General features: G+C 56.8%; 53 protein-coding genes and 3 tRNA genes (2 of these 56 cut by a window edge). 30 read left to right on the forward strand and 26 right to left on the reverse strand.

The features are described 5' to 3' along the window. The 4 genes from P3B99_002105 to P3B99_002120 form a co-directional block, all read right to left on the reverse strand. A protein-coding gene (locus tag P3B99_002105) for a TRAP transporter large permease subunit (GenBank protein ID WYJ07921.1) crosses the window boundary here: on the reverse strand, positions 1–262 show its start. Its footprint begins 1070 nt before the window's first position; only the first 262 of its 1332 coding nucleotides appear in the window; the start codon lies at positions 260–262; its stop codon lies off the left edge, out of view. Position 263: 1 nt separating this feature from the next. After that, positions 264–860, reverse strand: a complete 597-nt coding sequence (locus P3B99_002110) for a TRAP transporter small permease subunit (protein ID WYJ07922.1) — start codon at positions 858–860, stop codon at positions 264–266. Between the two features lie 88 nt (positions 861–948). Next, a complete protein-coding gene (locus P3B99_002115; GenBank protein WYJ08436.1) occupies positions 949–1986 on the reverse strand; it encodes a TRAP transporter substrate-binding protein in 1038 nt (345 codons plus the stop codon). Between the two features lie 74 nt (positions 1987–2060). Continuing rightward, positions 2061–2771, reverse strand: coding sequence for a hypothetical protein (locus P3B99_002120; protein ID WYJ07923.1), 711 nt, complete (start codon positions 2769–2771; stop codon positions 2061–2063). Between P3B99_002120 and P3B99_002125 the strand changes: the two genes are divergently transcribed. After that, positions 2770–3291, forward strand: coding sequence for a hypothetical protein (locus P3B99_002125; GenBank protein WYJ07924.1), 522 nt, complete (start codon positions 2770–2772; stop codon positions 3289–3291). The genes P3B99_002120 and P3B99_002125 overlap by 2 nt on opposite strands. Here P3B99_002125 and P3B99_002130 read toward each other — a convergent pair. Then, complete coding sequence (locus P3B99_002130; protein WYJ07925.1) at positions 3236–4975, reverse strand: ABC transporter ATP-binding protein; 1740 nt, start codon at positions 4973–4975, stop codon at positions 3236–3238. The genes P3B99_002125 and P3B99_002130 overlap by 56 nt on opposite strands. A gap of 208 nt (positions 4976–5183) precedes the next feature. On the opposite strand from P3B99_002130, the gene P3B99_002135 reads away from it, so the two are divergent. The 4 genes from P3B99_002135 (at position 5184) to P3B99_002150 (ending at position 12256) form a co-directional block, all read left to right on the forward strand. Beyond that, positions 5184–7385: a methyl-accepting chemotaxis protein gene (locus tag P3B99_002135; GenBank protein WYJ07926.1), complete on the forward strand. Its 2202-nt coding sequence runs from the start codon at positions 5184–5186 to the stop codon at positions 7383–7385. Then, on the forward strand, positions 7382–9595 hold the full coding sequence (locus tag P3B99_002140; GenBank protein WYJ07927.1) for a Cache 3/Cache 2 fusion domain-containing protein: 2214 nt from the start codon (positions 7382–7384) through the stop codon (positions 9593–9595). Before P3B99_002135 ends, P3B99_002140 begins: the two co-directional genes overlap by 4 nt. 118 nt (positions 9596–9713) lie before the next feature. Continuing rightward, positions 9714–11678 (forward strand): squalene--hopene cyclase, encoded by a 1965-nt coding sequence (gene shc, locus P3B99_002145; GenBank protein ID WYJ07928.1) that lies wholly within the window; start codon positions 9714–9716, stop codon positions 11676–11678. After that, on the forward strand, positions 11675–12256 hold the full coding sequence (locus P3B99_002150) for a TetR/AcrR family transcriptional regulator (GenBank protein ID WYJ07929.1): 582 nt from the start codon (positions 11675–11677) through the stop codon (positions 12254–12256). Before shc ends, P3B99_002150 begins: the two co-directional genes overlap by 4 nt. A gap of 160 nt (positions 12257–12416) precedes the next feature. Here the strand turns inward: P3B99_002150 and pyrE are convergent, their stop codons facing one another. The 3 genes from pyrE to P3B99_002165 are packed head-to-tail and all read right to left on the reverse strand — an operon-like array spanning position 12417 to position 15649. Further along, complete coding sequence (pyrE, locus tag P3B99_002155) at positions 12417–13490, reverse strand: orotate phosphoribosyltransferase (GenBank protein ID WYJ07930.1); 1074 nt, start codon at positions 13488–13490, stop codon at positions 12417–12419. 8 nt (positions 13491–13498) lie between these two features. Continuing rightward, positions 13499–14350, reverse strand: a complete 852-nt coding sequence (gene purU, locus P3B99_002160) for a formyltetrahydrofolate deformylase (GenBank protein ID WYJ07931.1) — start codon at positions 14348–14350, stop codon at positions 13499–13501. A 54-nt stretch (positions 14351–14404) separates the two neighbouring features. Further along, the gene (locus P3B99_002165) at positions 14405–15649 is read right to left on the reverse strand and encodes an LL-diaminopimelate aminotransferase (GenBank protein WYJ07932.1); all 1245 of its coding nucleotides are present in this window, start codon (positions 15647–15649) and stop codon (positions 14405–14407) included. An 83-nt stretch (positions 15650–15732) separates the two neighbouring features. Between P3B99_002165 and panC the strand changes: the two genes are divergently transcribed. The 7 genes from panC (at position 15733) to P3B99_002200 (ending at position 21080) form a co-directional block, all read left to right on the forward strand. Then, positions 15733–16572 carry a pantoate--beta-alanine ligase gene (gene panC / locus P3B99_002170; GenBank protein WYJ07933.1) on the forward strand — a complete coding sequence of 280 codons (840 nt, stop codon included), beginning with the start codon at positions 15733–15735 and terminating at the stop codon, positions 16570–16572. A gap of 43 nt (positions 16573–16615) precedes the next feature. Next, positions 16616–18211, forward strand: coding sequence for an L-aspartate oxidase (gene nadB, locus P3B99_002175; GenBank protein ID WYJ07934.1), 1596 nt, complete (start codon positions 16616–16618; stop codon positions 18209–18211). Continuing rightward, the gene (locus P3B99_002180) at positions 18211–18726 is read left to right on the forward strand and encodes an adenine phosphoribosyltransferase (protein WYJ07935.1); all 516 of its coding nucleotides are present in this window, start codon (positions 18211–18213) and stop codon (positions 18724–18726) included. The genes nadB and P3B99_002180 overlap by 1 nt, the downstream gene beginning before the upstream one ends. Beyond that, complete coding sequence (locus tag P3B99_002185) at positions 18723–19133, forward strand: hypothetical protein (protein ID WYJ07936.1); 411 nt, start codon at positions 18723–18725, stop codon at positions 19131–19133. The genes P3B99_002180 and P3B99_002185 overlap by 4 nt, the downstream gene beginning before the upstream one ends. A 1-nt stretch (position 19134) precedes the next feature. Next, positions 19135–19473 carry a DMT family protein gene (locus P3B99_002190; protein ID WYJ07937.1) on the forward strand — a complete coding sequence of 113 codons (339 nt, stop codon included), beginning with the start codon at positions 19135–19137 and terminating at the stop codon, positions 19471–19473. Between the two features lie 78 nt (positions 19474–19551). Then, positions 19552–19624: transfer RNA gene (locus P3B99_002195), tRNA-Thr, on the forward strand. 547 nt (positions 19625–20171) lie between these two features. Further along, the gene (locus P3B99_002200) at positions 20172–21080 is read left to right on the forward strand and encodes an exonuclease domain-containing protein (protein ID WYJ07938.1); all 909 of its coding nucleotides are present in this window, start codon (positions 20172–20174) and stop codon (positions 21078–21080) included. A gap of 204 nt (positions 21081–21284) precedes the next feature. Here the strand turns inward: P3B99_002200 and P3B99_002205 are convergent, their stop codons facing one another. The 4 genes from P3B99_002205 to glnD all read right to left on the reverse strand — a co-directional run bounded on the left by P3B99_002205 (position 21285) and on the right by glnD (position 26499). Further along, a complete protein-coding gene (locus tag P3B99_002205; protein WYJ07939.1) occupies positions 21285–21830 on the reverse strand; it encodes a nucleoside 2-deoxyribosyltransferase in 546 nt (181 codons plus the stop codon). 1 nt (position 21831) lies between these two features. Beyond that, on the reverse strand, positions 21832–23040 hold the full coding sequence (locus P3B99_002210; GenBank protein WYJ07940.1) for an MFS transporter: 1209 nt from the start codon (positions 23038–23040) through the stop codon (positions 21832–21834). Between the two features lie 30 nt (positions 23041–23070). Beyond that, a complete protein-coding gene (locus P3B99_002215) occupies positions 23071–23691 on the reverse strand; it encodes a DUF2238 domain-containing protein (protein WYJ07941.1) in 621 nt (206 codons plus the stop codon). Positions 23692–23814: 123 nt separating this feature from the next. Then, the gene (glnD, locus tag P3B99_002220) at positions 23815–26499 is read right to left on the reverse strand and encodes a [protein-PII] uridylyltransferase (protein ID WYJ07942.1); all 2685 of its coding nucleotides are present in this window, start codon (positions 26497–26499) and stop codon (positions 23815–23817) included. A 105-nt stretch (positions 26500–26604) separates the two neighbouring features. Between glnD and P3B99_002225 the strand changes: the two genes are divergently transcribed. The 4 genes from P3B99_002225 to P3B99_002240 all read left to right on the forward strand — a co-directional run bounded on the left by P3B99_002225 (position 26605) and on the right by P3B99_002240 (position 29033). Then, a complete protein-coding gene (locus P3B99_002225; protein ID WYJ07943.1) occupies positions 26605–27237 on the forward strand; it encodes a LysM domain-containing protein in 633 nt (210 codons plus the stop codon). A 61-nt stretch (positions 27238–27298) separates the two neighbouring features. Continuing rightward, entirely contained in the window at positions 27299–27859 is a 561-nt protein-coding gene (locus tag P3B99_002230; GenBank protein ID WYJ07944.1) for an NUDIX hydrolase, read from the forward strand. Between the two features lie 14 nt (positions 27860–27873). Next, the gene (locus P3B99_002235; protein ID WYJ07945.1) at positions 27874–28242 is read left to right on the forward strand and encodes a DUF721 domain-containing protein; all 369 of its coding nucleotides are present in this window, start codon (positions 27874–27876) and stop codon (positions 28240–28242) included. Next, on the forward strand, positions 28239–29033 hold the full coding sequence (locus P3B99_002240) for a nitrilase-related carbon-nitrogen hydrolase (protein WYJ07946.1): 795 nt from the start codon (positions 28239–28241) through the stop codon (positions 29031–29033). The genes P3B99_002235 and P3B99_002240 overlap by 4 nt, the downstream gene beginning before the upstream one ends. A gap of 185 nt (positions 29034–29218) precedes the next feature. Here the strand turns inward: P3B99_002240 and P3B99_002245 are convergent, their stop codons facing one another. The 9 genes from P3B99_002245 to argH are packed head-to-tail and all read right to left on the reverse strand — an operon-like array spanning position 29219 to position 36736. After that, positions 29219–29839, reverse strand: coding sequence for an epoxyqueuosine reductase QueH (locus tag P3B99_002245; protein ID WYJ07947.1), 621 nt, complete (start codon positions 29837–29839; stop codon positions 29219–29221). A gap of 3 nt (positions 29840–29842) precedes the next feature. Next, entirely contained in the window at positions 29843–30412 is a 570-nt protein-coding gene (locus P3B99_002250; GenBank protein ID WYJ07948.1) for a hypothetical protein, read from the reverse strand. Between the two features lie 4 nt (positions 30413–30416). Beyond that, positions 30417–31526, reverse strand: a complete 1110-nt coding sequence (locus tag P3B99_002255) for a prepilin-type N-terminal cleavage/methylation domain-containing protein (GenBank protein WYJ07949.1) — start codon at positions 31524–31526, stop codon at positions 30417–30419. A gap of 2 nt (positions 31527–31528) precedes the next feature. Next, on the reverse strand, positions 31529–32152 hold the full coding sequence (locus P3B99_002260) for a hypothetical protein (GenBank protein ID WYJ07950.1): 624 nt from the start codon (positions 32150–32152) through the stop codon (positions 31529–31531). Positions 32153–32161: 9 nt separating this feature from the next. After that, the gene (locus P3B99_002265; protein WYJ07951.1) at positions 32162–32866 is read right to left on the reverse strand and encodes a prepilin-type N-terminal cleavage/methylation domain-containing protein; all 705 of its coding nucleotides are present in this window, start codon (positions 32864–32866) and stop codon (positions 32162–32164) included. Positions 32867–32884: 18 nt separating this feature from the next. Continuing rightward, on the reverse strand, positions 32885–33511 hold the full coding sequence (locus P3B99_002270) for a prepilin-type N-terminal cleavage/methylation domain-containing protein (protein WYJ07952.1): 627 nt from the start codon (positions 33509–33511) through the stop codon (positions 32885–32887). 43 nt (positions 33512–33554) lie between these two features. Continuing rightward, positions 33555–34226 (reverse strand): prepilin-type N-terminal cleavage/methylation domain-containing protein, encoded by a 672-nt coding sequence (locus tag P3B99_002275; protein WYJ07953.1) that lies wholly within the window; start codon positions 34224–34226, stop codon positions 33555–33557. 47 nt (positions 34227–34273) lie between these two features. Further along, positions 34274–35278 (reverse strand): GTPase ObgE, encoded by a 1005-nt coding sequence (gene obgE / locus P3B99_002280; GenBank protein WYJ07954.1) that lies wholly within the window; start codon positions 35276–35278, stop codon positions 34274–34276. A gap of 42 nt (positions 35279–35320) precedes the next feature. Then, the gene (gene argH / locus P3B99_002285; protein ID WYJ07955.1) at positions 35321–36736 is read right to left on the reverse strand and encodes an argininosuccinate lyase; all 1416 of its coding nucleotides are present in this window, start codon (positions 36734–36736) and stop codon (positions 35321–35323) included. A gap of 121 nt (positions 36737–36857) precedes the next feature. Here argH and P3B99_002290 point away from each other — a divergent pair, with 121 nt between their 5' ends. Together P3B99_002290 and ppdK are read left to right on the forward strand one after the other, a co-directional pair. Continuing rightward, complete coding sequence (locus tag P3B99_002290; protein ID WYJ07956.1) at positions 36858–37988, forward strand: right-handed parallel beta-helix repeat-containing protein; 1131 nt, start codon at positions 36858–36860, stop codon at positions 37986–37988. 334 nt (positions 37989–38322) lie between these two features. Further along, positions 38323–41100, forward strand: a complete 2778-nt coding sequence (gene ppdK / locus P3B99_002295; protein ID WYJ07957.1) for a pyruvate, phosphate dikinase — start codon at positions 38323–38325, stop codon at positions 41098–41100. Positions 41101–41289: 189 nt separating this feature from the next. Here ppdK and P3B99_002300 read toward each other — a convergent pair. The 5 genes from P3B99_002300 to P3B99_002320 all read right to left on the reverse strand — a co-directional run bounded on the left by P3B99_002300 (position 41290) and on the right by P3B99_002320 (position 44072). Beyond that, a tRNA-Met gene (locus P3B99_002300) sits at positions 41290–41364 on the reverse strand. Positions 41365–41654: 290 nt separating this feature from the next. After that, positions 41655–41903 (reverse strand): 50S ribosomal protein L27, encoded by a 249-nt coding sequence (gene rpmA, locus P3B99_002305; GenBank protein ID WYJ07958.1) that lies wholly within the window; start codon positions 41901–41903, stop codon positions 41655–41657. Positions 41904–41919: 16 nt separating this feature from the next. After that, entirely contained in the window at positions 41920–42234 is a 315-nt protein-coding gene (gene rplU / locus P3B99_002310; protein ID WYJ07959.1) for a 50S ribosomal protein L21, read from the reverse strand. A gap of 768 nt (positions 42235–43002) precedes the next feature. After that, positions 43003–43476 carry a hypothetical protein gene (locus tag P3B99_002315; protein WYJ07960.1) on the reverse strand — a complete coding sequence of 158 codons (474 nt, stop codon included), beginning with the start codon at positions 43474–43476 and terminating at the stop codon, positions 43003–43005. Beyond that, complete coding sequence (locus tag P3B99_002320) at positions 43476–44072, reverse strand: sigma-70 family RNA polymerase sigma factor (GenBank protein ID WYJ07961.1); 597 nt, start codon at positions 44070–44072, stop codon at positions 43476–43478. The genes P3B99_002315 and P3B99_002320 overlap by 1 nt, the downstream gene beginning before the upstream one ends. Positions 44073–44319: 247 nt before the next feature. Between P3B99_002320 and P3B99_002325 the strand changes: the two genes are divergently transcribed. The 12 genes from P3B99_002325 to P3B99_002380 all read left to right on the forward strand — a co-directional run. Continuing rightward, positions 44320–46047 (forward strand): hypothetical protein, encoded by a 1728-nt coding sequence (locus P3B99_002325; protein WYJ07962.1) that lies wholly within the window; start codon positions 44320–44322, stop codon positions 46045–46047. A 4-nt stretch (positions 46048–46051) separates the two neighbouring features. Next, entirely contained in the window at positions 46052–47365 is a 1314-nt protein-coding gene (locus P3B99_002330; protein ID WYJ07963.1) for a hypothetical protein, read from the forward strand. Next, positions 47341–50124, forward strand: a complete 2784-nt coding sequence (locus P3B99_002335; GenBank protein ID WYJ07964.1) for a hypothetical protein — start codon at positions 47341–47343, stop codon at positions 50122–50124. The genes P3B99_002330 and P3B99_002335 overlap by 25 nt, the downstream gene beginning before the upstream one ends. A gap of 6 nt (positions 50125–50130) precedes the next feature. After that, positions 50131–50526 (forward strand): hypothetical protein, encoded by a 396-nt coding sequence (locus tag P3B99_002340; GenBank protein ID WYJ07965.1) that lies wholly within the window; start codon positions 50131–50133, stop codon positions 50524–50526. A 54-nt stretch (positions 50527–50580) separates the two neighbouring features. Beyond that, positions 50581–51414: an NAD(+)/NADH kinase gene (locus tag P3B99_002345; GenBank protein WYJ07966.1), complete on the forward strand. Its 834-nt coding sequence runs from the start codon at positions 50581–50583 to the stop codon at positions 51412–51414. After that, on the forward strand, positions 51411–51746 hold the full coding sequence (locus P3B99_002350; protein ID WYJ07967.1) for a hypothetical protein: 336 nt from the start codon (positions 51411–51413) through the stop codon (positions 51744–51746). Before P3B99_002345 ends, P3B99_002350 begins: the two co-directional genes overlap by 4 nt. 12 nt (positions 51747–51758) lie before the next feature. After that, positions 51759–53156, forward strand: coding sequence for a YihY/virulence factor BrkB family protein (locus P3B99_002355; GenBank protein WYJ07968.1), 1398 nt, complete (start codon positions 51759–51761; stop codon positions 53154–53156). Then, positions 53156–53791, forward strand: a complete 636-nt coding sequence (pdxH, locus tag P3B99_002360; protein WYJ07969.1) for a pyridoxamine 5'-phosphate oxidase — start codon at positions 53156–53158, stop codon at positions 53789–53791. The genes P3B99_002355 and pdxH overlap by 1 nt, the downstream gene beginning before the upstream one ends. Positions 53792–53908: 117 nt before the next feature. Further along, complete coding sequence (locus tag P3B99_002365; GenBank protein WYJ07970.1) at positions 53909–54688, forward strand: SDR family oxidoreductase; 780 nt, start codon at positions 53909–53911, stop codon at positions 54686–54688. A 101-nt stretch (positions 54689–54789) separates the two neighbouring features. After that, on the forward strand, positions 54790–55683 hold the full coding sequence (locus P3B99_002370; GenBank protein ID WYJ07971.1) for a family 16 glycosylhydrolase: 894 nt from the start codon (positions 54790–54792) through the stop codon (positions 55681–55683). Between the two features lie 47 nt (positions 55684–55730). Then, positions 55731–55814 (forward strand) — tRNA-Leu (locus tag P3B99_002375). A 51-nt stretch (positions 55815–55865) separates the two neighbouring features. Further along, positions 55866–56908, forward strand: the 5' portion of a protein-coding gene (locus tag P3B99_002380) for a hypothetical protein (protein WYJ07972.1). 406 nt of this gene lie beyond the right edge of the window; the window shows 1043 of its 1449 coding nt (coding positions 1–1043); it begins with the start codon at positions 55866–55868; its stop codon lies beyond the right edge, outside the window.

A 56908-nucleotide genomic window follows, 5' to 3' on the forward strand; every position in this document is an offset into this window, starting at 1 on the left:
TGTAGTACATGTCGTTTGCGATGCCCGATTCCGACAGCATGAAGCCCATGAAAACGAACATCGGCAGCGTCAGCATGGGATACCAGTTGAATAGCTTGATTGCCGCGTTGAAACCTATCGCCGAGCTGCCGTCGCCCCAGAGGAACAACGCCGCCGCGACGCCGACAAACCCCATCGCCGCAAATACCCTTTGCCCCGTGAGCATAAGGAGCATGAGCGTGGAGAACATCAGCAGAATAATAATTTCGGGAGAGAGACTCATATCAATACTTCCTTCCTATTGCCCTGCAAAAATCCTTCAAAAGCTCGGCTACGGCTTGCAGGAACATCAACGCCATACCCGCGGTCATGACAATCTTGATTGGAGCCATCGGCGGCTTCCAAACGCTGTGGTTGCGCTGGTCGAATTCGAGCGCGAACGCCGAACTGTCCCAGCCGCCCTTCACCATTATGTAGAGGTAGAACAGCAGGAAAAACACGGTGAAGACGTCCACGATTGCCTTTGTGCGCGGCTTCCACCGCTCGTACAAAAAGTCCATGCGGACGTGTATTCCGTGTTTGAGGCTGCTTGCGCCACCCAAAATATAATATGCCGCCATCGTAAACTGCGACATCTCCATTACCCATATCACGGGGTGGTGCATTGCGTTGGTGATAATGGAATATAAAAGTATGCCCATCATCGCCAAAAGCAGGTACATCGCGCCCTCGCCGACGAACTCGCTGAATTTTCCGACCGAACGAATGTAAAGGCGGATAAGCTTCATCATGGGAGCGCCCGTGTTTTCCTTTACCTTCTTCCAGTCCACGGTTTCAAGCCAGTCGTCGAAATCGTCGAATCTCGTTCTTCTGATAATCATAAAGTCGGAATGTTTGTAGTTTTACGCATCGGGGCGCGTCCCGCCCGCTTGGGAGGGAACGCGCCCGACGGTTTTGAAAAAACGCGGTTTAGCGGTACGGCGAGCCTGCCTTTTCCATCATCGCGTTGTAGTCCCTGAAAATCTTGACGACCTCCTTCTGGCGCGGAGTGCCCTTTGCGACTATCTCGTCCCAGAATTTGAGCGCGCCGTCCTCGACGCTCTTCCATTCGTTTTCGGGAATCGTGGTGAGCTTGAGCTTGCCGCCGTTGACGCGCAGGTTCGCCTCGCCCGCCCAGTACCAGTATTGGCGGTAGTAGTGCGATGAATCCATGCACAGCTTGAACAGCTCCTGCAAGTGCGGGGGCACTTTCGCCCAGGACTTGCTGTTGGCGACAAACGAGCCAATCCACGCGCCCGAAATGTTGTTTGTGAGGAAGTATTTTGTGGCGTTCGCCCAGCCTACCGTGTACGCCTCGGTGATGCCGCACCACACGACGCCGTCAAGCTCGCCCGTGCGCAACGCCATTTCGATGTCCTCGACGGGAATTGTAATCGGGACGATTCCGAAGCGCGACAGAAACCTGCCCGCCGTCGGGAACGTGTAGAGCTTTTTGCCCTTGATGTCGGCGAGCGAGCGAATCGGCTCTTTTGTGATGAAGTTGCAGGGATCCCACGAGCCGGAGCTTAGCCACGTTACGTTTTTGACGTCGTTGTAGGAATCCGCCCAGATCTTGCCGAGTCCGAACTCGTTGAAGAGCGCGGGAACGTCGAGCGAATAGCGGGTCGCAAGCGGGAAGTACGCGCTGAACGGCGCGACGTCGGCGGGAGAGCCCATGGAATCGTCGTCGCTTTGCACGCAGTCGAGAGTGCCTTGTTGGAGCGCGCTGAAAAGCTCGCTCGTCGGAACGAGTTGGTCGGCGTAGTACAGCTCGATTTTCATCTCGCTGCCCGCTATTTTGTTGAAAGCGTCAACCGCGGGCTTGATTACGTGCGCCCCGAGCGCGGTGCTCGCGTATGTCTGCAACCTCCACCGAATGGGCTTTTTAGACGCGCCCATTACATACGGAGCGCCGAATGCCGCCGCCGCCCCGACTCCGAGCTTTTTGAGAAAGCTCCTCTTGTTCATACGTCCAGCGGACGCGACCGAGTTCCTTGCGATGTTTTCGTTCATTTTATTGTCCTTTCGTTTTTAGGAGTAAATTAGAAGCCTATCGACGTACCCACGCCGAACCAGATGTTGTTTTCCTTGCCCGCGACAGCCGCGTAGCCGCCGTCGGAGTCGTTATTGCACGCATAGCGCACGCCCGCGGAGAGTTTCCAGTAGTCGCTTACGGCAACCGTCGCGCCCGCCGAGAAGCCAGCGTAGGCGTAGCCGCCGACTTCGGTCATTCCGCCGATGTAGTCGGCATATCCGCCGAACGCCGCCAAGTCTATCGTGCCCCAGTTTTCGCCGAGAACCCATTTTGTGATTGGCGCGGAATACGAAAGCCCCGCCTCTAATACAGTGCCCGAATATGTCAGGTTGTAGAAGCCGCTGACGTACGGAGACACCGCGAAATCGCCGAGAAATTCGGAAGTGTCGTAGCTGAGCGAAAGTTTAAGCTCGTTCTCGACGGTCGAACCCGACGACGGATACGTGTACGCAGTGTAGCCGAAATCTACGGTGAAGTTTTCGATTGAATACGTCGCGCCCGCGTAGAGGTCGTTCTCGCCGTATCCCGCGCCGTCGGTCGAATAGCAGCCCCACCAGCCGATGTACGCGCCGAAGCCCGCGCCGATGTCGTAGGCGATGTCCACTTCGGGGCAAACTACCGAGCCGGCAAGCTGTTTTCCCCTGAAAATGAACTCGCTCTCGTATCCGACGGACGCGGACGCCGAGAATTTGGAAAGGACATCGCTTGCAACCTGCATGTCGGAAAGCGAATTTATTTCCTTTTCGGGTGTTGAAGCGCCGGCCGCAAATGCGGACGCGGCGGCGATTGTCAATGCGCAGGTCAATGCTGTAATTTTGTTTGCCATAGTTTTTTCGTTTGATGTTTGTATTGCGCGTCCGCCGAGCCTCGACGAACACAAAACCCATACAGCAGAAGGCGTGCCAGTTTTTGGGACGCGCGCAAAGACGCTAAAAATCAAAAACATGGCGCGAAAACGCCGATTCGCGGCGGCATGCGGGCAAAACCGACCGCAACATTTTCGTATGCGCAAACTACAAATTTGTAAAACCGCGCCGAACCACGCCCGCGCGCCCGCGCAAAACGCAGTCGCGCGGGCGCAAAAAAAAGCTCCCCGAAATTTTCGGAGAGCTAAAAAGCGCGGAAGCCGCTCGGCTGAAATTGGAAAACGGCTTGGCGAAATTCGGAAGCCGCGCGGCTTCGCTATTTCGCCGCCTGCTTCTCGTAGAGCCTGCGGTATTCGGGGCAGCGGTCGATAAGCTCGGAGTGCGTGCCGTAGTCCACTATCGCGCCGTCCTTGAAAACAATTATCATGCGGACGTTGCGGATTGTGCTGAAACGGTGCGCGATGATTAGCATGGTTCTGTCGCGCATGAGGGAGTCTACCGCCTTCTGAATGAACGCCTCGCTGTTGACGTCGAGCGCGGAGGTAGCCTCGTCGAGCACGATGAACGGCGGATTTTTCAGGAACACGCGGGCGAGCGCGATGCGCTGTTTCTGCCCGCCGGAGAGCCTGTCGCCGCGCTCGCCGACGACCGTTTCGTAGCCGTCGTCGAGGCTTTCGATGAACTCGTGCGCATAGGCGGTCTTTGCGGCCGCTATGACTTCGTCGCGAGTGGCGTCGGGGCGCGCGGCGAGAATGTTGTTGTAGACAGTGTCGTTGAACAAAACGGGATACTGCGGAACGCTGCCGAGATTTTCGACGAAATCGGCGGAAGCAATGTCGCGCAAATCGACGCCGTCGATTTTCACCGAGCCTGAGACGGGATCGTACAAACGCATCGCAAGCCGCGCGAACGTGCTCTTGCCCGCGCCGCTTTCGCCGACGAGCGCGCAGCTCGTGCCTGCGGGAATCACGATGTTCACGCCTTTGAGAACGGTCTTGTTGTTGTACGCAAATTCGACGTTTTCGAAGCGCAGTTCGCCGCGTACGCGCCCGATTTTCACGGGGTTTGCGGGTTCGGGAACGGTCGTCCGGTAGTCGAGCACGGCGGAGAGGCGTTCGACAAGCGGCATGATTTTCACGAAGTCGGTAAACATTCGCGCTATTCTCTTAATGGGGTCGATTGTGAAATAGAGCGCGATGCCGATTGCCGAAAAGGTCGGGAAGTCGATGTCGCCGAAATACGCGTAGACGAAAGTTATCGAAACCATCGTAGCCGCGAGGAACTCCATGAACGGCTGCTGCATAAGCTCGAACTTCGCCATTTTAAGCGAGTACCATTTGACCTCGCCGTTCATGTTGTCGAACTTTTTTATCTGCGGCTGTTGGAGGGCGAAGACCCTGACTTCGTGCGCGGCGTCGAGGTTTTCGCCGAAGAGCTGCGCCATGTCGCTTAGCTTCACCTGTGCCTTGCCCGCGTAGAGCTTCATGTTTTTGCGTATCATCTGGACGGGCAGAATGCAAAACGGCACAGCCACCAAGAACACGAGAAGAAACACAACCTGCCCTTTCGTACAGCAAAGATAAAGCAGATAGCCCAACGCGCCCACAACCTGCAAGGGCTGCCTGAATATCTCCGAGGAGAACGAAAGCAGGACATTCTGGACGGAGACGGTGTCGCTTGTAAGGCGCGTAAGGAGATCGCCCGTGGTGAACTTGTCGAAGAACGCGATTGGGTAGCTCTGGATTCTGCGGAAAATGTCGCCTTTGAGAGTCCGCAGAATTTCGAGCGACGAATAGGTCATCAAATATCCGCTGAGGTAGCCGAAGATTGCCCTCAGCGCGAAAATCGTCGGCAGCAGCATTGCGATTCCGAAAATGTACCAGAGCGACTGCTCCTCGACGGTTTTCTCCATGAAGATTTTGCGGAGAACCTTGTCGAAAATAACGGGCATGCCGAAGCCGCTGCACGCGCCGAACAACGCGCCGAAAATCACCGCCGCCACGAGCTGCGGCAGGCACGGCTTGACGTATACTTTGAATCTGAGAAGTTTTTTCATGGAAAATAAGCTTTGGATTTTTCGTAAAATCCGCCCGATTAGTCAAGTTTTTACGCATGCGCGGGCGCGGCGCACAGCCCGAACAAAGCGATGGCGCATTCGCAAGGCGGCGCAAAAACCGCGGGACGGTTTTGAGGGGACACGGCGTAAAAATCGGCTTGAAACGGAACGCCGCTTTGCTACGCTGTCTCGGAGTATGAAAGCTTCGATGAAGTCGTCTTTGCTGGGGCTGGGGATTTCCGTTACGGTCGTCCCCGCGGTCGCCATGTTCGCCTTCATCGCGCTGATGGGCTCGGACATCGTAAAAACCGCGAACTCCGAATTCCGCGCCGCCGCCCTCGAAGCCGCGCGTCAGGCGACGGTGGACATCCGCCAAATGTGCGACGTAATCGAAATCTCCGACGACGTCGCGACGGAGGCGGCAAAAAGCATAATCTCGGAGGAAATCGGCAAGCTCGGCAAAATCTCCGTCGCAAGCAAGCCGACGTCGTTTTCGGTGTTCCCGCTGGAATCGCCCGAAGCCAAGCAGATTGTGGCGGCGCGGCTGATAAGAATGGGGAACGACGAAATCTCGCCCGACGACTTCGACGGAAAGCTCCCCAAGCTGCTCGAATCGCTCAAAGCGCGGCTGTTTTGCGACATCTCGGTATACTCGCCGATTCCGGAGTCTGACTTTTTTGTAAACGTTGCAAGCACCCTGACCTACCCCACGGGCGAAAGCTATGCCGGCGGCACGGTGTCGCCAAAAGACGGCGGCGGGCTGGGCGCGCTGTTCGCAAAGACGCTGGAAACAAAAAGCCCCGCGGGCGGGCTTGTAAAAATCAACTCGGAGCACTACTCGGCAAACTGCGTTCCGCTCGAACGCGACGACGGCCAAATAGGCGCGGTTGCCGTGTTCGGCTCGCCGATGCCGGCGGTGGCGGAGCTTGAAAAATACCTGCAAAACTCGAACGTGGGCGAAACCGGCTCGGTGTGGGTTATCGACATTTCGGACCCGTCGTCGCCCGCGCTCACCGTCTCGCGCGACAACTCCGCGGCGGGAAAAATCGAGGACGACCCCATCGATGCCCGCCGCGCCTTCCTGCGCCAGATTATAGAAAAGAGCCAAAACCTGCGCGACGGCGAAATAGGAGTGGAAACCGTAAACATTCCCTCGAAAGACAGGCGGCGCGACATCGTAAGGCTTGTAACCTACACAAACTACAAGCCGTGGAAGCGCATAATCGGAACTTCGCTCGACGCCGACGAATTTTCGGGCAGCGAAACCGCCCTGCTCTCGCAGATAGACTCGTTTTCGAAAACGATAGTCTACGTCGGCGCGGTGTTCACGGTTTTGGCAATCGGGATTTCGTGGATTTTGGCGTCGCAGATGTCGAGGCCGCTGAAAATTCTGCGCCGCGTGGCGCGGCACCACTCGCGCGGGAACATGGCGGCGGCGGAGTCCGAACTTGCCGCCTACCGCGACAGGGGCGGCGCGAGAATCGCCGAGTTCGACAGCCTGATTCTCGCAATCTACGACATGACAATCGGGCTTTCCGATTTGATAAAATCGATACGCGACGACGGCGAATACGTAGCCGACGGCGCAGTGCAGATTTCGGAGCTTGCGCGGTCGCTCGAATCAATCTCGCATTCGGAGGTGGCGTCGATGAGGCGCGTCGCGGCGACGGGGAAATCGATTTCGTTTTCGGCGGACGCAATCAACAGGGCGGCGCGTTCGTCGGCGGCGCGGGTGCGCAAAACGCTCGACAGCAGCCGCGAAGGCGGCGACAACCTGCTGCTTCTAAAACGCAACTACGACGCGCTTTTCGCCGCGACGGAAAACGTCGCCGAAAGGCTCTCGGTAATCAACGGCAACGCCGAAAAAATCACGGCGGTGGTCACGGCAATCGGCGAAATCAACAAGCGCACGAACCTGCTTTCGCTCAACGCCTCGATAGAGGCGGAAAAAGCGGGGGAAGTCGGGCTTGGCTTCGCGGTAGTGGCGCGGCAGATACGCAGGCTCGCCGACAAAACCTCGAAAGCGGCTTCCGACATCGAAAACGCCGTAAGGCAGATGCAGTCGGCGGTAAATTCGGGCGTGATGGAAATGGACAGGTTCGGGGCGAGCATGCGCCAGAGCCTTAAAATCATTCTGGAAACGGCGGACTCGCTTTCGAGGGTCGTGGGCGACATCGAGGGCGTCGGTCCGAAGTTCGAAAACATCGCGGGGCGCATCGCGGGCATGTCGGACAGCGCGCGCAGAATCAGCGAAACTATGACGGAGCTTTCCGCAAATTCGGAACGCATGCGCGACACCGTCTTCGAATTCAAGTCGGCGACAAGCTCGCTCGACGCCACGAGCGACTCGCTTCTCGACGAAGTTTCGCGCTTCAAAACCGCGGGGGAAGGAGGCGTTGCGCGAAAATGAAAATTCCGCTGAAAAAGACGCTCGCGGCTTTCTCCGTGGGGCTTTCCGCGCTTCCGGTAATCGTCATCGGGCTTCTCGTGCTGATGATGAACAGCGACATCAGGGAAATCGTAAACTCCGAATTCGACAAAATCGGCGCGCGCGCGACGCGCCAAATTGTGGAAGACACCGTGCGGATTTGCAAAATAATCCGCCGCACGCAGCTCGACGAAGACGACAAGGCGCGGGACGCCGTCCGCGAACGCCTCTGGAATATCGGCTTTCCGAAACTGCTCGACAAAAAGGCGAAAATCCGCGTGGCGTCGCAAATGACGCCGACGGAATTCAAGACGGCGGAAATTCCCGCAATGGCTTTCGGCAACAGCGAAATAGTCTTGAAGATGTCGCCCGACGGCTCGCTCGAAAGGGCGTCGGGACGCGCCGCGGAAATCCTCGAACAGCTTAAAACCGAGACGGGGCTTGACTTCGCGATACTCCAAAAAATCGACGCCGACGGCAACATGCTGCGCATAGCATCGACCGCGCTCGACGCCGAGGGAACGCCCTTTGTGGGCACATACATTCCCGCAAACGGCGGCTACGACGACGGCGCGATTGTCCGCACACTGCTTGCCCGCAAGGCGTTTTCGGGAATTTCGCGCGGGGGGGCGGTCAACTTCATCGCAAACTACGAGCCAATCATAGACCAGTACGGCGACGTTATCGGGGCGGTGGCGTTCGGACGCCCGCAGGCGTCGATTGCGTACCTGCTAAAATATTTCGAAAACATAAGAATAGGCAACACGGGCTACGTCTGGGCAATAGAGCTTGTCGGGCGCGGCGAGTCGGTTGTGAGGATTTCGCGCGACGGCAAGCGCAACGGCTTCATCGTCGAGGGAGACACGTTCAGGGAACGGCGCGAGGCGACGCTCGAAATCATAGCCTCCGCCGTCGCGCAGGGCGAAAAAATCACCGTGCGCGACTACAAGTCGGGAGCGGAGCGCAGCCTCACCGACCTCATAACCGCCTACACATATTTCAAGCCGTGGAACCTCGTGATAGGGTCGAGCGGGTACAGGAACGACTACGCCGCGGGGGTGGAAAGAATAGACGCCTCCGCGCGAAACTTCGTCTTCATGCTCGTGCCCGTCGGTCTTGCGATGCTCTTCTTTGCGGGCTTTGCGGCGTGGCTTGCGGGTGTGCGCGGCGTCCAAATGGTGGACGGGCTAAAACGCGCAATCGGGGAAATCAAAGGCGGCGACATTCCCGCCGCGCAGGCGGAACTTGCGGAACTTGCCGACCCGCGCCAGTGGAGCAACTCGGAAATTTTCAGGCTGTCGCTCGCGCTCGACACAATGTCGGCAAACATCTCGAAGCTCGTGGCAAAAGTTCAGGACGCAGGCGAAAACCTCGCCCAAAGCGCGGCGAAAATCTCGTCGGGCGCGGAGGACATAGCAAAGACCACAAGCGCGAGGGCGGAAAGGCTCTCCGACATTCTCGGCACGATAGACTCAATTTCAAACTCGGCGTCGCTGCTCAACGCCGACGCGCTCGACGCGGCAAAAAACATAGAGGCGTCGCTCGAAATCATGAGCGACGGCGGCAACCTGCTCGGCAGGCTCAACGAAAACGCGGCAATTCTGCTCGGCGCGGCGGACTCCGTTTCGGCGAGGCTTGCGGTCATAAAGGACAAGACCGAGCGCATTCTCGCGGCAATGTCCACAATCAACGCGGTCAGCGAGCGCACGAACATGCTTTCGCTCAACGCCTCGATTGAGGCGGAACGCGCGGCGGACGCAAACGGCGGCTTCGCGGCGGTGTCGGCGGAAATCACGCGACTTGCCGACCGCACGGCGGTCGCGGCAATGAACGTCTCGCGCATGGTCGCCGAAATGGACGACTCCGTAAACCTCGGCGTGGGCGACATGGACGACTTCGCCGCAAGAATGAAATCGAACTCCGAAATGATAAGCAAAGTTCACGACAACCTCGAGTCGGCGGAGGGGCAGATTGCGGAGCTTGGCCCGAAGTTCGAGTCGCTCGCGGAGGACGTTTCGGGGCAGGAGAAAAACGCGGGCGCTATCGCCTCGCAAACGCAGTCGCTCGCGGAACTTGGCGAGAAAACCCGCGCGCAGGTCGACGCTCTCAGGGAAACCACGGTGTCCATTTCACGCACGTCGGAGGCTCTTGCGGCAAAGGTTTCGAGCTTCGCGGTAATCCGCAAAAAGTAGCGGACGCAAAAAAAGACGAAAAAGAAGCGAACGCGAAACCGCGCCCGCGGGCGCAAGTGAACACATGTTCACTTTTTTTCTTGACGAGTGAACGAGTGTTCTTTTTTATCCGCGCAATATGGAAGAAAAATCGCACATGCAAAAGGCGTCCGACTGGCTTTTCGAACGCCAACTCCCCGAAGGCTACTGGAACGCGCACCTCGAAACAAACTGCTGCATGGAGGCGCAGTGGCTGATGGCGTGCAAATTCTGCGGAATCGAAAGCGGAAAAAACGCGGGAATCATAGAATACATTTTGAACTCGCAACGCCACGACGGCAGCTGGGACGTCTACTACGGCGCGGAAAACGGCGACGTCAACACGACGCTCGAATGCTACTACGCGCTGCGCATTTTCGGCTTCCCAAAGGACGACCCGCGCATGGCGGCGGCGCGGGAATGGCTGCTGAAATACGAGTGGTACAAGCACGTGAGGGTGTTCACAAAATACTGGCTCGCGCTTTTCGGCGAATGGGACTGGTCTAAAACGCCCGCGCTTCCGCCCGAAATAATCTACTTTCCGAAATGGTTTCCATTCAACATATATCGCTTTGCGGCGTGGGCGCGGGCGACAATCATGCCGCTTTGCGTGGTGACGTCAAAAAAACCCGTCAAGACGCTCGCGCCGGAGCTTAGAATAGACGAGCTTTTCCCCGTCGGGCGTGAAACCGCCTACGAAATGCGGAAAACCGACGACGGCGAAAAGTTTTCGACTAAAAAAATATTCCTCGCCGCCGACAAAATCTTCCATTTCTTCAACGACAAATCGGGCGACTCCGCCCTGCGCAAACGCGCAATCAAAGACGCCATGGACTGGATTATAGAGCATCAGGACGACGACGGCTTTTGGGGCGGAATCCAGCCGCCGTGGATTTACGGCATAATTGCGATGCACATTCTGGGCTATCCGCAAACGCAGGAAAACATGGCAAAAGCCGTCAACGCCGTCAATTTGCACTGGACGGAGCAGACGGAAAAAGGCACGCGCATAAAGGCGAGCGAAAGCCCCGTGTGGGACACAATGCTTGCCGTAAACGCCCTGCTCGACGCCCGCGCGAGCGTTTCAGACTCCCGACTTTCGAAAGCCGTCGACTACCTGCTCGAAAACGAAAACCGCTACTACGGCGACTGGTCCGAAACCGTCGGGCGCGGAGTCAAGCCGAGCGGGTGGTCGTTCCAGCGGGCAAACAAATTCTACCCCGACATCGACGACACCGCGGTCGCGATTGTCGCACTCCTGAAATACCGCGACGCCCTGCCGAAGTCGGATCCGCGCGCCGCGAAAATTTCGGAAGCCATCGGGCGCGCGGCGAAATGGATTGTCGCAATGCAGTCGAAAAACGGCGGCTGGGCGGCCTTCGACCGCGACAACACAACCGAGCTTGTGACGAAAATCCCGTTCTGCGACTTCGGCGAAGTGCTGGACCCCCCGAGCGTAGACGTCAGCGCGCACGTCGTGGAGGCCCTGCTCAAATGCGGCTATTCAAAAGACTGCGAGTGCGTCTCGCGCGGCATAAAATTCATTCTCGGCGAGCAGGAGGACGACGGCTCGTGGTTCGGCCGCTGGGGAATCAACTATATCTACGGCACTTGGTGCGCGATGACCGCGCTCAAAGCCGCGGGCTTCGAGTACTCGTCGCCCGAAATCAAACGCGCGGCGGACTGGCTTGCGGGCAGGCAGAACCCCGACGGCGGCTGGGGCGAGCGGGCTTCCACCTACATGCAGCCTCGCAGCAAAAGCGGCTCGACCGCCTCGCAGACGGCGTGGGCGTTGATTGCGCTGATGTCGTTCGAAACGCCCTACGGCGAAAATATCCGCAGGGGCTTGGACTACCTCAAAAACACGCAGACCCCCGACGGAACTTGGGTTGAGGCCGAGTACACGGGGACGGGCTTCCCCGGATACGGGCTGGGCGCGAAAGTCGATTTGCGCAACGGCGCGCCGCTTCCGCAGGGCAAGGAGCTGTCGCGTGGATTCATGCTGCGCTACGGTTATTATTGCCATTACTTCCCGATTATGGCACTCTCGCGCGAAATACAATGAAGGACACGAAGGGAAAAATACTCGAAACGGCGTTCGCGCTGCTCGTAAAAAACGGCTACAACGGCGTTTCGATAGGCGACATCACAAAGGCGCTCGAAATCACCCGAAGCCTGCCATACCGCTACTTCCCCTCGAAGCGCGATCTGCTCTTCGAGGCGTGCAAGCTCTACTACTACGAACGCTTTTTCCCCGAAAGATTCGACGCGGGAAAAGCGTCGCTCAAAGAGCTTCTCGAAGTGATTTCGCAAAACATGGAGCGCATAATCTTAGGGCTGTCGCGCTCGCTCGGCAGGGAGCTTTCGGTGTTCGACTACAACGTAATGTACTTCGACGCCCTCCGCAACGAGCCGCGTTTCAGACGCTACATGCGCTCGAAAATGCTCGAGCTGCGGGCAATAGCGGAGAACGCCGTAAAAAATTCCGAAATAAAAAAGGGGATTTCCGCCGAATTTGTCGAACGCGTTTTTACCGACATTTGGAGCCGCTGCGCCCATGTGCAGGACAACGCGTCGAACCGCGTAAATCTTGCGCGAATCCTCGACGACATCGGCACATTCTACAAGCTCGTTTCGGCGTAGCGCAATCAGCGCCGAGAGCGGGCGGAACGAAACGCGCCCTGCCCCGCAGCCGCTGCGCGAAGCGTTTTACCGAAACAAAAAAATCCGCAACCGGCCTTGCTTTGCCCGTCCCGTTTTCGGGCGCGGTTCGCAGGCGGTTGCGGATTTTTTGCGCGTTTTTCTACGAGCCGGGGTGGCACGCGGGAATCGACGCAAGCTCGGCGGGAATCGCGTCGGGCGCGTAGGTCGGGAACGAAAATTCGAGGAGGCTCACGCAGGGCACTTCGAACTTCGCCTTGCCCTCGCTTCTATCGACAAGAACCGCGACCGCCGCGGGCTTGCCGCCGTTCGCCTTGACGATGTCGATGCATTCCTGAACGCGTCCGCCGCGCGTGATTACATCTTCCACAATCAGGATTTTCTCGCCGTCGCCGATTTTGAAGTTGCGGCGCAGAACGAGGTTGCCGTCCTGCTTTTCCGCGAAGATGAAACGCTTGCCGAGCTGTCTTGCGACTTCCTGACCGAGCACAAGCCCGCCCATCGCGGGGGCGAGAACGGTGTCGCATTCAACGCCCGCGAGTTTCTTTGCGAGCATTGCCACAAGCTCCGACACTCTGTCCATGTGCTCGCAAACGCGCGCGCACTGGAAGAAATGTCCGCTGTGGAGGCCGCTGCGGAGGATAAAATGCCCCTCCATGAGCGCGCCGGTGTCCCTGAATATTTCGAGAATTTTTTCGTTGTCGTTCATAGGTTTTATAGTCTGTTCGAAAGTCCAGGAGAGTTCGCCCGCCCGCGAGCAATCGGCGCGGAGAACCGCCATGCCGCCGTCGCAAAATCTTTCGCGGACGTCCCAGAGAAGTTTTTTGTCGGTTTCGGGAATTTTGATTTTTCCGCCCCGAATTTCGGAGTAGTCGAAAAACGCGAAGCCGCCCTCGCCGATGTCTGGCGGGAGCTTTTCGAGACGCTTTTTGCACTCGAAAAGGAACATCAGCCAGTGCGCGCTGCCCTCGTAGCCGCGCTCGCTCGTCATCGAGAACAGGTGGAGGTCGGACGCCTCCAATTCAAGCCCGATTTCCTCGCGCGTTTCGCGGATTGCGCATTCAAACGGCGACTCGCCGTCCGCCATTTCGAGCTTGCCGCCAATCGGACTCCAGCAATCTTTGTTCGGCTCCTTCGCGCGGCGGATAAGCAGGAACTTTCCGTCCGCGTTTCGGACGAAAACAAGCACGCTGATTTTAAACGGAAGCTTCTCCATTTCGAAAATCAGTCGAAGATTACGGTCTTGTTTTTGTAGGCGAGAATGCGCCCCTCGATGTGCCACCTTACGGCGTCGGCGAGAACCGAGCGTTCAAGCTCGCGCCCCTTGCGCATCAAATCCTCCACGCTGTTGCGGTGGTTGACGGGAGCTACCGACTGCGCGATAATAGGGCCTTCGTCCAAATCCTTCGTGGCGTAGTGCGCGGTTGCGCCTATGAGCTTTACGCCGCGGGCGTACGCCTTGTGGTAGGGCTTTGCGCCCGCGAACGCGGGCAGGAAGCTGTGGTGGATATTGATGACGGGGCACCCCACGTTGTCGATGAAATCGCCGCTTAGAATCTGCATGTAGCGAGCCATCACGACAAGCTCCGCGCCGCTCTCGCGGATTATCCGCATTTGCTCGGCCTCGGTTTCGGGCTTTGTCTCTTTTGAAATCGGCGTGTAGTGGAATTTCAGTCCGAACATTTCGCTCATTTCGCGCAAGTCCTCGTGGTTCGAGATTACGCAGGCGATGTCGCAGTGAAGCTCGCCAGAGCGGCAGCGCAAAACGATGTCGCTGAAACAGTGCTCGAATTTCGAGACCATCACCGCAATTTTCGGGCGCACCGACGACTTCTGCACCGACGCCTCCATTTCCAAATCCGACGCGGCGAACTCCCTGAACAGGCGCATTTCCTCGTCTACGTCGCCCGCGGGAATCCACTCGACGCGCTGGAAGAAAATGCCCTCCTGACGATCTCGGTGCTGGTCGGCGTGGAGAATGTTTCCGCCGCGGGCGTAAATCCAGCCCGACACGCGGGCGACTATGCCCGCGCGGTCGTGGCCGTGCAACAATGCAACAATTCTTTCTTCTGACATATCACTAAACTTGCTTGCGCGGCGCGCGGACTTTGCGCGCGCGGCGCGGTTTTGTTAAAACTCGAATTTCGAGCGTCCCATGCGGCGGGCGATTTCCTCTACTACCGCCTTTTCGGCGTCCTCTCCGTGCGCTTCGAAAGTTACGGAGAAACGGACGAACGCGCCTGCGTCGTCCCACGGAACGGTGCTAATGAGGTGCTCGGAAATCATCCACTGCGAGAAGTCCTCGCCGGTCTTGAACTCCGTGCGCGAGCCGTCGGGCTGGATTGCCGACTTGGGCGCGGGCATATAGAGGAAGAATCCCGCCTTGGGCTTGCGCGGCGAGAAGCCGAGGTTTTTGAGAACGCCGACAAGCAAATCCATTCTGCGCGAGTACTTGGCGGCAATCGCGCGGGTTATCGACGGATTTTCAAGACCCTTTGCCGCCGCGAGCTGAATGCCGAGGAACTGTCCCGAGTCCGTATTGTCCTTGACATCGCCGTACGCCTTTACGATTAGCGGATTCCCGCAGACCCAGCCGATGCGCCAGCCCGTCATGTTGTGGCTTTTCGAGAGCGAGTGAAGCTCTACCGCGACGTCCTTTGCGCCCTCTATTTGGAGAATCGACAGCGCGTTGCCGTCGAACGTAAGCGACGCGTACGCGGCGTCGGAAACCACTATTATGTTGTTGCGCTTCGCAAACGCCACAAGCTTTTCGAAAAATTCGCGCGTGGCGCTCGCGCCCGTCGGGTTGTTGGGGTAGTTTACGACAATCGCCTTGGCGCGTTTGAGAACGTCGGCGGGAATCGAATCGAGGTCGGGCAGGAAGCTGTTTTCCGCCGAAAGTTTGAGGTTGTAGACTTCGCCGCCGAGGTATTTTGCATGCGTGCCGAAAACGGGATAGCCTGGGGTCGTCATGATGACGACGTCGCCGGGGTTCACAAAGCAGTTCGGCAGAATGCTGAGGGCGGCTTTCGAGCCTATCGAGTGGAGGATTTCGGTGTCGGGGTCAAGCTCGACGCCGAAGACCGCCTTCATGTATCCCGCGGCGGCAACCTTGAAGTCGCGACCGCCGTTGTCGGCATAGCCCCTGTTTGCGGGGTCTTTCGCGGCGGCGTAGAGGGCTTCGACCACTTCGGGGAAAGCCATTTCGTCGGGCTCGCCCACGCCCATGTCGATGAGCGCGACGTCGGGCTTCGCGGCCTTTGCGGCGCGCTTTGCGCGTTTGATTTTCTCGAACTTGTAGATGGCATTGCTTTTGCCGTAGTTCGCGCCGCCGATTCTTTCGGCGAAGAGGTTTTGAATGTATGAGTCGCTCATTGAATCCGTCTTGTTTTTAATGGGTTGATTTTTTTAAAAAAGTGTCAAGTATGAAAGGAAATAAGAGAGAAGGACTAAAATCAATGAAAATAATAAGCTCTCCCAAAGAAATGAAGGAATTTTCCGCGAACGCGAAAGCCGCAGGCAAAAAAATCGCGCTCGTACCCACCATGGGCGCACTGCACGACGGGCATTTGAGCCTCATCGACAAGGCGAAATCGCTGGCGGACGTAGTGGTCGTGTCGGTTTTCGTCAACCCCACGCAGTTCGGCCCGAACGAAGACTACGACAAATACCCGCGCCAGCTCGAAGCCGACGTCGCAAAATGCGAGGAGCACGCGGCCGACGTCGTCTTCGCGCCCTCCCCCTCCGACATATACGCGCCCGACGCCTCCACCTTCGTCTCGGAAGAGCAGATAAGCCAAAACCTCTGCGGCAAAAGCCGCCCCAAACACTTCCGCGGCGTGACGACTGTTGTAAGCATTCTCTTCAATATAGTAAAGCCCGACTTCGGCGTTTTCGGCGAAAAGGACGCCCAGCAGGTCTCCATCATCGAAAGAATGGTGCGCGACCTCTTCATGGACGTCGAAATCGTCCGCGCCCCGATTGTCCGCGAACAGAGCGGGCTCGCCCTCAGCTCGCGCAACAAATACATGACGCAGGCGGAGCGCGACGGCGCAACGCGAATCAGGAAATCGCTGCTGGCGGGCAAGGCTCTCGTCGACGAGGGCTGCACGAACATCGACAGAGTCAAGGCTCTCGTCATAAACACGCTGGCCGACCCAAAAACGCGCATAATCTATGTGGAAATTGTGGACGCCAAAACGTCGCTGCCCGTTTCGGAGCTTGCGAAAGGCAAGTGCAGAATCTCGCTCGCGGTCTGGTATGGGCAGACGCGCCTCATAGACAACATCGTTGTTTAGCGCGAAATACAACAACAACACTTTACACACCAGCAAAACAAATATGAAATTCGACGTAGTAGTAGTCGGAAGCGGAATCGCGGGGCTTAGCTTCGCGCTGAAAACCGCAAAATTAGGGCACAAGGTCGCCATCGTCACCAAAAAGGAACGCTCGGACACCAATACAAACCACGCGCAGGGGGGAATCGCAAGCGTCACAAGCTGCGCCGACAATTTCGAATCGCACGTCAAAGACACGCTGATTGCAGGCGACGGACTCTGCCACGAAGACGCCGTGCGCGAAATCGTGAAATCCGGCCCCCAGCAAATCAAGGATTTGATTGAGGAAGGCGTGCAATTTACAAGCCTTCAAGACGGCTCGCCGTCGCTCGGGCGCGAGGGCGGACACTCGCAAAGACGTATCCTGCACGTCAAAGACTACACGGGACGCGCAATCGAAGAGGCTCTGCTCAAATGCGTCGCCGAAAACAAAAACATCGAGGTTTTCGAGCACCACTTCGCGATAGACCTCATCACAAAGGCGAAAACAAACTCGCTCCTCCCCGACCAGCAAAACGAAATAATCGGGCTGTACGTCTACGACACGAAAAACAGCGTCGTAAAAACTTTCAAAACGCGCGTCGTGATGCTCGCCACGGGCGGCACGGGCTGCGTCTACCTCTACACAACAAACCCGACAATCGCCACGGGCGACGGCATCGCAATGGCGTATAGGGCGGGCGCGGAGGTCGCAAACCTCGAATTCATTCAGTTCCACCCCACCGCGCTCTACTCGCAGACGGGCGAACGCTTCCTGATTTCGGAGGCGGTGCGCGGCGAAGGCGCAATTCTGCGCAACGCAAAAGGCGAGGCGTTCATGTCGAAATACGACCCGCGCAAAGACCTCGCCCCGCGCGACATCGTGGCGAGGGCAATCGATAGCGAAATGAAAAGGCTCGGCTCGCCCCACGTCTGGCTCGACATCACGCACAAATCCTCCGACGACCTCAAAACGCGCTTCCCGCAAATCTACGAGCACTGCCTCAAATGCGGAATCGACATTTCGAAAGACTACATGCCTGTCGTCCCCGCGGCGCACTACATGTGCGGGGGCGTGCGCACGAAGCTCGACGCGTCTACGACAATCAGGGGGCTGTACGCTTGCGGCGAAGTCGCCTGCACGGGGCTTCACGGGGCGAACAGACTTGCGAGCAACTCGCTGCTCGAAGCCGTGGTGCTTGCCAACAACGCGTCGGTCGCGGTCGATAAATACCTCGAAAACGCAAAGGATACCGACGTCGACGTTCCGCTCTGGAAAGACGGCGACGTGCGCAACCCAGACGAGCGCGTGGTTCTGCAACACAACATGGGCGAACTGCAACGCACCATGTGGGACTACGTCGGAATAGTCCGCACAACAAAACGCCTCGAACGCGCCCTCAACAGGATTGAAAACCTGCACAGGGAAATCGACGAATACTACTGGAATTTCAAAATCGAGCCGACGCTCATCGAGCTTCGCAACGAAGTTCAGGTCGCGATTCTGATTATCCGCTCCGCGCTCGCGCGCCACGAAAGCCGCGGGCTGCACTACACGCTCGACTACCCCGAAAAGCTCCCCACCACGCGCGACACAATCCTTAAAAGAGAGTCTTTCTAATGCCAGACATCGAAAAATTCATAGTGTCGGTGCCCGACTTCCCGCATAAGGGAATCGAGTTTTTCGACATCACGCCGCTCATGGCAAACCCCGAAGCGTACCGCTATACAATAGAAAAAATGGCGGAACTCGTGGCGCAGACAAACCCGACGAAAATCATGGCGGCGGAATCGCGCGGCTTCTTCTTCGGGCCGGCAATCGCGCTGAAACTGGGGCTGCCGTTCGTGCCGATTCGCAAAAAGGGAAAACTTCCGAGGGAGACAATCGACGTGGAGTACGACCTCGAATACGGCAAGGACACGCTCTGCGTGCACCGCGACGACATCGGGAAGTCGGACAGACTCGTGGTGCTCGACGACATTCTCGCAACGGGCGGCACGGCGGAGGCGATGTGCAAAATGGCGGAACGCGTCGGCGCGGAAATCGCCTGCTGCGCGTTCTTCATGGAGCTCGGCTTCCTCAACGGGCGCGAAAAACTTAAAAACCGCAAGGTTGTTTCGATGTTTGTAAAGTGAGGCTTTTCGGAAAAATCGCGGCGGCGCTCGCCGCCCTCGCGCTGGCGTCCTGCGGGACTCCGAGCGCAAACTTCTACCCGCTGGGAACGGGCGCGGCGCAAAACCTCGCGCCAATCCCCGCCGATAAAGTCCAGCTCTTCATCACAAAACGCCCCGATTTCAAATACGCGGAACTCGGCATGATAACCTACGAAACGCCATCGTCGTTTTCGGACGAGCCGCGCGTCTACCAAATCATGCGCGTAAAGGCGGGGGAAATCGGCGCGGACGGGCTGATAATAATGGATTCGCAGTCGTCGTCGGAAAGCTTTCCGCGGATTGCGCTCGACTACTACGGCAACCCCATGCTCACCGACACAACACACTCGTACATAAAATACCGCGGCATGGCAATCAGGCGCGAATGACATGAAATGCCTGCTTCCGATAGTGCTGCTTGTCCTCTCGAACGTGTTTATGATGTTCGCTTGGTACGGACACCTGAAATTCAAGAGCGCGCCGCTGTGGTTGGCGGTCGTGGCAAGCTGGGGGATAGCGTTTTTCGAGTACTGCCTGCAAGTGCCCGCAAACAGAATCGGACACAACTATTGGGACGCCGCGCACCTGAAAACGTTGCAGGAAGTGATAACACTGGGAGTGTTCGTAGTGTTCTCTCTGCTGTATCTGAAAGAGGAGTTCAAGTGGAACTACGCGGTTGGATTCGCATTGATGATAGCGGCAGTGTTTTTCGTGTTCAAGAAATGGTAGCGTTGGCGGGAATAAAAAACCGAAAAAAACACTTGCCATAGGCAAAAAAAGCTATTGCATAAGTCGGATAAAAATTTCGCCAGCTTAGCTCAGTTGGTAGAGCAGTTGATTTGTAATCATCAGGTCGTCAGTTCAAGCCTGACAGCTGGCTTACTTAAAAATAAGGGACTTCCGCAAGAAGTCCTTTATTTTTTTACACTTACAGATGCGCGAAGTTGTACCGATTGCCCGCATGATATACCCTTAAAAAACACATTTGGGGCAAAAAAAGCTATATTTTTGCCTACCTGCCGCCTACCATTTGCGGGCGTATAGTAAACAAAATATCAATAGGTAAAAGCGGGCTGCATAAATGCCCGAGTCTCTATATCAAGGTTTATTAAACCGCGTTTTGCGCTATTTATCATCTTTATCCTTTTTTTACTCGCTTTATCTCCGCGACGTATTGAGTTATTGCGTCGCGGATTATATCCGACAAAGCCACACCGTATTTTTGCGCCAAAACACGAGCGTCCGCCACAAGCTTCTTTTCGAGTGCAGCAGATATTCGTTCTTTTTTTGGCGATAATTTGTTGGGCATTGTCAATCATTTTTTGATTGTCGGCAAAAAAAGCAGGTTTATTAAACCTTGTCAACACTTTTTTTAAAAAATAAAAAAACTTTTGACGCCGCCGAAAAAAATCGGGAAAATAAAAAATATGAAATATTGTTTTTTAGACTTCGAAACTGCAAACAGCGAGCGCGAATCCATTTGCGCCGTGGGTATATCAGTGCGCGAAAACGGCGCTGAGATTGACTCGTTTTACTCACTTGTAAAACCGACGCCGTTTAGGCTCGACCAACGCAACCAATCCGTGCACGGTATTGAGTATACCGACCTCGTGGACGCACCCGAATTTTGGAAAGTTTATGCGCTCTTTGAACACCACCTAAACGGCATTGTGCTTACCCATAATGCCGCATTTGATTTGAGCTGCCTGTCTGCCGCACTAGACGCAAACCACATAATATATCCTGATTTTTTGTATATAGATACATTAAAAATTGCCCATAAAAAATACGAGCACGCCAAACTCTCCGACCTTGCGGAAATCTACGGCGTGCCTTATAAATACGCGCATAACGCACTTGCCGACGCCCGAATGCTCGGCGAAATCTACGAACGCATGCGCCTTGATTTTTGCCCCGAAATTTGCGGGTACGACATGCAACGCTTTAAGCCGAACCCTTTCGATTTTCCGACGTATCCGCAACCGACATCGCAAAAACAAAAGACGAGCAAAGACGCCGCGCCGCAACAAAAGACAGTTGACGACCTGCCGTTTGCAGTCCCCGACAAAATCGAGTTTGCGGAAAAAAAATTTGTCGTGACAGGAGAGTTTGCAACCATTCCGCGAAAACGCGTCGAGGAGATTGTGCTAAAAAACGGCGGAACGTTGCAATCGGCGGCGAACTCAAAGAGTAGTTATATCATTGTTGGCAGCGTGGCGGCGAGCGGCTGGGCAAATGGCAATTACGGGCGAAAAATCGAGCAAGCTTTGAAGCAGCCGAATATCATTTTTGTTTCGGAGTCAGTCCTGAAAAATTTCCGCGAATTTACCTTATAACCCGCCTACCTGCCGCCTACCAAAGCCCGCAAACGTAGGCAGAACAGCAAACCACATTTAATTTGTAATCATCAGGTCGTCAGTTCAAGCTGACAGCTGGCTTACTTTTAACAGAAAGGGTTTCCGTTCGGAAACCCTTTTTTGCGTTCGGATTGCGCGTTTTTGCGTTTGCTGACATTCGTCTGCTACTGCGATTTTACGGGCTCAGGCGTTCGGCAGTTTAGAGAGCCATTCGAAGACGGCGGGGCGGAGGCGGGCGGGCATGGCGGGCGCGGTGTGGCTGAGGAATTCAAGTTTTTCTACCACTTTCCCAGCGATTTCCGTTGCCGCCTTGCGGTAGTCGCGGTCGCATGACGCGTAGATTTTTGCCGCGTCCAAAACAAGCGTCTCTGTGCGCGGATAGTATGATGTCATCAAGTTCCACGGGTTTTCGCCGCTGTCGCCGCCCGTGCGGAAGTCCGTCCGCAACAGAACTGACGGAATGTCGGCGAATTTCGCGAACATGAATTCCACGACCGTTCCGCTGTCAAGCTCGCAACCGTCGTAATTGAACAAAGCCAAGTCGCACGAGAGCAGTGCGGAGATGTCTGCGTCGCGGATTTCCTTCGGCGAGCTGCCGCGGTGTTCGATATTTTGCGGCAGAAGGCACTCGAACTTTCCACACGAAACACGCCCTATTTCGTCGGCGAGCATAGCGTTTCCCGCCAAGTCTTTATGCGTGAAAAGCGAGCCTGCAAAGTACACTTTCATCTCAGTTTGTCTCCGATTTCTTCATTGCCTGAATTGTCCGCACCCTCGGCAGGAAGTATGCCACGATTCCCAGAAGCGGGAAGAACGAGCAGAGTTTGTAGACGAACTGAATGTCCGTGGCGTCCGCTATTTTCCCGAGCACCGCCGACGACACCCCCGCGATTCCGAACGCGAACCCGAAGAAAATTCCCGACACAAGCCCGACTTTCATCGGCAAAAGCTCCTGCGCGTACACGAGAATCGCCGAGAACGCCGACGACATTATAAGCCCTATTATCACGCTCAGCGCAACCGTCCATTCGAAGTTTGCGTACGGCATTGCCAGCGCGAACGGAGCGGAGCCTAAAATAGACCACCAAATCACGAGCCTCCGCCCGTATTTGTCGCCGACGGGCCCGCCGACGAGCGTCCCCAATGCCGTCGAGAGCAGAAACACAAAAAGCATGACCTGCGATGTCTCGATGCTCACTCCGAATTTCGACATCAGATAAAACGTGTAGTAGTTCGAAAAGCTGACCGTGTAGAAGTTTTTGGAGAACACCAAAAACATGAGAATCGCCATGACGAACCAGACCGTTCTGCGCGGAAGCGCGCCCGATTCCGATGCGTTCGAGACCGGCAGCGAAGTCTCGCGCGCGGCGATTCTGCGCGAGTACCAGCGGCAGGCGGGAACGAGGGAGACCATCGCCAAGACGGCGAGAACCGCGAATTTTGCCACGCACGTCTGCTCGCGCACGAACAGCGCGGCGAGGAGCGGCCCGAGCGCGAAGCCCGTAGAGCCGCCGACCTGAAAAATCGACTGCGCCAAGCCGCGCTTTCCGCCCGACGCAAGCGACGTTATCCGCGACGCCTCCGGGTGCATTATCGACGACCCTATCCCCGACACGAACACCGCGCCCATGACCGAATATAGCCCGCCCGAAAACGCAATCAGAATCAGCCCGCACATCGTGCAGCAAAGACCGACGGGGAGAAACCAGCCCGCGGGTTTTTTGTCGAAAACGTAGCCGAAAAGAGGCTGCATAATCGACGACGAAATTTGGTATGTGAGCGCAATCAGCCCGATTTCGCCGTAGGTCAAATTCAGGTTGGATTTCAGCAGCGGGTATATCGCAGAAATGATGGACTGCATTGCGTCGTTAAGCCCGTGCGCCGCCGCGAGCGCAACGAGTATGCCGAACATGAAGCCCTTTTTATCCGTCTTAGCCATTCTCGAATAATCCGCCGCCGCCCGTAAAAATCAAGCCAATATTGGCGACCCTCCGCGCCCGCGGAAAAGCGCAAAGCCCGCCGCCGCGCAAATCGCGCCGAGCGTGTCGGCAAGCATGTCCTTTTGGGCGTCCCAAATGTCGCCCTGCGAACCGAGGAAAGCCGCGCCGACATCTCCGCCGTCGATTTCCGCGTACGCCCATTCCACAAGCTCCCACAAATTCGCCAGCGCCATAATCGCAAGCACCGAAAACACCGCCGCCGATTTCGCCGAATTTACAATCCCCTTTCCGAGCAAATACTCCGCGACGGCGAGCGCGTTAAGCCCGACAGCGAAATGCGCAAGGCGGTCGAAATGGTTTCGCTCCGCGCCGACAAGCCCGGTAAAAAATCCGAACGGCACAAGCTCGAACGAATAGTGCGCGCCTACAATCTGCAAAGCTTCCCAGAAGCAGAAGACGGCATACGCGGCGGTCGAAAATTCGAAGCGGCGCGACAGCCACGCAAACGCGGCAAACGGCACAAGCGCAGTCGCGCTTTCCACATACCACACGCCCCTGCTGTGCGGGTTCGCCGCCGACCACACAAAAAGCGCAAGAAGAGTCAGCGTTAAAAAAACGCAAATTTTGTTTTTTAGAATCACCGTATTCACGGCATGAATTGAACACGAAAACGCGCCCGTTTGCGAGCGTTTTTTCGCGGCGCGGCGGAACGCGGGAAAGCCGCGGGAATGCGGAGGAAGCGGGCAGTCCGCGGCGTCCGTTGCGCCGCCGCGCTACGCAAGCCCGCGCAGTTTTTCCTCCAACTCCGACACGGGAAGCGCGCCCGCGCGGGGGGAGATTCTGAACGCGTCGTTCGCGCGGTTGCGCTCGGTATTGACGCGGGCGAACTCGATGTCGTAGCCGCAAGAGTCTATCGCCCGCGCGATTTTATAGAGCAGCCCCACCCTGTCGCGCGCGCGGATTTCGAGCGACAACCTGCCGAACTCGCGCTTGACGAAAACGTCGGCAACGGCGGAATCGCCCGCGCGGGGGTCGGCGCGGAACATGGCGTCTATGCGCCTGTCGAAGGAGTCGCCGCCCGAAAGCGCGCCGCACACGGCCGACTCGAACCGCGCCTTCATTTTCGGGTTCGCCGCGACGCCGTCGGCGATTCCGCGCACGTAGAACGCGTCGAGGGTTATGCCGTCGTCGCGCGTAAAAATCTTCGAGCCTAAAATGTCCATGCCCGTGATTGTCATGACGCCCGCGAGAATCGCGAACAGCCCGCTGCGGTAGGTCGAGACCACATACAGCCTGCTTATCGAGTCGTTGGGTTCGTCGCGCCACTCGATTACGGGAGTGTCGGAGTTCCCGCCTTCTATTTTCGCGCGGAGCTTGCGTATCATAGCCGCGTGCATAAGCAGGTCGGTTCGTCCGTGGAAGAGGAAATAGTTGCGCGGAAGCATTTCGAGCTGTTCGAAGATGATTGCCTCCAAGCCTCGCGAGCGCGGGTCAGCAAGCGACTCCTCCAACGCCCGCGCCTTGCGCCGTTCGAGCGCGGAGGTCGACTGGCGGCGGCGGAAAAATTCGATAGTGCCCGCATAGAGCGCGGAGTGCAGGCTCTGCTTGTACGAGTTCCAGAAGCCGTCGGCTGTGCCCATGGCGTCGCAAAAAGTGAGCACATAAAGATATTTCAGCAGCTCCTCGTTCTTCACGATTGCCGCAAATTTCGCAATCGACGCCTCGTCCTCCACGTCGTTCGACTGCCAGAACCGCGCCATCTGCAAATGGTTGCGGACAACAAAAAGTATGTTTTCAATGTCCGAGTCGGGCACGCCCAAACGCCGTAAAATACGCTCGCCTATCTCCGCGCCTATCTCCGCGTGCCCGCGTATTCCGTCGCCTTTGCCGATGTCGTGCAGGAAGAGCATCAGATACAGAAGTATCGGCGATGGCGAGCTTACGAGAACTTTGTGGTACTCCCAATACACGCCGTCGGACTCCCTCGCGCGGAAGATTTTGTCGAGCTGCGCGATAGTGTTTAGAATGTGCACGTCTATCGTAAAGCGGTGGTAGAACTCGTGCTGAACCATGCAGGTGATGTCCTTGAATTCGGGGACGAACGCCCCCAAGACGCCCCAATAGTGCATGAGTTCGAGCGTCGGGAACACCGCGCCGCGACGCTGGAAAATTGAGAGGAACGCCGCGTTTGTGGCGGGGTCGGAGCGCACGGAGGCGTCGAGCAGCCCGCGCGAGTCTTTCATCAAAACTTCGAGCCTGTCGGACGGCACCGCGCCGTACTCCTGAAAAATCGCGAACACCCGCACGAGCCGCGACGGGTCGCGCCGAAATACCGACGGCGACTGCGCGTCGGCAACCCCCCTGTAAATGGAAAATCCGTCAACCGAAAACTTCCTGTTGCGCGGCATGCGCGTGCCCATGTGGCGCATGTTTTCCTCGACGTCCCCCGGGAGGACAAGCCCCATGCGCTTGCGGGCGGTCTTCGAAACGGAGTCTATCGCGCGGAACGAATTGTAGACGTCGCGCATGAACGCCTCGACGCGCTCGAACTCGCCACCCATTGTGTAGCCGAGCCGCGCGGCGATTTTCGGCTGCGTTTCGAGGTCGAGCAAATCGTTCTCCCTGTCGAAATAGTAGTGCATGTCGTTGCGCACGCGCAGTAGGAAATCGTAGGCGCGTCTGACGGCGCGGTACTCGCGCGGCGAGATTATCGCGCGGCGGGCAAGCTCGCGCAGGTCGGACGAGCCGAAGTTGAGGCGTGTTTTCCAGACCATGGTCTGGGCGTCGCGCAGTCCGCCGATTCCGTTTTTGAGGTTCGGCTCTTGGAGGTACGGAGTCCAGCCGCACTTTTCGTGGCGGTCGCGTTTGAGGCGCATAAGCCCGTCGAAGTGCTCGTTTTTCCGCGCCGAGCAGAGCGACTCGAACTTCGCCGCAAACTTCGAATACAGCGCGATTGAGCCGCACACAAGCCGCGCGTCGAGCATCGAATTGCGCAGAATGATGTCCGCCTTTGCGTCTTCGAGAGCCTCGCGGTAGGTGCGCGACGAGTGCCCGAGCTTCAAGCCCGCGTCCCAAAGCGGATACGCCACCGAATCCACGACGGCGGTTTTGAAGGCTTCGGTAGCGGAGGTGTCGTAGAGAAAAAGAATGTCGATGTCGCTCCGCGGGCAAAGCTCGGAACGCCCGTATCCGCCGAGGGCGACAATGCAGAAATCGCGGCACGCGCCGCGCATGCGCCCGACAAACGCCGAATGCAAACGCTCCAAAATTCCGTCAACGGCGATTGCGTTCGCCGCGCACACGGTCTTTCCGCCAGCCCCCGCCTCGTGGCGCGCGCGGATTGCCGAGCGCGTCTTGGCAAGGCAGTCCGCCAGAGCTTCGCGGACGGGGCGTCCGTCGGCGAAAGATTCCGCGCAGATTCCGCGGACGTCGGCGAACAGTTTTTCCGATTTCAACATGCCGAAACTGTAATTTAGGCGAATCGCCGACTTCAACAAAATAAAAAAGAAAGTTTGTCTTTCGGAAATGAGCGTTCATAATCGGCGTCGATTTTAATAAACAATATGGAAGACGACATCATTTCAAAACCCGAAAAACAATCGCAACTCACGCCCGCAATCGCGCTGTTGGGGCTTGGATTGGGAATAGTAGCGCTCGCGCTCGGCATAATCTCGATGGTGAAAGTCGGCGACACCGCCGCCGACATGAACGACAAAATCGAAAAGGCGGCCGCGCTCTCGCTCGAAACCAAGAAAATAAGCGACAGAATAGACTCGCTCGCGCTCCAAATCGAAACGATTAAGGAGGACGAAAAAACGAAGTCGAACAACCTCGTTTCGCAAATCGCCGCCGAGCTTAGAAAACTTTCCACCGCGATTGAAAACACGCGCTCCATCGCAGTAGAAAACCGCAGCGCGATTGAGGAGGTCGCAAAACGCGCCGCCGCACCGCGCAGACAGCAGGCAGAGCAAAAACCGCAGGCGGCAGCCGAAGCAACCGCGCAGCAGGCGGAACAGCCAGCGCAATCCGCGACGGCAAGCAGCGCGCCCGACGGAAAAAAATACAAAATCCAAAGCGGCGACACGTTCGCAAAGCTCGCAAAAAAATTCGGCGTTTCGGTCGACGCAATAATTTCGGCGAATCCCGACGCAAACCCGTCGAGGCTGAAAGTCGGACAGGAAATCACGCTTCCCTAACATTTCGGCGCGTTCCTTCGGGAGCGCGTTTTTTATAGGGCAAAATAAATTCGGCGGACTTATGGACGTAAAAAAATGGAAATTCGAGGGCGAAAAAACCGTCGCCGACTGCAAAGTTTTCAAGGTGAAGGCGCAGACCTTCGCCCACCCCGACGGACGCCGCGCCGTCTTCTTCATAAACGAATCGCAGGACTGGGTTCAGGTCGCCCCGCTCGTCCGCGACGGAGGAAGAATCCTCACAGTGCTCGTAAAGCAGTTCAGGTTCGGGACGCGCAGAATGTCGTGGGAATTTTCGGGGGGAATTGTGGAGGTCGGCGAAGCCCCCGCCGACGCCGCCGCGCGAGAGCTCGCAGAGGAAACGGGCTACACGGGCGACGCCGCAAAAATCCTCGCATCATACTCGCCGAACCCCGCAATACAAAACAACCTTGCGCACTTTGCGGTAATCGAAAACTGCAAAAAAACCTCCGCCCTGAATTGGGACGAAAACGAGGAAATCGAAACGAGGCTCGTTCCCGTGGACGAGCTTGACGCCATGGTCGAGCGCGGCGAAATCTACCACGCAATCGCGATAGACTCCATCTATTTTCTGCAAAAATACCTAAACAAAACGGCGAAATAACCGATTCTATCAAAATGCCGCTCCACGAAGACAGCCCCGAATTAAGCGATTTCAGGCAGATGCCCTACACACCCACGCTCTCGAAAAAGCGCGGCACGCGGGGCGTGCCCGAAGCGTCGGCGAGCCTTGCGGAGCGGTTTTTGGCAAAGTTCAAAATCAGGGTCGAAAACGCCGTAAAAATTGTGGAGGAACACTGGGACGAATGCGTGCCCAAACGCTTTGCGGGGAAATCCGCGCCGCAAAACGTACGGCTCGGCGTGCTGTACGCAAGCGTGTGCAACCCGTCGGTGCGGCAGGAAATGATGTTCTGCGAGCGCGAAATTTTGCAAAAAGTAAGGCGGCTCGACGGCTGCAAAAAAATCAAAAAAATCAGGTTCGTATGAGAATTGCACTTGCACAGACAGACACCGCTCAGGGCGACTTCGAAAAAAATCTCGAAAAAATTTCGGACTTCGCAAAGACGGCAAAAGACGGCGGCGCGCAGATTGCCGTATTCCCCGAAATGTGCGTCTGCGGCTTCGACTACAAAAAGAATCTCGACTACCTGCAAACTTTCGGAAACGCCGCCGAACAGCGGCTGCGCGAAATAGCAAAAAGCCGCGACATCGCAATCTGCGGCTCGCTTCCGCACCTCGAAGCGGGCGATCCGCGCCCCTCGAACCGCATGCTTTTCGTCGGCGCAGACGGCAACGACATCGCCCGCTACGACAAAATCCACCTCTTCGGCGTCTTCCGCGAGAACAAGTACGTCAAGGCGGGCGGCGAAATCGTCGTCGCCGATTCGCCGTTCGGGAAAATCGGGCTTGCCGTCTGCTATGACATTCGCTTCCCCGACATCTTTGTGAGAATGGCGAAGCTCGGCGCAAAAATGATAATCCTTTCGGCGGCGTTCCCCCACCCGCGCTCGGAGCATTGGCGGATTTTGTCGCGGGCGCGGGCGATTGAAAACCAGTGCTTTTTCATCGCGGTGAACAGGGGCGGAACGGAAAATTTCGGCGAAAGGCAAATCAAATATTTCGGAATGTCGGCGGCAATAGACCCATGGGGCGGCGTCATAGCCGAATGCCCGCAGGACGCCGAAAGCCTCGCCTTTGCCGACATAAACCCCGACGAAGTCGACAATATCCGCGCCCAGATTCCGTCCTTTGCCGACAGGCGCGACGACATCTACTAAATCTGCATTCGCAAAAGAACAGCCGCTTTGACGGGCGGCACAATCCGCGCGTTATTGCAAATCTGCGCGCCGAAAAAGCCCGCATGCCACGGCGTTCACTGCGCCGACCGCTTCGCATCTCCCGCGCTTAAAGCCCCGCGAAACGCATTGCGCGGCGCAAAATCCGCCCGCGCGGCAAAGCTTAACTACTTTTGCGCAGACTCCGCCGAATTGTTTTGCGGGCAGGATTGCGGGGGCATTGAGTACTCGCAACCGCAGTATGTCTGGTTGTAGAAGCCGTATTCGCGCAGAAGCTGGGCGCGGCGTTCGCTAAGCCCTCCCTTGCGCCAGTTGCGAAGCCAAAAACGGACATCGGGAAATGCCGATTCCGCAAAAGCCCCCGCCTCGGCGACCTGTTCCGCGCTCTTCCAGCGCGACGACGTGAGGGTTGTGCTGAAAACCGAAAAGCCGTTTGCGCTTGCGTACTCCGCAGTTTTGAGCAGGCGCAGTTTGAAGCATTCAAGGCAACGCGCCCCGCGTTCGGGTTCGGCGGCGAGCGGCGAGCATTGCGCCGACCACTCCGAATGCGTCCAGTCGGCGTCGATAAACGGCGCGCCCATTGAAAGCGCAAGTTTTTTGTTTTCGCTCTTGCGGAGTTCGTACTCTTGGAGCGGAAAAATATTCGGGTTGAAATAGAAAACGGCGAAGTCCGCCCCCATTCTTAAAAGCTCCTCCATGACAGCCGCCGAGCACGGCGCGCAGCACGAGTGCAAAAGAATTTTGCCTCCCGCAGGAGGCAAAAAATCGGGGTTAATCCGTCCTTTCATCGGCTACATTTTGCTCAGCAATTCCTGCAATTTGAGCTGGAATGGATACATGTCGCTCTGCGGCGGCGTCTTGCCCGCTTCGGGGATAAGACCGAGCTGCCCCATGCGGTCTATGCGCCACTCCGCCTTTGTGCCGTCCGAGAAAACGACGTCGCCCGAAACTATGCAATCGGGACGCTGAATCGGGCTTACCGAAACCTGAATGTTCGCGGCCTGCGCGGGGTTTTCAGGTTGCGCGGGGCTGCCGTAGCCGCCCTCTTCCGCCGCGGGTTCAGTGTCGTCGGCGTCGGCGTAGTCGGGTTCTCCGTAGCCCGAATTGTCGTCGTAGCTTTCGGCTGGGTCGGGCTGCATGCCGCCCGCGGATTCCTGAGGAATTTCGGAGGGCGCGTCGGCTTCGGAGGGCTGCTCTTTCGAGACGATTTCCGCGCCGAGGTCGTCAATAAGGAATCTTACGTCCATGTATGTCATGGAGATTCCGAATTCCGATTTCAGGCGGCTTTGCACGTCGGCGACGCTCGCGCCGTCGGCAACCCAGGATTTCACACAAGCGGATTGATTTTTATCCAAATTCATTGTTTTACATCATCGGTTCGGCGATAAACTGCACGCGCTTTGTCACAGTGTTTCCGTACTGCGACACGAGGCGTTTGTAGTTTTCGACGCCGAGAGTTCCGTTTTTCATCATGCCGCGCATTTCGAGCGCGCCGACGTCCGAAATGAACGTCATGGAAAAGTCCGCAAACGCGAGGAATCCGTCCTCGACCAAGCTCGATTCGACGGGGTATTTGCCGCCGCCCGATCCTATGCCGTAGGCGTTTGCCGCGAGGATTTTCGGGCCGATTGTAACGGGCGTGCCCGGCGGAATGTACGCAATTTTATATTCGGGCTCGTTTATGCCCTTGTTCGGGTTTTTGTAGAACACGCCCAAGGTGAGGCGGAAGTCGACAATATTCATCACGAGCAGGTTTTCGGGAGCGAGCGTCCACGAGCGCAAGTCCTGACCGGGCTGTTCAAGCCCCTGTTCGTCGATAATCGTGCACGATTTCTGCCACAGGTTGCCCGACAGCGCGTATTTGTAGCTTTCGGAATTGGGGTCTTTTGTGTATCCCTGAACGGTGTCGCCCATGGCTTCGAGAACGGTCGAGCGGGGGTCGATTACCGCGCGGTAAAGCCCGAAGAACGCGTTGTACTGCGTCAAGTTCGCCGACGAGTCCGACGACGACTTCATGAACGGGCTTTTAATTGCAAGCTGGTACTTGATTGCGCAGACGCTTCCGGGAATCGGGACTGCCTGTTTCGAGCGGGTGTCGTCGCCCTGATTTGCCGTCGAGATTTGGTCGCGCGTGTAGCGCGGGCGCAGAACCGTGGACGAGAAGAACATGATTTCCGGCGGTTTGAGCGGCGTGGCATCGAGGTAGTTCGAGCCGCTGAGAACGCCGACGTTGTCGGGGTAGTCAACCTGAAACCACGCTCTGCCGTCGCGCTTTATCATGACGCTTTCGAAGTCGTCCTGCAAAATGTTGCCGACAACAGTTGCGTCGAACTTGTTTTTGAGTTCGCCGCTCGCCCTGTTCCAAGTGTTGAGAATGTTTGTCGTTACGCTCAGAACCGCAAGCACGATTATCGTCATTATGGCGCTTGCCGCCATAATTTCCACGAGTGTAAAAGCTTTTTTTACAGATTTCATTGCTATCTCATTTTCATGATTAGACCCTGAAAGACGCGGCGCTCCTCGTTGACCCTGTCGTCGCCCGACCCTTTTGTGATGTCCTGACGCGGCTCGGCGAAGACTTCAATCGTCAGCGGCAGGTAGGAAAGCGCGTAGTTCGAGGCGTCGCCGCCGAGCGAGCCGCCGCCGTATTCGGTGTTGTCGCCGATGCGCACGCGTTCGCCTTTAAGACCGTTCTGGTAGAGCGAAATGTTCGCCCTGTAAACGTCGCCCTCCGAGTTTTCGAGCGCGTCGCTCGACGGAGGCATTGACGGCACCGCACCCTCGTTTTCCGACGACATCGTAAAGAGGCTCGAATTGTCGGGATCGTCGGGGTTTTGGTATTCGTCCCAAAAATAGACAACATAGGGCTGCGAGGGGTTCGCGACCCAGCGGAAAACTTCGTCGAAGCGTTTCGTGCGCAGAATGGTTTCCATCAGCGCAACGCAGTTCGCCGATTTTTGCTGGTGGCGGATTTGCGTGATGTTTGCGGTAATCGCGCCCAAAAGACCTATCATCGAAGTAATCGAAACCGCGATTACCCCAACCGCAAGCATGACTTCGACGAGCGTAAACGCCTTTTTTTGTGAATTCTGTTTTCGCATAAGAAAAAATTATTTGATTGTTTCCTCCATCTCGTCGTGTCCCGAAAACGGAATCGTGTGTCCGAGAAGCCTGATTACGAAGCCAAGCTCCGAATCGGGGTTGTCGATAACGTACATTCCGTTGGCGTCGAGCCTGCCCATGGCAATCATGACGTATGCGCCCGGGTTGAGGGAGAGACCGTCGGAGGAGAATTTGTACGAGTACCAGTCGCCGCTGCCTTCGGTGAGCGCTTCGGGCTGGCGGCTCGGAAATTCGGTGATGTTTACAATCTCGAACGCGCCCGTGTAGCCGTTGTTGAAGGTGCTTTTGTAGACCTCGCTTTTGTCGATGTCCTTGCCGAGCTTCACGAATTTGTCGAAGTCGTTTTCGGGCGGGACAAAGAACACGTTTTGCGGCATGATGAAGCCGTCGTTGAGCGCGACCCAGCCAAGCTCCATGTCGTTGCGCCCCTTCGAGCGGTAGATTACGCCCACCTGCCTGAGTTTGCGGGTTATGTCCGGCCCCTTGTAGATGATTACGCGGCAGTCGGTCTGCTTCTGCATCGCCGTTACCCGCGCTTCGTAGAAAGCCGTTATCAACGACTGCTGCGCCGAATACGCCGACTGCGAGGAGTCTTTCATATTCAGCATGGAAATACCCATCGACAACACCGAAATAATCGCGATGACCACGAGCATTTCGATGAGGGTAAAGCCTTTTCTTTGCGAACGCATATTGGATAATGAAAAATGTTATTGCCAAGTAAAGACGTTTTCGGAGCTGAAATCCGCCGTCGCGCTGAACGAGTCCTTTTTGAGCGTAAAGATTATCGCCTTTGCGCGGATACCCGCCGTGGGGTTCGGCACTATTTCCTTGATTTCCTGAACGGTGAAGCCGTCGGTGATTGCGGGGAAGCCAGCCTTGATGAAGCCGTCGTTGTCGCCGTCAACGCAGACGTAGATGTTGGGGTTGCCGAAGCTGTCTATAATAACCCATTTGCCCTCGCGCTTGATGATGTTCGAAGTCGCGATGTCCAAAAAGTTGCGCGATTTGCGGTTGTACTCGCGGCGGTCGCTCTGCGTGAGTCTGCCGCCTTCGGGGGTTTTGCCCGTGAGCGCCTTTATCATGCCCTCGGAGAAGTTTTCCTGCGCGAGGTTCGTTCTGTCGCGCGAGGTGAGGAACGCGGGGTAGTATCCGTACTCCGTCTGGTAGCGTTCGAGCGCGCTTACCATGTTCGAGAAAAGCGTTTTGGAGGTCGTCGCCAACGCCCTCTTCTGCGCCCCCGAAATCATCGGGGTCAGCATGCCCACGAGCACGCCGATAATCGCGATGACAATCATCAGTTCCACGAGTGTAAAAGCTTTTTTGCCTAGTTTCATATTGTTTCCTTTTTTTGTAAATGGGGTGTGGGGTTGTAAAATATTAGTCGTCGCGCCCGTAGACGATGTTGTCGAGGTTTTCCTCGGGCATTCTGTACGTTTCGTCGTCGGGCATGATTCCCGTTGTGTACATGTTGCCGACCTCCTTGATTTTCTGGTCCGCGCCCTTCGAAATCAAAAGAAACCCCGGCGAACGCCAGCTTGTGTTGCCTTCGTTTGTTACATATGCGGTTGTGTCGAAGAAATAGAGATAGGGTTCGTTCCACGGGTCGCCGAAATAGACGCCGTTTTTTTCGGGATCTACGTCCTGCAAGAGCGGGTCCACAGGGTCGCAAATGCGGAGTTTTGAGGCGTCCACAAAGGGCTTGCGGTTTGTGCCGACTTCCGACATCACTACCTGCCCGTCGTCGAGGCGCAGAATCATTTTTCCGACAAGGCATTTGTAGAGATTGCCAGCGGCTTTCTTTTCGTCGCCGTTTGCGTTGAGGCGGGGAAAGCCGCCGTATTTTCCGGCAAAGGCTTCGAGGCTTGCGGCGATTATCGCCATGTCGGTCTTTGCGCGGGCGCGACCCTGCGACGCGCTTACCGTGCCCAACATTTGGGTGGTAATGCCCATTAAAAGCGCGATTATGCCTATTACTATGAGAATTTCGACGAGCGTGAACGCCTTGCGGGCGCGCCGCGTCGAGGTGGGGGTAAAGTCGTAGATATTCATGTATGGGAACACGGTAGTCGGGCAAACCGACGTTGTCAAATTTATACTTAAACCGAAAACGATTTTTTACACATGTCGTAGATTTCCTCTTTGAGGCGGGGTATGCCCTCCTCGGACAGGCACGAAATCGGGATTACGTCGAGCTTGGGGTATTTGCGCAAAAACGCTTTCAGATTCTTGGGGGCGTCGGGTTCGTCCATTTTGTTGGCGGCGACGATTATCGGTTTTTTCGCCAAGTCGGGCGAGTACAATTCAAGCTCGCTCAAAAGGTTTTTATAGTCGTCTGCGGGCTTGCGGCCGTCGGCGCCCGCCATGTCGATTAGCAGAACAAGCACCTTGCAACGCTCGATGTGTCTGAGGAATTTGTGCCCCAAGCCCTTGTTTTCGCTCGCGCCGACGACAAGCCCCGGAATGTCGGCGAGCTTCAAGACCTCGTATTTTTCGGGGTAGTCGAGCGTGCCGATGTTGACGTGCAGCGTCGTGAACGGATACGCGCCGATTTTCGGGCGCGCGGGAGTAAGCAGCGACACAAGCGACGATTTCCCCGCGTTCGGGAAGCCCACCATGCCCGCGTCGGCGATGGTTTTCAGCACGAGGTTGAACTCGCCCGATTCGCCCTCCGTGCCGTATGTGAACTGGCGCGGCGCGCGGTTTACCGAGCTTTTGAAGTGGACATTGCCCAAGCCGCCCCTGCCGCCGCGAAGCAGCAGCACGCGCTCGCCGTGGCGCAAAACTTCGGCGACAAACGCGCCCGTTTCGGCGCTGTAAATTATAGTGCCGGGGGGGACGCGCAGTTCGGCGTCTCTTCCCGACGCTCCCGTTTTCAGACGCCCCATACCCTTGCCGCCGTTTTCTGCGGAGAGGTTCGGAGTGTACTGGTAGCGTTCCAAGTCTCCGATGTTTTCGTCGCCGACAGCCCAGACGTCGCCGCCCTTGCCGCCGTCGCCGCCGTCGGGACCTCCGCGGGGAATGAATTTTTCACGGCGGAAGCCCGCGCAGCCCTTGCCGCCGTCCCCCGCTCTCAGCGATACCGTTGCTTCATCGACAAACATTTTTTCCCTTCCTGTCAGCTTGGGGTTCGAACGAGCCGAAGCCTATTTTTTCAGGGCTTCGCGCCACGCCGATATTTGCGACTCTATCTGGCGCGCCCCCGGCATGCCGATTTTCTCGCGCATGGCAAACGCGCGTTTGAGGTCGAAAACATCGCGCCACGATTTGTCCGCCTTGTCGCAGATTGCAAAAACGTCGGCGTCGTCGAGCTTGTCTATCGGCGTTTTTTTGCGCTCCGAAAGCGCGACGATTTCGCCCACGCAGTGGTGCGCCTTTCTGAACGGAACGCCGCGCATGACGAAATAGTCGGCGAGGTCGGTCGCAAGCAGAAGCGGGTCGGAGACGGCGAGGTCGCACTTGTCTTTGCGGAACTTGATTTTCTTTGCGCATTCGGTCAGAACGTCGAGGCAAATGGAGGTTTGGGCGAAGGAGTCGAAAATCGGGGGTTTGTCCTCCTGTAAGTCGCGGTTGTATGTGAGCGGAAGCCCCTTGACGAGCGCGAAAAGCGCGGACAAATTGCCGATGAGCCGCGCGGATTTTCCGCGCATAAGCTCGAACGCGTCGGGGTTTTTCTTCTGCGGCATGAGCGACGAACCCGTCGTGAACGTGTCGGGCAGCGAAACGAACGCGAACTCCGACGTATTCCAAATTATGACGTCTTCCGAAACCCTCGAAAGGTGCACGCCGAGCGTCGCGCACGCGAACGCGAATTCGAGGAAAAGGTCGCGGTCGGCGACGGCGTCCATGCTGTTGCCCGTAAGGACGGGATCTCCCGTTTCGGGGTCGGTAAAGCCGAGAAGCTCGGCGGTTTCAAGCCTGTCGATGGGAAGCGTCGTTCCCGCAATCGCCCCGCTGCCGAGCGGGCACACGTTGGCGGCGTCGAATGCGAACTTAAAACGCTCGACGTCGCGGGCGAACATTTCGACCCACGCCAGTATGTGGTGCGCCGCGCTCACGGGCTGGGCGCGCTGCAAATGCGTGTAGCCGGGAATGAAAACCGCCCTGTTTGCGTCGGCAAAATCGACAAGCACGCGCAGAAGCTTTTCGAGCTTTGCGACAATCTCAGCGCAGGCGTATTTGAAAAAGAGGCGCATGTCGGTGGCAACCTGGTCGTTGCGGCTGCGGGCTGTGTGGAGCTTTGCGGCGGCGGGAACTTCCTTTGTGAGCGCCTGCTCGATGTTCATGTGGACGTCTTCGAGCGACGCACTCCACTGGAAGTCTCCCTTTTCGATTCTCTTTAAAATTTTCGCAAGCCCGCCCACAATCTGCCTGCACTCCGACTTCGATATGATTCCCGTTTTTGCGAGCATTTTCGCGTGCGCCGTCGAGCCCTGAATATCGAAACGCGCAAGGAGTTTGTCGAACGATACGGACTCGCTGAAACGCAACATCAAATCGCTGGGGGCTTCCGAAAACCTGCCGCCCCAGCTTGCCTGAGATTCTTTTCCGTCTTTTTTCATACTGCAAAAAACTACAACACAAGTTCCCCCTCTTTACAACAAAAAAGCTGAACAGCCGCTTGCCCGCGCCCGTATTTTAAATTTGACACCCGCGCGCGTTTTCCGTTTTTTAATTAAACCTATGAACAAACGGGATTTTCTCACAGGCGCGGGAATAATGACCGCGGCAACTCTTGCAAACGCAATTCCGGCATCCGAGGCAAAAGCGCCGGGCGCGCTCAACGTGCGCGACTTCGGCGCAAAGGGAGACGGAAAAACCTCGGATACCGCCGCGATTCAGGCGGCTCTCGACGCCGCGGGCAAAACCGAGGGCACGGTGTATTTTCCGAGCGGCGTGTACTTGTGCTCCGACCTTAAAGTGCGCCCGTACACAACCCTGCTTTCCGAACCGCAATGGATTTATTCGGGCGAAAAACGCGGCGCGGTGCTGCAACTCGACTCCGAAAACGCAAGCTGCTTGCTCGACATTACGAGAGCATACGCCGCGCGCATACGCGGGCTGACGCTTTGCGGCATACGCAATGCGGAAAAGCGCATACACGGAATCTACCTCAACAACGAAAAATTCAGCCCGAAAGAGGACACGGTCGTAATAGACGACGTTAAGGTGCAAAAATTTTCGGGGCACGGAATTTTCCTGCAGCGCGTGTGGCTGTTTATAATCCGCCACAGCATATTTTACTCCAACGCGGGTTGCGGAGCAATGCTGATAGGCTGGGACGGATTCGTTGCGGACAACCAGTTTTCGGGAAACGCCTCGCACGGTTTCGCCTGCGCGGGAGTCGGAAGCACGGTGATGTTCACAGCCAACCGCGTTGAATGGAACAGGCAATACGGGCTATACATACCCAAGGGGAACACATGGAATATCACGGGCAATTCGTTCGACAGAAACTTCGGCGCGGGCTTGAAGCTCGAAAACGTAGATTCCATCACGGTTACGGGAAACGTGTTCCGCCGCTGCGGCAAGGACAGCGGACAACTTGCGGAGGGCGAAACTTCGGCGCAGGTGATTTTCGACGGCTCGAAGGGAATCTGCGTAAGCGGCAACGCGTTCAAGGCGGGACGCGACGATGGAGGGAAAGGCAAATACACGCCGCAGGTAGGGTTTATATTGAAGAATCTTTCGCATTCGGTAATATCGAACAATACCCTCTACCGCGGATACATGAACGAAATGAAACTCGATCTCGGCGGGCACGGCAGGGATTTTATATTTTCGAACAACGTAGGCTGCCCCTTCGGGGAGTAAAAAAAGCGGCGCGCGGAGCCGCGAAAGACGCGGACGCATTTTCCGCGCTTTTCGGAGTTTGCCCTGCTTCGTTTGCTTGACATTTTTTTTATATATGTAAAAATGTACCAAATAAACTCCACCGTTTTGCGGCTTGAAAATCTCGCAACCGCGCTCTGTCGGACGCATTCGGAGGGGCATATTACCGCCGGACGGAAACGCCGGCGGAATCGGGGACAGTCCGCTCCCGCAGACACCGACCGCCGTGCGGCATTCCACTCCGGAACGCGCAGCGCGGCGCAAGAGTCGGTCGGCGGACAAACAAACAAACGGAAATAACGAAAGACAAAATACCATGGCAAAAAAAGTTGCTAAAAAAGCCCCCACCAAAAAAGCTTCCGTAAAATCGGCAAGTTCCAAAAACAAAAAATATACATACCTGTTCGGAAGCAAAACCGACGGCGACGCAAAAATGCGCAACCTCCTCGGCGGCAAGGGCGCAAACCTCGCCGAAATGGCGAGAATAGGACTGCCCGTCCCCCCCGGATTCACAATCACGACGGAAGTCTGCACGCACTTTTACGACAACGGCAAAAAATATCCCGCGTCGCTCGAAGCGCAGGTAAAGGCGGGCGTGCAGTCGGTAGAAAGGCAGATGGGCAAAATCTTCGGCGACGAAAAAGATCCCCTGCTCTTCTCCGTCCGCTCCGGCGCGAGGGAATCCATGCCCGGCATGATGGACACAATCCTCAACCTCGGTCTCAACGACAAAACCGTTGAGGGGCTTTCCGCAAAGACAAACAACCCCCGCTTTGCGTGGGACTGCTACCGCAGGTTCGTCCAAATGTACGGCGATGTCGTGATGGGCGTTCAGGCGCGGAACGAAGCCGAAACCGAGCCTTTCCACAAAGTGATGGAAACGCTGAAAGCGGAAGTCGGCGCAAAGCTCGACACAGACCTCGACGTCGCCGCGCTCAAAGAGCTTGTCAAACGCTACAAAGCCCTGATTAGGGAACGCGCGGGCAAGAGCTTCCCGCAGGACGTATACGACCAGCTTTGGGGCGCAATCGGCGCGGTGTTCGGCTCGTGGATGAACGAACGCGCAATCATCTACCGCCAAAAATACAACATTCCCGCAAGCTGGGGCACGGCGGTAAACGTGCAGACAATGGTCTTCGGCAACAAGGGCGAAACGAGCGCGACGGGCGTCGCCTTCACGCGCGACCCCGCAAACGGCGAAAACGAATTCTACGGCGAATACCTCATCAACGCGCAGGGCGAGGACGTCGTGGCGGGCGTACGCACCCCGCACAAAATTTCCGAACTCTCGAAGGAAATGCCCAAGGCATTCAAGGAGCTGCTGGCTATCCGCAAGAAGCTCGAATCGCACTTCAAGGACATGCAGGACTTCGAATTTACAATCGAGGAAAACAAACTCTACATGCTCCAAACCCGCAACGGCAAACGCACGGGGCTTGCGGCGGTGAGAATCGCGGTGGAAATGAACAAGGAACGCTTCATGGACGAAAAAACCGCCCTGATGAAAATCCCCGCAGACTCGATTTCAAGCCTGCTCGTTCCCGTGTTCGACCCCGCGTCGGTCAAAAAGGCGAAAGTCGTCGCAAAGGGGCTGCCCGCAGGGCCTGGGGCGGCGTCGGGCGAAGTCGTGTTCACGGCGGCGCAGGCGGAGCTCGTGGCGGCGCGCGGACGCAAATCGGTTCTCTGCCGCGAGGAAACGTCTCCCGAAGACCTGCGCGGAATGATTGCCGCCGAGGGCATTCTTACATCGCGCGGCGGCGTAAGCTCGCACGCGGCGCTCGTCGCCCGCCAGATGGGCAAAGTCTGCATTTGCGGCGCAAGCGACGTCTCGATGGACTACGAAAAACGCCTCATGTCGATAGGCGACATCGTAATCAAGGAGGGCGACTACATCTCGATTGACGGCACCACGGGCGAAATTTTCCTCGGCGAAATCGACAACGCCCCGAGCGAAGTAATCCGCGTGCTTTCGGGCAAAATGAAGCCCGCCAAGAGCTACACTTACAGGCTGTTCGACACCGTCATGAAGTGGGCGGACAAATACCGCAAACTCGGCGTCCGCACAAACGCCGACACCCCCGAACAGGCGAAGCGCGCGGTGCAACTCGGCGCGGAGGGAATCGGGCTTTGCCGCACAGAGCACATGTTCTTCGAGGGCGACAGAATCGACGCCGTGCGCGAAATGATTCTCGCGACCGACAAAACCGAACGAGAAAAGGCGCTCAAAAAACTCCTGCCCTACCAGCGCAAAGACTTCGAGGGCATATTCAAGGCGATGGACGGGCTGCCCGTTACCGTCAGACTCCTCGACCCCCCTCTGCACGAATTCCTGCCGCACGAAAGCGCGGCTCGCAACGCGCTCGCGGAAAAAATGAACCTTCCGCCCGAAATCCTCGTCGAACGCTGCAAGGCTCTTGAAGAGCAGAACCCGATGCTCGGACACAGAGGCTGCCGACTCGGCAACTGCTTCCCCGAAATCACGGAAATGCAGGCTCGCGCGATTTTCGAAGCGGCGGCTTCGCTGCTGAAAAAAGGCAAAAAAGTTAAAGTAGAAATCATGGTTCCGCTCGTCGGATTCGTGAAAGAGCTGAAATTCCAGGCGGAGACAATCGCAAAGACATGCGCGGCTGTCGAAAAGGAAAAGAAAGTCAAAATAGACTACATGCTCGGCACAATGATTGAAGTTCCGCGCGGGGCGTTGACTGCGGACGAAATCGCGGAAGTGGCGCAATTCTTCTCGTTCGGCACAAACGACCTCACCCAAACGGGGCTTGGCATGAGCCGCGACGACGCAGGCAGCTTCCTCGGACGCTATAAGGAACTGGACATTCTGCCGAAAAACCCGTTCGCGTCAATCGACGTCGACGGCGTGGGACAGCTTGTGAGAATCGGCGCGGAAAAGGGACGCTCTGCGCGCAAAGACCTGAAACTTGGCGTGTGCGGCGAACACGGAGGCGACCCCGATTCAATCAACTTCTTCAACGACGTCGGCTTGAACTACGTCAGTTGCTCGCCGCCGCGAGTGCCCGTAGCCCGACTCGCCGCGGCGCAGGCGGCTCTCAAAACCGCCGCCGCCAAGAAGGCGAAAAAATAATTCCCAAAAACACAAACGCGGGGCAAACAACCCCGCGTTTTTTTATTTCATTTTCCCCTCAAATGCGTGGACTTTGAAAGCATAAAAAACATAAGCAACACCCCCGCAACACGCGAAGCCGTCGCACGCGAACGCCGAAATTACCGAAACAAGAAGCCCGCAACTCGTGAAGAATTGCGGGCTTTGAAATGGTGCCAGAGAGTGGATTCGGACCACCGACCAAAGGCTTATGAGTCCTCTGCTCTACCACTGAGCTACTCTGGCGATTTTTAAAGCCTTGTAATGTACGAATCCGCGCGGGTAAGTCAAGACATATTTCCTCTTTTTTCTTAAAAAATTTTTGCGGATTCTCTCGCAAAGCGCACAAGTCGATTCTGCGCCCAAACGTCGTCGGCTTTCGGCGGTCGGCGCGTTTTGCGCATGCGCCGTTTTGCGGAATTCTCAGAGCAAACTCAAATCGGCGAACGACGCGATTTCTATTCCGCGACAAAAGGCGGAGACAAAAAAAACCTTTCGGGGAAATTCCGAAAGGTTTTTGAAAGATTAAAACGGCGTTATTCGGAAACAACGACCGACACCTTGCGGTGCGCACCGTCCCACTTTACGATACCGTCTTTGAGCGCGAACAGCGTGTAGTCTTTGCCTATGCCGACGTTTTCGCCGGGGTGAACCTTAGTGCCGCACTGGCGCATGATGATGTTGCCCGCCAAAACAAATTCGTCGCCGAATTTCTTTACGCCGAGACGCTGCGCGTGCGAATCGCGTCCGTTTTTCGCGCTACCCTGACCTTTTTTATGTGCCATAAATTAGTGCCCTTTCTTATGCTTTTACGGATTCGACCTTAACCACCGAAAGCTCCTGACGGTGACCCTGCTTGCGCTGGTAACCCTTTCTGCGCTTTTTCTTGATGATTACAACCTTTTTGCCGCGCTTGTTTTCGAGGATTTTTACGGAAACGCTCGCGCCGTCGATGTAAGGCGAACCGAACTTGACGCCATCGCCTTCGCCGGCCATGAGAACTTCCTTGATTTCTACTGTGTCGCCCGCTTTGGAATTAACGAAACGGTTGACAAAAAGTATGTCTCCTTCGCTGACGGTGACCTGTTTTCCCTGTATTTTGATTGTCGCTTTCATTGTCTTATTAAAATATCAAATGGTTGAAATTAAATGGTCTATCCTCTCGCGGGGCAAGACTTTTTTGACCACTTTTCCCTTTTTGAATAAATAAAGAAGTTATCAAAGTACCCCCTCTTTAAAAAAAATCAAGCTTCTTTTTTGACAAATGCAGGCTGGCAGCCTGCACGGCGTCGGAGCCGCGGACGCAAGGTGCGCCTCCCTACGGAGCTTCGGCAGGCTGCAGCCTGCACGGCGTCGGAGCTTCGCTCCTTTCGGTGGTTATGCGCGGCAAGTATACTTGCCGCTTTTCTCAGTTAGTTCGTATTGGCTTCGCCAATTACTGGCATTGAAAAATCTTTTTGCTTTGCGAGAAACAAATTAAAATAGACGCGCTTCGCGCGAAAAAAAAAGCGGAAACCCGCAAACATGGATTCTCCGCTTACCAATCAACTCCACTTTTATCCCAACGCACTCTAAAAATCTTCGTGCGCCAGCACTGTAATTTTAGGGGCGTCAAAATGCCCCTATAAGAGTGGCTTTCCTGTATGCGCAGGGCGCGTGGCGTACGCGGCTATCCCTACGCTACGGTAGCTGGCGAAACGCCCCACCCAACTTTTATCCCAAAACAACCTAAAAAACTTCGTGCGCAAGCACTCACTATTTAGGCGCGTTAGAGTGCCGTTCAGACGGTGGCTTTCCCGCGATTGCGGGGTGCGTGGCGTACTTGGCGTACGCGAGCAGTCCGCAAGTGCGGGGAAACGCCGTATCAACGGTGCTATAACGCGCCTACTCGAAGGCGGCAATTCCAGTGGGCGCATTCGATTTTATGCGGATTACGCTGAATACCGTGCCGTTTTCCGTTACGATTTTTTCGGACACAACCGAGCCGTCCTCCGACGGCAATACCGATTTTGCGATTTTTTCGTCGTGCGCCGGCATGGTGTCGACCGCAAGCTTCATCAGAGCTGCGCAGACAATCATCAGCGCCGCAACCGCCGACCATTCCAGCGCCGCGCGGACGCGGGAAGTTTTCTTTGCGGCGAAAAACGGCGAGCTTACGCCGTCGAGCGGAGCAAAAACCGCCTTTTTGCCGTAGATGGAGCACATTGCGGCATGGAGACGGCAGGACTTGTGGAAAATGTCCGCCATGCGGGGGTCGTCGCGGACGCATTTTGCGAGCAGTTCGATTTCGGCGGGAGTCGCCTCACCGTCGAGATACGACGAAACGAGTTCGTCGAATCTACCCCGCGAAATTTTCATTACTTTAATTTTTCAAGTTCCTCGCGCAGATACTCGCGGGCTCTCGACAGGCGGCTCTTGACCGTGCCGACGCTCAGCCCCAGTCTGGACGCGATTTCCTCGTAGCTCAAATCCTCGGCATTGCGCAGTTTGAGAACCTCTCCGTATTTTTGAGGAAGGGCGTCAATCGCCTTGGGAAGAAGCTCGGAAAACTCGGTGAAAGCGGCGGTTTCGGCGGGGTTCTGTTCTTCGCCCTCGATGAGGTCGCAAACAGTCATGTCGCCGTCGTCGCCGACGGGAGTGTCGAGCGAAATCGACTCGCCGCGTTTGCGCCGCCACCAGTACCAGTGCTTGTTGTGGGCGAGATTTGTGGCGATATGGTAGAGCCAAGTGGAAATGGAGCAGTCTCCCCTGAAATTGCCTATGCTTTTGCGGGCGCGGATAAATGTGTCCTGCGCGACCTCCTCGGCGTCCTGCCGATTGTCGAGCAGACTGTTGGCGCGGTTGTAGATTTTATCCCAGTGGGAGTTGACCAACTCTCCGAACGCAACGTCGTCTCCGCCCTTCAAACGTTCGAGGAGGTTGTCGGAACAAGTAGATTCGGTTGTTTTTGCCATAGATGCTGAATAGTCTTTGTATATTATAGACGCGCAGACGGCGGAAACGTTTCAAAAAAACTTGAATTTTCGCAACGAGCCGCGCGCGAAACGCGCCGTTATCGGGATAATCGTACTTTCCCGCGCGGACTCAACTTTTTTTTTCGAAAAAAAACTCCGACCGACCGACAAGCCGAAACGCGCCGAAAAACGCCAAAAAATGGTTGCCAAAAGGGAGACATCAATTAAGAATACGATAAAAGAATATATGTTTGGATTTGGACTACACAAAAAAAACCGCCGCAAACTCGCGCTGATAGACTGCGCGGACGCGTCGGTAAGCGAAACATCGCACTTCCCCGCCACGCTCGGAGGCTCCAACGACCCGCTGAAAACGGGCTTTCCCTTCCCGTTTCTCGAAGTCTCCGAAACGAAGGGCGGAAAACTTCTGCTCACGCCGACCGACCCCACCGCCGACGTGAAAATCAACGGCACCAAAATCTCCGAACCCGTGGAGCTTTCGGGAGCTGCTACAATGCAGCTCGGCGAGCGCCTCTTCTACCTTTCCGACGACCCCAAAACCATCGAAAAGGCGCGGAACATGGACGTCTCGAAATGGCTTGTCTTCTACGCCGAAACGGGGCGGATAGAAGACGAAGTGCCGTTCGCGCGGCTGAAACAGTCGGTGCTCGGACGCGGGCTTAGCGGCGCGGGAATAGCAATCTGCCCGAAGGGCTTTGAGCTTGGCTTCATGTTCTCTTCGGTGTTCGGCGACGGCTCGGATTCCGACGCGACAGTGCCGATTCTCTCGGAAAATTCGGAGGCAATAACGTGCCCGCTCTGCTGGCTGAAATTCGACGTCGGCGACGCCATGAGCATAGCGGTTCACGAGAGCCTGCGCGGAGATCCCGTGCTTGGGCAGGACGAAATGCTGCGCTTTCTGCCGACATCTTTCACGGAGGACGGCGTGGCAATCGACCCCGCGGGAATGCCCGCCCCCGACGTCGCATGCCCGCACTGCCGCAGAAAGCTTCCGCCGAACTACCTTGAACTCGACCGCCGCATATTCTCGATAGTGGGCGCGCCGAGCGCGGGGAAGTCGTACTACCTGAGCGCGCTAATAAGCATGCTGCAAGGCTCGCTCTACAAAAATTTCGGCATTGTGCTCAAAGACCTCGACCCGTCGGGAAACATGCTGCTTACGCAAATGAAAAACAGCCTGTTTTCGGCAAAACGCCCCGAAGACGCGATTCTCGCAAAAACCGCGCTCGAAGGGAAGATGTACGAACGCTACCCGCGCTTCGGAAAAATAGTCGCGCTGCCCAAACCCATGACGTACTCGCTCTCGCGCGACGGCGCGGAGGGAACTTCGATAATTTTCTACGACAACGCGGGCGAACACTTCGAACCGGGGCTTGACATAGAGGAGTCGCCTGGGGCAATGCACGTGGCAAGCTCGTCGGGAATATTCTTCCTTTTCGACCCCGCCGCAAACCGCAACTTCAAGGCGGCTCTCGGCGACTATCCCGACCCGCAGCTTTCAATCGACGGACGGCTCGACCAGCAGGACACCATTTTGTCGGAAATGGAAATCCGCATAAAAAGAATACTCGCGATTGAGCCTCTGAAAAAAATAGACACGCCGCTTGCGATTCTCATCGGCAAGTGCGACATGTGGAAACACCTGCTGAAAACGCCGCTCGCGGAGCCGATTTCCGACGGGAGGCTCGACCTCGCCGCGGTTGACTCCAACAGCGGAATTTTGCGCGACTTCCTCGCGGAAATAGACCCCACGATTCCAGCAAGCGCGGAGTCGATTTCAAGCAACATAAGGTATTTCGCCGTAAGCGCGCTGGGGCACTCGCCGCAAATGCTTCTCGACGGCGAATGCGCGGGGAAAATCGCGCCGATTCCCTCGAAAATCAAGCCGATAGACGCGGAAATTCCCGCAATCTGGCTGCTGTCGCAATCGACAAAACTCATTCCGACAAAATAGCGAAATGGCATACCAACTCATTTACACAAGCGCGCCGGCGTCGCTCACACTGGGCAGAACGGGTTTTTCGACCGTCGCCCGCACGCGCGACATGCCCGAAAAACTCGCCGCCGCCGTCGAAAGGTGCGGAGTCTACGAAATAGGCTCCGGCGAAGTGTTCTCGCACAAAACCCTGCAATACGGCGGACAGACATGGCATATCCTCACGCGCATGCGCGACGCGGGGACGGACTACACAAACAGAAACAACTACGTCGCCCACCACATCGCGATTCCGCAAAGCGACATCGGCGGACTCGCAAATCCCGCCGAAATTCTGGCGCAGTGGAGCGGCTGGGTGTCGAAATGGAGCGGCGACCCGCGCTACGTCGGCGAAGTTTTCGGGCTTGAAAACATCAAGGCTAAAAACTCCCTGCCCGCAAAAAACTGGGAAAAATATTTCGGCAACCCCGCAAAGGCCGCGCTGCTTTCGAACTGCCCCGCGCAGATTTCGGCGTCGCCCGACGACGCGCGGACGCTGCTCGACCTCTTCTCCGAAAGCCTGCTGCTCAACGCCAACCCCGCCGACGCGTGGGACATCACGTTCACGACGTCGATGGCGTCGGGGGAAAACCCGAACGCGTTTCTCTGGAAGACCGACACGTCGGGAAACGCCGCGGCGATAAACCTTTCCGCAAAAACCGCGCCCGCCGCGCCCGACAATCGCGCCGCGAAATACGCGCTCACGGGCGAAAAAAACAACCGCGAACGCTACAATCTGAAAGTCGGCGCGCCGAAGGCGGTAGTCCGCTACGATGTGGTGGAAACGCAAAAGGGCGGCTCGAAAAACGCGCCAATCTACGGAATTTCGGCGGCGATAACGATTGGGGCAATCGCGGCGGCGGCGTTTGCGCTCATGCCCGAACGCGAAAAAACGCGCAGTTCCGACACAGAACAGCGCGAACTTCCCGTGCTTGCAAGCGCAGCCGAAACGCCGACAGGCGCGGAGGAAGAACCCGCAAAAAAGTCGCTCGCCCAGACGGCGGGGGAAGTGAGGGAAAAAATCGCCTCCGACGACTTTGCGGGGGCTTTGGAAATCTGGAAAAATTCGGGCTACTCCGAAAAAAACCCGTCGCTTGAACGCGACATTTTGGAGGACATCGGAACGCGGGCGGACTCCCTCATGCGCCGCGCCGAAAACCTGCTGACCGTCGGAACTCCGCAGACCCGCGCCGACGCCGCAAAACTGCTCGCCGCCGCGCGGCTTGCCCTCGACATTCCCGACATTCCCAAGCGCGAAACGCGCGAAACAAAATGGAAGGCTTTGAAACAAAAATGACGCCGCAACTTCTGACAGTAAAAATTCAGGCAATTCTCGGCGGGCGGTCGAACGCCTCCGACATGCAAAAACGCTCCGTCGCAACCGAATACTACAAGCTGTGCGCCCAGACGGAATCGCAGCTGGAACACTGCGTCGCGCTAATCAAGGCGGGGCGCGACTACACCGCATTGCAGGTCGCCGAATCGTCCGACCTGCTCGACACGCTCAACGCCCTGCTCTTCCCCGAAATCGAACAGTGGCGGGCGTTCTGCGACGGCGCAAACCTGCCCGTTCCGCCGCCGTTCGACGACGCGCAAATAGAGCTTGTGAACTCGCTGTACTCGCGCGGAATTTCGCAAAACCACCCTCTCTACCGCGACTTCCGCAGGGCGATGCGCATGCGCAGATACGAGGACGCGCTCGCGGTAATCAAAACGATTTCAAAAATCAACGCCTACGATGCCGAGGCGCGGCGCGAGTGCGAAAAGCTGTCCAGACGCGTCGCGTCGGCAAAGCTCGCGCAGCTCGAACGCGCGGTCGCGTCGGACGACTTCGCCGAAGCGTCTAAAATACGCGACGCCCTCGCGCCCGAAGCGGCCACGCTCTCCGACAACAAAATCTGGCGCAACGCCGAACTCTACCTGCGCTCCCACACGGAGGAAGCCGAGCGCAAACGCTGCGCCGAAATCGTCGCCGAGCTTGAAAAACTCGACGTCGAGCGCGACTTCGCCGCCGCCGCCGACCTCGTGAACGAATTCAACCTCCTGCGCGGCGACGCCGACTTCGACGGAACGGAATTCGTCGAAAGAATCTCCGCCGAAACCGCGAAAAAGCAGGACGCCGCGATTGCCGCCGCAAAGGCTGCGCGGGCGGCAAACCTCGCGCGGGCGGAGCTTGAAAAGCCCGACAAATCGGAAAAACGCGCCGAAAGACTCGCGCGGCTGACAGCCCTAAAAGCGGAGGCGGCGGACGCGCTCGACGCGGAGGCGGCTAAGAGGCTCTCCTCCGAAATCTCGAAGCTCCGCGCGGCGGCAGCGCTCGCAAAACTCGCCCTCGCGGCGGCTGTTTGCGCGGGAATAGCGGCAGTCGGCGCGGGCGCGTATTTCGCGTGGAGCTACGAAACCGCGCGGCAAAACGAAATCGCCGCCGAAAACGAAATCGCGGAAATGGAGAATCTGCGCGAGCCGTCGCACCTGCCGAAAAAAATCGCGGAGTTCGAAAGAAAATACCCGTCGAAAAAATACGCCGAAAGGCTCGCGGCATTGGCGGACTCCGCGAAAATCGCGGCAAACAGACTCGCGCGGGTAAAGGAGGCCGTGCGATCGCTCGAAAAGTTCGACCCAAAAACCGCAAAACCCGCCGACTTCGAAAAGGCGAAAAATCTGGTCGAGGAACTGCGCCTCGAAGCGGCGTCGCTCTCGCCCGTCGAGCAGTCGGTATACCGCGGAATAATCGACTCCTCGGGCAAAAGGATTTCAGCCGCAGCCGAGGAACGCAGGGCGAAAAACGCCGCCGACCTCAGGAAATACCTTGCCCAATACGAAGCCGTCGCCGAAGAGTACGAAAACTTCGCGCGGGCAAAGGCGGACATCGACCGCGACGCCGACGCCGTTCTGGAAAAGCTCCGCCCGCTCGTGGGCGAAGTGTCGGCAACGTTCAGACCGCACAGACTCGATTCCGAAAAATTCGACGAAATTTCGGTGAGGGTAGCCGACGCGAAAAACGCCTACGCGAAGTTCGACAAGCTCCGCTCCGCCCTGCTTACGTCGCAGAGCGCGGCGGAATACGCGGCGTCGCTCGAAAGCCTTGCGGAATCGGGCGCGGCGCCCGCGGAATTTTCGCGCAAGCTCTCGAAAATCGCGGAGGTAAAGGACGCCATTCTGCGCGGGCAAACGGCGGAATTCGGAACGCCCGAAGCCGCCGCGCGGCTCGACTCGGCGGGAATCGCCGCAAAGGCGTCCCTGCCCGAAAACGAAATGCTCACAAACCTCTACAAATACTCGCGCGAGGGCAGGCTCGACGTGTACACGCTCGGGAAAATCTCGGAGAAAACCTCGAAGTGGCGCGGCGGCTCTGAGGTCGTGCAGGAGGTGCGAGAAGTGGGCGCGGGCGGGAAAATACTGACAGCCCCCTACCGCAAGCACTTCATCGACGGGCGCGCCCCGCGCGGCGTTCTGCTTGTAGGCGGCGCGAAAACGGCGGAGTCAATGCTCGCCGAAAAGGCGGCGCAAACGGCGTCAAAGCAGTCGCTGCTATCCGCGCTCTCGCTTGTGGGCAACGCGCGGACTAACCCTATTTTCCGCGCCTATCTGGAAAAGCTGATTTTCGCAAAGCTCGCGGAAAACCCCGTGGAAACGCTGCTTGAATACTCGCCGAAAGCCAGGACGCGAATGGCGGCATTGGAACGCTACGCAAAGCCGCTCGAAGCGCATTCGTGGATTTTCGAGTCGAACTCGAAAACGCGGCTCGTGGGAAGCGAGCTCTACGGCTCGCCCGCGCCCGACTATTTCGACGACGCGCGGACGCATGTCAACGCGCTGAAAATCGCGCTCGAAAACCCGCTCGAACTCGTCGGCGTGTGCGACGAAAACGGGAAGCCCTCGATATTCAGGGAGGCGGCGGGCGCGGTGTGGTCGGTGGACGCAAAGACTGGGAAATTCGGGAAGCTCGGCAGGGGAAAGCCCGCGCCGCTTGCGCCGATTTTCCGCGAGCGCAAATCGGCGGCGGAAATCATGCGAGAAGCCTCGCAAAAAGGCGCGGGCGAAAACAACGGCTAATTCCGAATGAAAAAATTTTTTCTCAGTTGGAAGGGAGCAGAAAGCGGCCCGTACTCGGCGGAGGAAATCGCCGATATGCTCGAACGCGGAAAAATCGGGCTTCTGCATCTTGTACGGACGGAATCCACACAGTGGCGGCCGCTGAAAGACGCGAACCTGCAAACCGATTTCGACGCCCCGCAAAGCGCGTCGAAAACCGACATTCTTGCGCCGATAGTCTACGCGGCGGCGGGGCTTGCGTTCCTGTCGCCGTGGGTGCTTGCGGCGTCGGGCGCGATGTCGGTGTTCTTGTGGATTTCGGGCGACAGGAAATCGGCGGCGTTTTCGTTCGCTCTGGCGGCGTTGATTGCGTGCGCGGGACTGGCGTTTTTCGGCATCGTATACCCTGCGGTGGCGGAGTGATTTTCCCGCGTAAAAAGGTTGCGAAATCCGCGCCGCTGTGGTTTCGTTATATATGTGGACGATAATAAGAAAATCCTGTTCGTAGTGAACAAAACGAAAACTTCGGCGGAGGAAATCGCCGAAAAGCTTTCGAAACTCGCACTCGCAAACGGAATGTCGTGCGAAATCTGCGCCGACTTCCCCGTGCCCGAAAGCGCGTTCAAAGACAAGGACATCTGCTGCGTCATCGGCGGCGACGGCACAATACTCTCGTGCGTGCCCGCAATCGCAAAGTACGACCTCCCCGTCTTCGGCATAAACCTCGGCAAGCTCGGATTTTTGGCGACGTACACCGACGAAATTTCCGAGGCGGAATTCCTTTCGCTCGTGCGCGGGGAACGCCGCGTGCTCGAACGCGCATTGCTCGAAGTAGTCTACAACGGCAGAAGATACCTTGCGCTCAACGACCTCGTTTTCAAGGACGTCAGGCTCGACGGAATCTCGAAGTTCGCGATTTTCGCAGACAAGGAGTTCATCGCAACCTATGCGGGCGACGGTCTGATTTTTTCGACGCCCACGGGTTCGACCGCATACAACCTTTCGGCGGGCGGCCCGATTATCCACCCCAAGGGAAGGGTTTTCGCGATGACGCCCATCTGCCCCCACACGCTCTCGAACAGAAGCCTCATCTACGACTACGGCGCGCAGATAAAAATCGAATGCGTAAGCGGCGAAAGCGCGCTAATCGCCGACGGCAAAAAAGTGGCAACCCTCACGCAGGGCTCGTCGGTGGAAATCAGCATGCCGTCGAACACGATACGCTTCGTGCGCCTGCGCGGGCACTCGCATTTCGCGATTTTAAGAAGCAAGCTCGGCTGGGCGGAAGACCCCCGAAAGTACGAAAGATGAACAGGGACGCAACCGACACTGCTAAACGCAAACGCACGGCGATACGCCTTGCGTTTGCGGCGGCGTTCGCGCTCGAAGCCGCATGGCTTTTCTTTGCGGACTTCGGGTCGGACATTCCGTGCTTTGCGTCGCAAATCTCGGCGGGAATAGACGCGCTAATCGCCGCCGCGCTCGCGGCGGGCTTCCGCCCGTCGAACTTCGCGGTTTTCAAAACGTTCGCGTTCGCGGGATTTTTCGCGTACGCGTGGTACTCGCTGGGAACTTCGCCCGAATGCGCGGCGGCGGCGGCAGTCTCGGCGGCATTGGGGCTTGCGGTCTACACAATTTTATAAAGGAGAGACAAAATGGAATCGGCGCAAAAGAAAGTCGGAATCTTCGAAAAAATCAAACGCTACGCCACGAAAACGATATGGGAAAAGGACATATCGGCAATGGGAGTCAAGGGGAAGGCGGTCGCGTTTCTGCGCGTGCTTATCTCGACGGTCGGCGGAATTTTCGGAAAGCGCGTGCTCGTGCAGGCGTCGTCGCTTTCGTACGCGACGCTGCTTGCAATAGGCCCGATGCTCGCGATAGTGATTATGTTCGCGGGAATGTTTTTCAGGGAAAACAAAAACGCCGTCTACGAAAAAATCATGGACGCCGCGACATTCGTAATGCCCGCGTTCAACCAAATACAGCAAAACGCCGACGGGCAAAGCTCCGGAATCAACCCCGAAATAATCGGCTTTATCGACAACATCTCGAAGGCGGGCGCAAAGGCGGGGGCAATCGGCATGCTCGCAATGCTCGCAACCTGCCTGCTGCTTTGCGTCAACGCCGAAAACGCGTTCAACTTCATCTGGGGAATAAAAAAGGGGCGCAAGTGGATTAACAGAATCGTGTTCTACTTCTCCATGATTTTCTTCGGGTCGGTGGGAATGATTTTCGGAATGACATTCTTCACGACGTCGCAAATGCCGAAATTTCTTGGCGACCTCCCCTTCGTGGCGCAATACCTCACGGGATACGCGTCGTGGATTACATACATTCTGGGGCTTGGAATCATCACCTGCGTGCTGGCGGCGTTCTACAAATTCATTCCGCCGACGCGCGTGAAATGGAAGCCCGCGTTCGTGGGAGCAATCGTGATAATGTGCCTGCTTGTGCTCAACAACAAAGGCTCGTTCCTCTACATAAGCTACATCGCAAAACAGCAGAGCTTCTACGGATATTTGGCGATTGTCGCCGTGGCGATGTTCAGCCTCTACATTTTCTGGACGATGATTCTCGTCGGCTGCCTGATTACATACTCGGTGCAGTACGTCGATTTCCTCTCCGACGACGACGCATGGAACAAAATGGGAGACAGGGCGAAAAAAATCTGCGCGCTTGCGGCGTTCGTGGAAATAGAGAGGTCGTTCTACGCGGGCGCGGCGCACTCGCCGACGATAGAGACGCTGCTGGGCGCGCTTAAAATGCCGAAGTCGGCGGTGATTGCAAGCGTAGACTGGCTCGCGGAAAAAGAGCTGGTCTGCGAGGCGGGCGAAGTCAACGACTCCGACAACATCTACTTCAAACCGGCCGTAGACCCCGAACATATCACCGTCGCGCAGTTCTTCGCAAAGCTCGGCAAAAACGACGGCGACGACGACATCATAGCCCACATCTGCGCGAGAGAAAACCCCGTGTGCTCGGTGCTGAAATCCTACGAGGGCTTCTCGGCGGGCGACGGCTCGAAAAACCTCAAACAAATAATTTTGTAATGGACATCTTCCAATTCAGAAACGAATACCTCAAAGGCGGGCTGGAACGCTCCGACCTCGACGACAACCCGTTCAAACAGTTCGAAAAGTGGTTCAACCACGCCGTCGAGTGCAAGGTCAAAGAGCCTAACGCAATGGCGGTCTCGACCGTGGACGAAAACGGCGCGCCGACTTCGCGCGTGGTTCTGCTGAAATCGTGGGACGAAAAGGGATTCGTATTCTACACCAACTACCACAGCAAAAAGGCGGCGGACTTGGAGAAAAACCCCCGCGTCTGCGCCCTCTTCGTCTGGCTCGACCTTGAACGCCAGCTGAGAATCAACGGACGCGCGGAGAAAGTCTCCACGGCGGAATCGCTGCGCTACTTCCTGTCGCGCCCGTTCGGGAGCAGACTGGGCGCGTGGGTGTCGCACCAGAGCAGCATAATAACGTCGCGCTCGCTGCTCGAAATGCAGTTCGACAAAATGAAGCGCAAATTCGCAGACGGGAAAATTCCCCTGCCCGACTTCTGGGGCGGATTCAGAATCGTCCCCGAATATTTCGAGTTTTGGCAGGGGCGCGAAAACCGCCTGCACGACAGGTTCGCATACCAAAAGAACGGCGAAAACTGGGATATCTCGCGCCTCGCGCCGTAGCCGCGCCGCAAAAAATATTCCCGCAGACGCCATAATATTGCTTGTAAAAAAGGCGCGGGCACTCTATAATATGCGGGTTTTTTTATAAAAGTCATTTCCCCAAAAAAAGGAACACATATGAAACGGTTTGAAAACAAGGTAGTGCTCGTAACGGGCGCAAGCAAAAACACGGGAGTGGGAATTGCCGCACTCTTCATCAGGGAGGGCGCAAAAGTCTGCATCTGCGGCTCGTCGGAAAAGAGCACCGCGCACGGCGGACAGCTTCTCAGAGACATGGGCTACGACGGCTTCGTCGAAATCCCCTGCGATATTTCCGACCTCAAACAGGTAGAGCACATGTTCGCCGTTATCCGCGAAAAATTCGGCAGGCTCGATATCCTCGTAAACAACGCCTGCAACCAGGGCATCGGCGCGCCGTTCGAGGAAATGGAGCCCGACTTCTTCCTGACGGTCATCAAGACAAACATGCTGGGCACCTTCCAAGTGTCGCAACAGGCGGTCAAGATTATGATGCAGCAGGAAAGCAGGGGCGTAATCGTAAACCTCGGCTCGAACGTCTCGATGAGGGCAATCCGCAACCGCACGGCGTACGTTGCAAGCAAGGGCGGAGTGGACGCGCTCACGCGCTCGATGGCGGTAGACCTCGGCCCGAAGGGAATCCGCGTAAACGAAGTCGCCCCCGGCTACATCTACACCGACCGCTGGGACAAGCTCGACGAAAGCGTAATGAAACGCCGCCGCCTCAACACGCCCATCGGCAAAGAGGCTACTGCCGACGACATCGCGCAGGCTGTCGCGTTTCTCGCCTCCGACGCCTCGAAGAACATCGCGGGCGAAAGACTCGTGGTTGACGCGGGTTGCAGCGCGCAGCACATGCCAATCGACGTCGACTGCTAACTTTTGCAAAAAACGAAACGGCACGGAATCTTCCCGCGCCGTTTTTTAGTTTTCGGGAAACGCCGTAAAAGAACAGACAGAAACAGAAAATAGGAGAAACCATGAAAAACAAGTTGCCGATATTTTTGACCGCCGCCGCGCTTTTGTGCGCATGCGCGTCGGCAGAAAAGACGCCCGAAGTCAAAAAGCCCGTGCTTGCGGCGGATATTCTCGACCCCGACGAATACGTTTTGGACGAAAGGTTCAGCGACGAATTCGAGTCGGACAAGCTCGACTCCGAAAAATGGTTCGATTTCTACCCGACGTGGACGGGGCGCGAAGGGGTCTTCCACTTCTCGCGCAACAACGTATCCGTCGAAGACGGCAAGCTTGCGCTTACGGCGAAAATTCCCGACGAGTCGGAAGTGCCGCCCGAAATGAAAGCGGAGGGCAAACAGGGCTACTCGACGGCGGAGGTGCGAAGCAAAACGCGCGTGCTCTACGGCTACTTCGAGCTGAAATTCAAGACGATGAACGCGACAGTCTGCAACGCGTTCTGGCTCAACGACCCCGTTGACCCGCCGAAAAAATACAAACCCGGGGACAAGACTGAGGAAATCGACATTTTCGAAATCTTCGGAAAAAACACCGACCCGAAATATAAAGTGGCGGGACACTACTTCATGACGACGCACGTCGCCGACACGCCCTATGTGGAGTCGAAAGTGTGGCTCGGCAGAAAGGTTAGCGGCGAAAAGCCCGTCGTGCCCGAAAAATTCGCCGAGGGCTACAACGTTGCGGGGCTTCTTTGGACGCCCGAAAAACTCGTGTGGACGCTCAACGGCAGGGTAATGCGCGAGATGAAAAACGAGAATTTCCACCGCCCGCTCTATTTGAACATAGACTGCGAAATCATGAAGTACTGGGGGGGATTCCCATCGCCCGACGACCTCCCCGCAAAATTCAAAATAGAGTACGTCCGCGTCTGGCGGAAAAAGCCCGATTCTAAAAAATAGGCTCGCATTTTCGCGAAAAATCGGGAGACTTTAAATTTCACAATCGCGCTCGGATGGCGAAATAGGTAGACGCATCGGCTTTAGGCGCCGGTGTCCGAAAGGACGTAGGAGTTCGAGTCTCCTTCCGAGCATTTTCCGCTTTTTGCGCGACACTTTTCCGTCGGGATACTGTCGAATTGTTTGTGGGAAAATTAAGAAAAATACTCGCCCTGATTTTTGCGTCGCTGAGCGCGTTCTTCGCGGTTGTCGCGCTCAAAAATTCAGGGAGAGAGAGCGGCAGGCAGTGCTGCGAACCGCTCTGCGCCTACGAATGGGGCGCGGACGCGGAGGCTGCGGCGCGGCGGGCGGGCAGGCTCGTGTTTTTGAGGTCGGAGAACGCGCCAAAACCGCAGAGCGAAACCGCCGATTTGCTGAAAGAACGCTACGTCTGCGCCGAAATTTCGCGCGACAAATTCCCAGCCGACTTCGCAATTTTGGACAACCTTCTCCAATCGGCGACAAACCGCAAACTTTCGTTCGAAGCGGGAATTTTCTCGCCGAACCTCGCGCCGATTTACATTTCGGCGAAAGCGTCCACAGCCGACGGCAGGCTGTCGCCGAACTTCGAAAACGCGCTCTCTGCGGCGGCGGCGAAATTCGAAAACAACCCCGAACGCCTGAAATCGGGCGCAAGGGCGGCGGCGCGGATTGCCGACGCACCGAGCGACTTCGCCCTGCCGCGCGACGTTGTGGGCGTGCGCGGCTCGCTCGGCTTCATCGACGCCGAAAGCGCAAGGCTTTTCATATTCTTCAACAACCCGCGCACGCTCGGCGCGGACGCGGCGGTAATTTCGGAAAACGCGCGGCTTGCGTCGAGAATCTGCGGCGCGGATTTCAGACAGCTCGGCGCGAGGACGGCGTCGGTCGCGGCGGTCGAAATGCTGTGTACGCGCCTCGCCTCGAAGAACGCCGACATGTGCTCGAAGCTCCTGTTCCTGCGGGCGTTGGGAGAGTCGGAACTTGCCGCAAAAAACGGAAAGCTCGGCGCGTTTTTCGTCCACTGCGCAAATGGAATGCCCGCCGCAAAACGCGTACGCGACGCCGCGCTTTCCGTGCCCGTGCTGCTGCGCGCCTACGAGCTTTCGGGCAAAAGCGAATTTCTGAAACGCGCCGAAGACACCGCCGCAAAGCTCGCCGCCGCCCTGCCGCCGCGCGGGCTAATGCCCGCGGTCTTCGGCGAAAAGTC

Source organism: Opitutia bacterium KCR 482, assembly GCA_029269845.2.
GTDB lineage: Bacteria > Verrucomicrobiota > Verrucomicrobiia > Opitutales > Intestinicryptomonadaceae > Merdousia.

Excerpts from the sequence above, each read along its gene's own strand:
- P3B99_002125 (WYJ07924.1), top strand. The coding sequence starts at position 2,770 with ATGTCGGAAAGCGAATTTATTTCCTTTTCGGGTGTTGAAGCGCCGGCC.
- P3B99_002240 (WYJ07946.1), top strand. The coding sequence starts at position 28,239 with ATGAGAATTGCACTTGCACAGACAGACACCGCTCAGGGCGACTTCGAA.
- P3B99_002255 (WYJ07949.1), bottom strand. The coding sequence starts at position 31,526 with ATGAAATCTGTAAAAAAAGCTTTTACACTCGTGGAAATTATGGCGGCA.
- P3B99_002230 (WYJ07944.1), top strand. The coding sequence starts at position 27,299 with ATGGACGTAAAAAAATGGAAATTCGAGGGCGAAAAAACCGTCGCCGAC.
- P3B99_002325 (WYJ07962.1), top strand. The coding sequence starts at position 44,320 with ATGTTTGGATTTGGACTACACAAAAAAAACCGCCGCAAACTCGCGCTG.
- P3B99_002290 (WYJ07956.1), top strand. The coding sequence starts at position 36,858 with ATGAACAAACGGGATTTTCTCACAGGCGCGGGAATAATGACCGCGGCA.
- P3B99_002330 (WYJ07963.1), top strand. The coding sequence starts at position 46,052 with ATGGCATACCAACTCATTTACACAAGCGCGCCGGCGTCGCTCACACTG.
- P3B99_002120 (WYJ07923.1), bottom strand. The coding sequence starts at position 2,771 with ATGCAGGTTGCAAGCGATGTCCTTTCCAAATTCTCGGCGTCCGCGTCC.
- rpmA (WYJ07958.1), bottom strand. The coding sequence starts at position 41,903 with ATGGCACATAAAAAAGGTCAGGGTAGCGCGAAAAACGGACGCGATTCG.
- panC (WYJ07933.1), top strand. The coding sequence starts at position 15,733 with ATGAAAATAATAAGCTCTCCCAAAGAAATGAAGGAATTTTCCGCGAAC.
- P3B99_002225 (WYJ07943.1), top strand. The coding sequence starts at position 26,605 with ATGGAAGACGACATCATTTCAAAACCCGAAAAACAATCGCAACTCACG.
- P3B99_002180 (WYJ07935.1), top strand. The coding sequence starts at position 18,211 with ATGCCAGACATCGAAAAATTCATAGTGTCGGTGCCCGACTTCCCGCAT.
- P3B99_002350 (WYJ07967.1), top strand. The coding sequence starts at position 51,411 with ATGAACAGGGACGCAACCGACACTGCTAAACGCAAACGCACGGCGATA.
- shc (WYJ07928.1), top strand. The coding sequence starts at position 9,714 with ATGGAAGAAAAATCGCACATGCAAAAGGCGTCCGACTGGCTTTTCGAA.
- argH (WYJ07955.1), bottom strand. The coding sequence starts at position 36,736 with ATGAAAAAAGACGGAAAAGAATCTCAGGCAAGCTGGGGCGGCAGGTTT.
- P3B99_002130 (WYJ07925.1), bottom strand. The coding sequence starts at position 4,975 with ATGAAAAAACTTCTCAGATTCAAAGTATACGTCAAGCCGTGCCTGCCG.
- P3B99_002260 (WYJ07950.1), bottom strand. The coding sequence starts at position 32,152 with ATGCGAAAACAGAATTCACAAAAAAAGGCGTTTACGCTCGTCGAAGTC.
- P3B99_002165 (WYJ07932.1), bottom strand. The coding sequence starts at position 15,649 with ATGAGCGACTCATACATTCAAAACCTCTTCGCCGAAAGAATCGGCGGC.
- P3B99_002275 (WYJ07953.1), bottom strand. The coding sequence starts at position 34,226 with ATGAATATCTACGACTTTACCCCCACCTCGACGCGGCGCGCCCGCAAG.
- P3B99_002135 (WYJ07926.1), top strand. The coding sequence starts at position 5,184 with ATGAAGTCGTCTTTGCTGGGGCTGGGGATTTCCGTTACGGTCGTCCCC.
- pyrE (WYJ07930.1), bottom strand. The coding sequence starts at position 13,490 with ATGGAGAAGCTTCCGTTTAAAATCAGCGTGCTTGTTTTCGTCCGAAAC.
- P3B99_002190 (WYJ07937.1), top strand. The coding sequence starts at position 19,135 with ATGAAATGCCTGCTTCCGATAGTGCTGCTTGTCCTCTCGAACGTGTTT.
- obgE (WYJ07954.1), bottom strand. The coding sequence starts at position 35,278 with ATGTTTGTCGATGAAGCAACGGTATCGCTGAGAGCGGGGGACGGCGGC.
- purU (WYJ07931.1), bottom strand. The coding sequence starts at position 14,350 with ATGTCAGAAGAAAGAATTGTTGCATTGTTGCACGGCCACGACCGCGCG.
- glnD (WYJ07942.1), bottom strand. The coding sequence starts at position 26,499 with ATGTTGAAATCGGAAAAACTGTTCGCCGACGTCCGCGGAATCTGCGCG.
- pdxH (WYJ07969.1), top strand. The coding sequence starts at position 53,156 with ATGGACATCTTCCAATTCAGAAACGAATACCTCAAAGGCGGGCTGGAA.
- nadB (WYJ07934.1), top strand. The coding sequence starts at position 16,616 with ATGAAATTCGACGTAGTAGTAGTCGGAAGCGGAATCGCGGGGCTTAGC.
- P3B99_002210 (WYJ07940.1), bottom strand. The coding sequence starts at position 23,040 with ATGGCTAAGACGGATAAAAAGGGCTTCATGTTCGGCATACTCGTTGCG.
- P3B99_002315 (WYJ07960.1), bottom strand. The coding sequence starts at position 43,476 with ATGAAAATTTCGCGGGGTAGATTCGACGAACTCGTTTCGTCGTATCTC.
- P3B99_002205 (WYJ07939.1), bottom strand. The coding sequence starts at position 21,830 with ATGAAAGTGTACTTTGCAGGCTCGCTTTTCACGCATAAAGACTTGGCG.
- P3B99_002270 (WYJ07952.1), bottom strand. The coding sequence starts at position 33,511 with ATGAAACTAGGCAAAAAAGCTTTTACACTCGTGGAACTGATGATTGTC.
- P3B99_002335 (WYJ07964.1), top strand. The coding sequence starts at position 47,341 with ATGGAAGGCTTTGAAACAAAAATGACGCCGCAACTTCTGACAGTAAAA.
- P3B99_002110 (WYJ07922.1), bottom strand. The coding sequence starts at position 860 with ATGATTATCAGAAGAACGAGATTCGACGATTTCGACGACTGGCTTGAA.
- rplU (WYJ07959.1), bottom strand. The coding sequence starts at position 42,234 with ATGAAAGCGACAATCAAAATACAGGGAAAACAGGTCACCGTCAGCGAA.
- P3B99_002265 (WYJ07951.1), bottom strand. The coding sequence starts at position 32,866 with ATGCGTTCGCAAAGAAAAGGCTTTACCCTCATCGAAATGCTCGTGGTC.
- P3B99_002140 (WYJ07927.1), top strand. The coding sequence starts at position 7,382 with ATGAAAATTCCGCTGAAAAAGACGCTCGCGGCTTTCTCCGTGGGGCTT.
- P3B99_002245 (WYJ07947.1), bottom strand. The coding sequence starts at position 29,839 with ATGAAAGGACGGATTAACCCCGATTTTTTGCCTCCTGCGGGAGGCAAA.
- P3B99_002200 (WYJ07938.1), top strand. The coding sequence starts at position 20,172 with ATGAAATATTGTTTTTTAGACTTCGAAACTGCAAACAGCGAGCGCGAA.
- P3B99_002365 (WYJ07970.1), top strand. The coding sequence starts at position 53,909 with ATGAAACGGTTTGAAAACAAGGTAGTGCTCGTAACGGGCGCAAGCAAA.
- P3B99_002150 (WYJ07929.1), top strand. The coding sequence starts at position 11,675 with ATGAAGGACACGAAGGGAAAAATACTCGAAACGGCGTTCGCGCTGCTC.
- P3B99_002355 (WYJ07968.1), top strand. The coding sequence starts at position 51,759 with ATGGAATCGGCGCAAAAGAAAGTCGGAATCTTCGAAAAAATCAAACGC.
- P3B99_002370 (WYJ07971.1), top strand. The coding sequence starts at position 54,790 with ATGAAAAACAAGTTGCCGATATTTTTGACCGCCGCCGCGCTTTTGTGC.
- ppdK (WYJ07957.1), top strand. The coding sequence starts at position 38,323 with ATGGCAAAAAAAGTTGCTAAAAAAGCCCCCACCAAAAAAGCTTCCGTA.
- P3B99_002115 (WYJ08436.1), bottom strand. The coding sequence starts at position 1,986 with ATGAACAAGAGGAGCTTTCTCAAAAAGCTCGGAGTCGGGGCGGCGGCG.
- P3B99_002340 (WYJ07965.1), top strand. The coding sequence starts at position 50,131 with ATGAAAAAATTTTTTCTCAGTTGGAAGGGAGCAGAAAGCGGCCCGTAC.
- P3B99_002320 (WYJ07961.1), bottom strand. The coding sequence starts at position 44,072 with ATGGCAAAAACAACCGAATCTACTTGTTCCGACAACCTCCTCGAACGT.
- P3B99_002235 (WYJ07945.1), top strand. The coding sequence starts at position 27,874 with ATGCCGCTCCACGAAGACAGCCCCGAATTAAGCGATTTCAGGCAGATG.
- P3B99_002250 (WYJ07948.1), bottom strand. The coding sequence starts at position 30,412 with ATGAATTTGGATAAAAATCAATCCGCTTGTGTGAAATCCTGGGTTGCC.